The sequence below is a fragment of the Pasteurella oralis genome, from assembly GCF_042681465.1.
GTDB lineage: Bacteria > Pseudomonadota > Gammaproteobacteria > Enterobacterales > Pasteurellaceae > Pasteurella > Pasteurella oralis.
This window is the reverse complement of the sequence record NZ_JBHUFP010000025.1, coordinates 155,281-212,951: the sequence shown is the minus strand read 5'-3', so window position 1 is coordinate 212,951 and position 57,671 is coordinate 155,281. Positions and strand designations below refer to the sequence as shown.

General features: G+C 37.6%; 49 protein-coding genes and 2 tRNA genes (1 of these 51 running past the window's edge). 27 read left to right on the top strand and 24 right to left on the bottom strand.

What is annotated here, in order from left to right:
* The 9 genes from bamA to rpsB form a co-directional block, all read right to left on the bottom strand.
* Nucleotides 1-1,324: the 5' portion of an outer membrane protein assembly factor BamA gene (gene bamA / locus ACFSAV_RS10405; RefSeq protein ID WP_379099353.1), read on the bottom strand. Its footprint begins 1,049 nt before the window's first position; the window shows 1,324 of its 2,373 coding nt (coding positions 1-1,324); it begins with the start codon at nt 1,322-1,324; the stop codon falls past the left edge of the window.
* Between the two features lie 31 nt (nt 1,325-1,355).
* Nucleotides 1,356-2,684, bottom strand: a complete 1,329-nt coding sequence (gene rseP, locus ACFSAV_RS10400; protein WP_379099351.1) for a sigma E protease regulator RseP — start codon at nt 2,682-2,684, stop codon at nt 1,356-1,358.
* Between the two features lie 23 nt (nt 2,685-2,707).
* The gene (locus ACFSAV_RS10395) at nt 2,708-3,574 is read right to left on the bottom strand and encodes a phosphatidate cytidylyltransferase (protein WP_379099348.1); all 867 of its coding nucleotides are present in this window, start codon (nt 3,572-3,574) and stop codon (nt 2,708-2,710) included.
* Between the two features lie 15 nt (nt 3,575-3,589).
* Nucleotides 3,590-4,309: a polyprenyl diphosphate synthase gene (uppS, locus tag ACFSAV_RS10390; protein WP_379099346.1), complete on the bottom strand. Its 720-nt coding sequence runs from the start codon at nt 4,307-4,309 to the stop codon at nt 3,590-3,592.
* Between the two features lie 56 nt (nt 4,310-4,365).
* Complete coding sequence (gene ispC / locus ACFSAV_RS10385) at nt 4,366-5,565, bottom strand: 1-deoxy-D-xylulose-5-phosphate reductoisomerase (protein WP_379099344.1); 1,200 nt, start codon at nt 5,563-5,565, stop codon at nt 4,366-4,368.
* A gap of 122 nt (nt 5,566-5,687) precedes the next feature.
* Nucleotides 5,688-6,245 carry a ribosome recycling factor gene (gene frr / locus ACFSAV_RS10380; RefSeq protein ID WP_379099341.1) on the bottom strand — a complete coding sequence of 186 codons (558 nt, stop codon included), beginning with the start codon at nt 6,243-6,245 and terminating at the stop codon, nt 5,688-5,690.
* 88 nt (nt 6,246-6,333) lie between these two features.
* Nucleotides 6,334-7,050 (bottom strand): UMP kinase, encoded by a 717-nt coding sequence (gene pyrH, locus ACFSAV_RS10375; RefSeq protein WP_101775295.1) that lies wholly within the window; start codon nt 7,048-7,050, stop codon nt 6,334-6,336.
* 143 nt (nt 7,051-7,193) lie between these two features.
* Entirely contained in the window at nt 7,194-8,042 is an 849-nt protein-coding gene (gene tsf / locus ACFSAV_RS10370; RefSeq protein ID WP_379099337.1) for a translation elongation factor Ts, read from the bottom strand.
* 141 nt (nt 8,043-8,183) lie between these two features.
* Nucleotides 8,184-8,906: a 30S ribosomal protein S2 gene (gene rpsB, locus ACFSAV_RS10365; RefSeq protein WP_101775293.1), complete on the bottom strand. Its 723-nt coding sequence runs from the start codon at nt 8,904-8,906 to the stop codon at nt 8,184-8,186.
* A gap of 257 nt (nt 8,907-9,163) precedes the next feature.
* Here rpsB and ACFSAV_RS10360 point away from each other — a divergent pair, with 257 nt between their 5' ends.
* Genes ACFSAV_RS10360 through ACFSAV_RS10345 form a run of 4 tightly spaced genes read left to right on the top strand, consistent with a single transcriptional unit; the run spans nt 9,164 to nt 15,406 of the window.
* Complete coding sequence (locus ACFSAV_RS10360) at nt 9,164-10,126, top strand: HlyD family secretion protein (protein WP_379099334.1); 963 nt, start codon at nt 9,164-9,166, stop codon at nt 10,124-10,126.
* Nucleotides 10,127-10,141: 15 nt separating this feature from the next.
* Nucleotides 10,142-12,874, top strand: coding sequence for a ribosome-associated ATPase/putative transporter RbbA (gene rbbA, locus ACFSAV_RS10355; protein ID WP_379099331.1), 2,733 nt, complete (start codon nt 10,142-10,144; stop codon nt 12,872-12,874).
* A gap of 1 nt (nt 12,875) precedes the next feature.
* The gene (locus ACFSAV_RS10350; protein WP_101775290.1) at nt 12,876-14,000 is read left to right on the top strand and encodes an ABC transporter permease; all 1,125 of its coding nucleotides are present in this window, start codon (nt 12,876-12,878) and stop codon (nt 13,998-14,000) included.
* A gap of 11 nt (nt 14,001-14,011) precedes the next feature.
* Nucleotides 14,012-15,406, top strand: coding sequence for a TolC family protein (locus ACFSAV_RS10345; RefSeq protein WP_379099327.1), 1,395 nt, complete (start codon nt 14,012-14,014; stop codon nt 15,404-15,406).
* Nucleotides 15,407-15,681: 275 nt separating this feature from the next.
* Here the strand turns inward: ACFSAV_RS10345 and ppiD are convergent, their stop codons facing one another.
* The 6 genes from ppiD to lysM form a co-directional block, all read right to left on the bottom strand.
* Nucleotides 15,682-17,562: a peptidylprolyl isomerase gene (gene ppiD, locus ACFSAV_RS10340; protein WP_379099324.1), complete on the bottom strand. Its 1,881-nt coding sequence runs from the start codon at nt 17,560-17,562 to the stop codon at nt 15,682-15,684.
* A gap of 134 nt (nt 17,563-17,696) precedes the next feature.
* The gene (lon, locus tag ACFSAV_RS10335; protein WP_379099321.1) at nt 17,697-20,108 is read right to left on the bottom strand and encodes an endopeptidase La; all 2,412 of its coding nucleotides are present in this window, start codon (nt 20,106-20,108) and stop codon (nt 17,697-17,699) included.
* Between the two features lie 118 nt (nt 20,109-20,226).
* Nucleotides 20,227-21,462, bottom strand: a complete 1,236-nt coding sequence (clpX, locus tag ACFSAV_RS10330) for an ATP-dependent protease ATP-binding subunit ClpX (protein ID WP_379099318.1) — start codon at nt 21,460-21,462, stop codon at nt 20,227-20,229.
* Nucleotides 21,463-21,478: 16 nt separating this feature from the next.
* The gene (gene clpP, locus ACFSAV_RS10325) at nt 21,479-22,060 is read right to left on the bottom strand and encodes an ATP-dependent Clp endopeptidase proteolytic subunit ClpP (protein WP_101775285.1); all 582 of its coding nucleotides are present in this window, start codon (nt 22,058-22,060) and stop codon (nt 21,479-21,481) included.
* Between the two features lie 175 nt (nt 22,061-22,235).
* A complete protein-coding gene (tig, locus tag ACFSAV_RS10320; protein ID WP_379099314.1) occupies nt 22,236-23,534 on the bottom strand; it encodes a trigger factor in 1,299 nt (432 codons plus the stop codon).
* A gap of 208 nt (nt 23,535-23,742) precedes the next feature.
* Nucleotides 23,743-24,186, bottom strand: coding sequence for a peptidoglycan-binding protein LysM (gene lysM, locus ACFSAV_RS10315; protein ID WP_379099311.1), 444 nt, complete (start codon nt 24,184-24,186; stop codon nt 23,743-23,745).
* A 174-nt stretch (nt 24,187-24,360) separates the two neighbouring features.
* Here lysM and ypfJ point away from each other — a divergent pair, with 174 nt between their 5' ends.
* The 6 genes from ypfJ to ACFSAV_RS10285 all read left to right on the top strand — a co-directional run bounded on the left by ypfJ (nt 24,361) and on the right by ACFSAV_RS10285 (nt 31,929).
* Nucleotides 24,361-25,191: a KPN_02809 family neutral zinc metallopeptidase gene (gene ypfJ / locus ACFSAV_RS10310; protein WP_379099308.1), complete on the top strand. Its 831-nt coding sequence runs from the start codon at nt 24,361-24,363 to the stop codon at nt 25,189-25,191.
* Nucleotides 25,192-25,694: 503 nt separating this feature from the next.
* Complete coding sequence (leuA, locus tag ACFSAV_RS10305) at nt 25,695-27,254, top strand: 2-isopropylmalate synthase (RefSeq protein ID WP_379099305.1); 1,560 nt, start codon at nt 25,695-25,697, stop codon at nt 27,252-27,254.
* A gap of 281 nt (nt 27,255-27,535) precedes the next feature.
* Nucleotides 27,536-28,615 carry a 3-isopropylmalate dehydrogenase gene (gene leuB, locus ACFSAV_RS10300; protein WP_379099302.1) on the top strand — a complete coding sequence of 360 codons (1,080 nt, stop codon included), beginning with the start codon at nt 27,536-27,538 and terminating at the stop codon, nt 28,613-28,615.
* A 226-nt stretch (nt 28,616-28,841) separates the two neighbouring features.
* Complete coding sequence (leuC, locus tag ACFSAV_RS10295) at nt 28,842-30,248, top strand: 3-isopropylmalate dehydratase large subunit (protein ID WP_379099298.1); 1,407 nt, start codon at nt 28,842-28,844, stop codon at nt 30,246-30,248.
* A 276-nt stretch (nt 30,249-30,524) separates the two neighbouring features.
* Nucleotides 30,525-31,130 (top strand): 3-isopropylmalate dehydratase small subunit, encoded by a 606-nt coding sequence (leuD, locus tag ACFSAV_RS10290; RefSeq protein WP_379099295.1) that lies wholly within the window; start codon nt 30,525-30,527, stop codon nt 31,128-31,130.
* Between the two features lie 340 nt (nt 31,131-31,470).
* Nucleotides 31,471-31,929: a pyridoxamine 5'-phosphate oxidase family protein gene (locus ACFSAV_RS10285; RefSeq protein ID WP_101775277.1), complete on the top strand. Its 459-nt coding sequence runs from the start codon at nt 31,471-31,473 to the stop codon at nt 31,927-31,929.
* A 156-nt stretch (nt 31,930-32,085) separates the two neighbouring features.
* Here the strand turns inward: ACFSAV_RS10285 and mreD are convergent, their stop codons facing one another.
* The 3 genes from mreD to ACFSAV_RS10270 form a co-directional block, all read right to left on the bottom strand.
* Nucleotides 32,086-32,574: a rod shape-determining protein MreD gene (gene mreD / locus ACFSAV_RS10280; protein ID WP_101775276.1), complete on the bottom strand. Its 489-nt coding sequence runs from the start codon at nt 32,572-32,574 to the stop codon at nt 32,086-32,088.
* Nucleotides 32,574-33,623 (bottom strand): rod shape-determining protein MreC, encoded by a 1,050-nt coding sequence (mreC, locus tag ACFSAV_RS10275; RefSeq protein WP_101775275.1) that lies wholly within the window; start codon nt 33,621-33,623, stop codon nt 32,574-32,576. The genes mreD and mreC overlap by 1 nt, the downstream gene beginning before the upstream one ends.
* 78 nt (nt 33,624-33,701) lie before the next feature.
* The gene (locus ACFSAV_RS10270) at nt 33,702-34,757 is read right to left on the bottom strand and encodes a rod shape-determining protein (RefSeq protein WP_101775274.1); all 1,056 of its coding nucleotides are present in this window, start codon (nt 34,755-34,757) and stop codon (nt 33,702-33,704) included.
* A 273-nt stretch (nt 34,758-35,030) separates the two neighbouring features.
* Between ACFSAV_RS10270 and rnr the strand changes: the two genes are divergently transcribed.
* Both rnr and rlmB read left to right on the top strand, forming a co-directional pair.
* On the top strand, nt 35,031-37,424 hold the full coding sequence (gene rnr, locus ACFSAV_RS10265) for a ribonuclease R (RefSeq protein ID WP_379099290.1): 2,394 nt from the start codon (nt 35,031-35,033) through the stop codon (nt 37,422-37,424).
* Complete coding sequence (gene rlmB / locus ACFSAV_RS10260; RefSeq protein ID WP_101775272.1) at nt 37,425-38,162, top strand: 23S rRNA (guanosine(2251)-2'-O)-methyltransferase RlmB; 738 nt, start codon at nt 37,425-37,427, stop codon at nt 38,160-38,162. It begins immediately after the preceding gene.
* Nucleotides 38,163-38,243: 81 nt separating this feature from the next.
* Here rlmB and sodC read toward each other — a convergent pair whose 3' ends face one another.
* A complete protein-coding gene (gene sodC, locus ACFSAV_RS10255; protein WP_379099287.1) occupies nt 38,244-38,804 on the bottom strand; it encodes a superoxide dismutase [Cu-Zn] SodC in 561 nt (186 codons plus the stop codon).
* 72 nt (nt 38,805-38,876) lie between these two features.
* The gene (gene uvrA / locus ACFSAV_RS10250) at nt 38,877-41,708 is read right to left on the bottom strand and encodes an excinuclease ABC subunit UvrA (protein WP_379099284.1); all 2,832 of its coding nucleotides are present in this window, start codon (nt 41,706-41,708) and stop codon (nt 38,877-38,879) included.
* A gap of 167 nt (nt 41,709-41,875) precedes the next feature.
* On the opposite strand from uvrA, the gene ACFSAV_RS10245 reads away from it, so the two are divergent.
* A complete protein-coding gene (locus ACFSAV_RS10245) occupies nt 41,876-42,391 on the top strand; it encodes a single-stranded DNA-binding protein (protein WP_379099281.1) in 516 nt (171 codons plus the stop codon).
* Nucleotides 42,392-42,656: 265 nt separating this feature from the next.
* On the opposite strand, the gene folD is transcribed toward ACFSAV_RS10245, so the two are convergent.
* Nucleotides 42,657-43,508, bottom strand: coding sequence for a bifunctional methylenetetrahydrofolate dehydrogenase/methenyltetrahydrofolate cyclohydrolase FolD (gene folD / locus ACFSAV_RS10240; RefSeq protein WP_379099278.1), 852 nt, complete (start codon nt 43,506-43,508; stop codon nt 42,657-42,659).
* 157 nt (nt 43,509-43,665) lie between these two features.
* On the opposite strand from folD, the gene ACFSAV_RS10235 reads away from it, so the two are divergent.
* Both ACFSAV_RS10235 and ACFSAV_RS10230 read left to right on the top strand, forming a co-directional pair.
* Nucleotides 43,666-43,742 (top strand) — tRNA-Pro (locus ACFSAV_RS10235).
* 29 nt (nt 43,743-43,771) lie between these two features.
* Nucleotides 43,772-43,848: transfer RNA gene (locus ACFSAV_RS10230), tRNA-Arg, on the top strand.
* Between the two features lie 610 nt (nt 43,849-44,458).
* On the opposite strand, the gene ACFSAV_RS10225 is transcribed toward ACFSAV_RS10230, so the two are convergent.
* From ACFSAV_RS10225 to ACFSAV_RS10215, 3 genes are read right to left on the bottom strand one after another with little or no spacing between them, the layout of a single operon-like run.
* A complete protein-coding gene (locus ACFSAV_RS10225) occupies nt 44,459-45,739 on the bottom strand; it encodes a TRAP transporter large permease (RefSeq protein WP_101775267.1) in 1,281 nt (426 codons plus the stop codon).
* Entirely contained in the window at nt 45,736-46,296 is a 561-nt protein-coding gene (locus ACFSAV_RS10220) for a TRAP transporter small permease (RefSeq protein ID WP_379099274.1), read from the bottom strand. The genes ACFSAV_RS10225 and ACFSAV_RS10220 overlap by 4 nt, the downstream gene beginning before the upstream one ends.
* Nucleotides 46,297-46,320: 24 nt before the next feature.
* Nucleotides 46,321-47,307 (bottom strand): TRAP transporter substrate-binding protein, encoded by a 987-nt coding sequence (locus ACFSAV_RS10215; RefSeq protein ID WP_379099271.1) that lies wholly within the window; start codon nt 47,305-47,307, stop codon nt 46,321-46,323.
* A gap of 358 nt (nt 47,308-47,665) precedes the next feature.
* Between ACFSAV_RS10215 and ACFSAV_RS10210 the strand changes: the two genes are divergently transcribed.
* The 12 genes from ACFSAV_RS10210 to ACFSAV_RS10155 form a co-directional block, all read left to right on the top strand.
* Entirely contained in the window at nt 47,666-48,679 is a 1,014-nt protein-coding gene (locus tag ACFSAV_RS10210; protein WP_379099268.1) for a 4-hydroxythreonine-4-phosphate dehydrogenase PdxA, read from the top strand.
* A gap of 20 nt (nt 48,680-48,699) precedes the next feature.
* On the top strand, nt 48,700-49,704 hold the full coding sequence (locus ACFSAV_RS10205) for a dihydroxyacetone kinase subunit DhaK (protein WP_101775263.1): 1,005 nt from the start codon (nt 48,700-48,702) through the stop codon (nt 49,702-49,704).
* A 1-nt stretch (nt 49,705) separates the two neighbouring features.
* Nucleotides 49,706-50,332 (top strand): dihydroxyacetone kinase subunit DhaL, encoded by a 627-nt coding sequence (gene dhaL, locus ACFSAV_RS10200; RefSeq protein WP_379099264.1) that lies wholly within the window; start codon nt 49,706-49,708, stop codon nt 50,330-50,332.
* Nucleotides 50,333-50,484: 152 nt separating this feature from the next.
* The gene (locus tag ACFSAV_RS10195) at nt 50,485-51,336 is read left to right on the top strand and encodes a sugar phosphate isomerase/epimerase family protein (protein WP_379099261.1); all 852 of its coding nucleotides are present in this window, start codon (nt 50,485-50,487) and stop codon (nt 51,334-51,336) included.
* Complete coding sequence (locus ACFSAV_RS10190) at nt 51,333-52,286, top strand: sugar-binding transcriptional regulator (protein ID WP_101775260.1); 954 nt, start codon at nt 51,333-51,335, stop codon at nt 52,284-52,286. Before ACFSAV_RS10195 ends, ACFSAV_RS10190 begins: the two co-directional genes overlap by 4 nt.
* 21 nt (nt 52,287-52,307) lie before the next feature.
* Nucleotides 52,308-52,763, top strand: coding sequence for a ribose 5-phosphate isomerase B (gene rpiB / locus ACFSAV_RS10185; protein WP_101775259.1), 456 nt, complete (start codon nt 52,308-52,310; stop codon nt 52,761-52,763).
* Between the two features lie 50 nt (nt 52,764-52,813).
* Complete coding sequence (locus ACFSAV_RS10180; RefSeq protein ID WP_101775258.1) at nt 52,814-53,791, top strand: TRAP transporter substrate-binding protein; 978 nt, start codon at nt 52,814-52,816, stop codon at nt 53,789-53,791.
* A 62-nt stretch (nt 53,792-53,853) separates the two neighbouring features.
* A complete protein-coding gene (locus ACFSAV_RS10175) occupies nt 53,854-54,330 on the top strand; it encodes a TRAP transporter small permease (protein ID WP_379099256.1) in 477 nt (158 codons plus the stop codon).
* Nucleotides 54,330-55,622, top strand: a complete 1,293-nt coding sequence (locus ACFSAV_RS10170) for a TRAP transporter large permease (RefSeq protein WP_379099253.1) — start codon at nt 54,330-54,332, stop codon at nt 55,620-55,622. Before ACFSAV_RS10175 ends, ACFSAV_RS10170 begins: the two co-directional genes overlap by 1 nt.
* Nucleotides 55,623-55,632: 10 nt before the next feature.
* On the top strand, nt 55,633-56,304 hold the full coding sequence (locus tag ACFSAV_RS10165) for a cyclase family protein (protein WP_101775255.1): 672 nt from the start codon (nt 55,633-55,635) through the stop codon (nt 56,302-56,304).
* An 11-nt stretch (nt 56,305-56,315) separates the two neighbouring features.
* Nucleotides 56,316-57,365: a triose-phosphate isomerase gene (gene tpiA / locus ACFSAV_RS10160; RefSeq protein ID WP_379099250.1), complete on the top strand. Its 1,050-nt coding sequence runs from the start codon at nt 56,316-56,318 to the stop codon at nt 57,363-57,365.
* 33 nt (nt 57,366-57,398) lie between these two features.
* Nucleotides 57,399-57,671: transaldolase family protein (locus tag ACFSAV_RS10155; RefSeq protein ID WP_379099247.1), on the top strand; the 273-nt coding region annotated here is incomplete at its 3' end.

Sequence of the window (57,671 nt, the reverse complement as noted above, 5' to 3'; positions counted from 1 at the left end):
CTTGTTTAATACTTGCTTGGTAACTTAAACCACTTTCAGTCCCATAACCGACACCAAAGTTGATACTGCCTGTATTACGTTCTTTGACTTTATAGATTACATCAACTTGATCTGAACCTGGTACAGCTTCTGTTTTTGTTTCAACACTTTCAAAGAAACCTGTACGGTCTAAACGTAACTTACCAAGTTCCACTAATTCTGAAGATAACCATGCCCCTTCTTGCTGGCGCATTTCTTGACGTAATGTACTATCTGCACTGACTGTATTACCTTCAAAGCGAATTTGACGTACAGTATAAGTTTTACCTGCTTCGACGATGAAATCTAATGAAATTGTTTTATTTTGTTCATCAAAACTAGGATGCACATTTACCCGTGCGGTTGCATAGCCTCTTTCACCTAGTTTTGCTTTGATACGTTGCTCAACATCTAGTATATCAGCCCGACGGAAAGGTCCATTAATTTGAATTGTATCTAAAACAGGGGCAAGCTCCGCTGACATGCCACCTACGTCACCGATAATACGTGCACTTTTTACAATAAATAAATCACCTTCTTTAACTTTAATTGTAACGCGTGCTTCTTTCTTACTATCATCTAACTGGACATCAGTGTCTACAATTTGAAATTGTGCATAACCACGGTCTAAATAATAACTACGTATTGTTTCAAGATCTTTGTTAAATTGAGTCTGGTCAAACTTGTTACCAAACAGCTTCCACCACGAATCTGTTTGTAATTCCATTTGATCGACTAATTTACTTGTACTGAAAACAGTATTACCTTCAAACGTAATTTCTTTAAATAAAGCAACATCATCTTCATCGATCTGAATTTTCACTTCGGCACGGTTATTTGGTAAGGTATTAACAATGGTATCGACTTTCGCATTATAGCGACCAACGCTATGATAGTGTTCAAGAATACCTTTACGAAACTCTTCCAACTTCGCACGATTTAAAACATCCCCTACTTTAAAACCATTCGCATCTAAATTTTGCTTCAATGCTTCATCTGGGATAGATTTATTACCATCTAATACAACATCTGCAATAATCGGTTTTGGCATAACAGTCACAACTAACGTATTGCCTTCTCGTGTTGCTTTAACATCATCATATTGACCACTCATAAATAATTTGCGCACAACATTAGCAATATCATTATCTGTTGCACGCTGTCCAATACGAACAGGAAGTGCTGCTAGTACATTCCCTTCCGTACCTGTTTGGACACCGTCGACACGAATATCTTTAACAACAAACGGCGCAGCAAATGCACTGGTTGAACCAAATAATAAGCTCGCAATTAAAAGTTTTTTCATCGTGAATGTTATCCTGTAAGTAAAAAATTAATTATAAACGTAAAAAATCATTAAATAAGGCAAAACTCATTAATGTAATTAATAATGCTGCGCCAATTCGATAACTTACGTTTTGAATTCGTTCAGAAAGTGGTTTACCACGCACTGCTTCTGCTGCTAAAAAAACTAAATGACCTCCATCAAGCACAGGCAAAGGAAATAAATTCATAATGCCCAAATTAACACTGATCAATGCCATAAAGCCCAAATAATAAATAAACCCTATCTCAGAAGAGATACCCGCGCCTTTTGCAATAGAAATCGGCCCACCTAAATTATTCAAAGATAAATCGCCAGTAAACAGCTTGCTAATCACTTTAATCGTTAACCATGAAAGCTGAACCGTCTTCTCAACGGCTTTTTGCAAGGCCTCCAGAATATCATATTTTAGCTCTGTTCGATACTTATCAGAGATTGGATCAGCTGTAGGTGCAATTCCGACATACCAACGTTCTTTATTATTTAATTCGGGCGTCAGTAACGTTGAAAAAAACTGTCCTTCACGCTCAACTTTTACTGTAAAAGGTTTACCATCTTGTACCAATTTAAGAAAATCTTGCCAGTTCATTAAGCTTGAACCTTCATAAATTTTATCACCGACTTTCAATCCTGCTTTCTCTGCTGGTGAATCAGACTGCACCTTAGACAAAGTCATTTCTACTTTAGTTCGAACTGGTTGCAAACCTAATGCTGTGATTGCACTTTCTTTTTCAGGATCAAAACGCCAACCAGCTGTATTAAGCGTTTTTTGATACTCAAGCTCAGAGCCAAAGGACGCAACTGTAAGTACAATTTGTTGGTTACCCATTTTAGTTGCCAATAACATATTGATCGTTTCCCAATCTGCAGTCCGCGTACCATCAACTGCCATAATTTGAGAATGAGGTTCAATTTGGGCGTGAGCAGCTATAGAATTAGGTGTGATTTCAGCTACAACTGGTTTTATACTTGGAATTCCAACAGTATAAATCAGCAGATAAGCCAAAATTGCAAATAGAAAGTTAGCAATAGGACCCGCAGCAATGACAAATGCGCGTTGCGCTACTGATTTTTGATCAAATGCCCGTGATTTTAATGCCATAGGCACATCTTCATTACGGCCATCTAACATTTTGACATAACCGCCTAATGGAATAACAGATAGTGCAAACTCTGTACCTTGCTTATCTGTATGTGACCATAGTACTTTACCAAAACCAATAGAAAATCGGTGTACTTTTATACCGCACTTTCTAGCAGCCCAAAAATGGCCGTACTCATGTACTGCCACTAATACACCAATAACAATAATAAAAGAGGTAAACGACCACAAAAACGACATAATTCTTTGTTCCTAATTGAGTACTAAATGACAAAAAAATAAAAATAAGCAAAGAATGGAACTGCGGCAGTTAAACTATCAATACGATCTAAAATTCCACCATGTCCCGGAATTAATTGACTACTATCTTTAATACCACTTTCACGTTTAAACATGCTTTCTGTCAGATCACCTAAAATAGATACGGCAACAGTTGCAACAGAAAGCACGACAAAAGCAGGAATTGATACACCAGATAACAAACTTTGTTGGGTAAATTGAATGAAAACTGTGGCTAATATACCTGCTGTAATTAACCCCCCAAATACGCCTTCCCAGCTTTTACCTGGTGATACCTTAGGGGCAAGTTTATGCTTACCAAATTTACGACCAGCAAAATAAGCGCCTGAATCAGCACTCCATACTAAAATAAAGACATACAATAAAAGTGCTAAGCCATGATATTGATCCGTGATGTAATGATCTAAACGTAAACGCAATACAGCAGCTAAAAAAGGAATAAGAGTAAAAAAAGCAAAGATAAACTGAAGTAACTTATTTTTTCTCCAACTCGCTGCTGATTTAGGATAGTTGACCACTAAACCTAATGCGACTGCCCACCATATCACTGAAGATAAAAGAATGAGAGGCATATAATCTTCAAAAACTCGCCCCGCATTTAAATAATCGCTTTCGCCATAAATCCATAAAAATAAAAATGCAGCAGCAAGCCCTGTAATCCCCAAACGCCAAAAAGGTAACTTAAACTGTGCAAATTGCGTCCACTCCCAAACAGCAAGTATAACAACTGCACTTAAGGCAAGAGCAAAGTAGAAAGGAGAAAAGAAAAATAATGCCACAAATACAATTGCAATCAAAAAAATTGCAGATAAGACACGTTCTTTAAGCAAAATTTAATCCTCTTATTATTCTGAGCCACCAAAACGGCGGTGGCGTTGTTGATAAGCAATAATTGCTTTACTAAATTCCTTTTCATTAAAATCTGGCCAAAGTACATCTGAAAAATATAATTCAGCATAAGCGATTTGCCATAATAAAAAGTTACTAATTCGTTGTTCACCACTCGTTCTAATTAACAAATCAACTTGTGGCTGTTCTTTAGTGACTAAATAACGTTGCAATAACTCTGCACTAATATCTGAAACATCAATTTTATTCTCTTTAACTTGTTGTGCTAAATTTTGTGTTGCTTGCACAATATCCCAACATCCACCATAATTCGCGGCAATATTTAATGTTAACGCCGTATTGTTTTCTGTTAATTTTTCTGCTTGCGCAATCTTATTTTGTAAATTAGAACTAAACCCTGTTACATCGCCAAGAATATTCAATTTAATATTATTATTATGTAACTTTTTCACCTCTAGATCTAAAGCTTGCATGAATAAACTCATTAATGCACTTACTTCTTGCTCTGGACGTGCCCAATTTTCACTGCTAAATGCATATAAAGTGAGAACTTTTATTCCCACTTTTCTAGCATAAGATACGGCTTCTCGTACTGCTTTAATTCCATGTTTATGACCAAAAATACGCATTTTGCCTTTTTGTTTCGCCCAACGCCCATTTCCGTCCATAATAATGGCAACATGCTGTGGAATATTGTTTGGATCAAGTTCTATCATATATTCTCAAATTTCTGACCGCACTTTGCGCCACTATACCATAAGGGATAGTGATGTTAAAAACTTAAAATTACTGTTTTTGCTAATTCCCGTGCTTTTTGATCAACTTCTAGTACATCCTCAATACAAGTAATTCTTTGTGGTGAAATTTTATCTACAACTTGCTGATTTACTTGTGCAATTTCGATAAATTTAATCTGATGGTTCAAAAAGCTTTCTACTGCAATTTCATTTGCTGCATTCATAGCAGTGGTTGCATATTGACCAGCAGAAAATGCATCAATCGCTAATTTTAAGCAAGGGTAGCGTTGATAATCTGGTTGTATGAAAGTCAATCCATTCAATTGATAAAAATCTAATGCTTCAACACCAGCAAAAATTCGACTTGGATATGCCATAGTTTCAGCAATAGGAGTCCGCATATCTGGATTTCCCATTTGCGCAAGTACACTACCATCAATATAGCGCACCATTGAATGAATAATAGACTGAGGATGAATAATCACCTCTATTTCGTCTGCATTAGCATTAAATAACCAACGCGCTTCAATATATTCCAAACCTTTATTCATCATTGTTGCAGAGTCTACCGAAATCTTCTTCCCCATAGACCAATTTGGATGAGCGACAGCTTGTTCTGGTGTTATATGTGCGAACTCGCTTAATTCCATATAACGGAAAGGTCCCCCTGATCCTGTTAACACAATTTTACTAATACCTAATTCAGAAAGTGCGCAAAATCCAATTTGTTGTTGCGCCTCTGGAGGTAAGGATTGAAAAATAGCATTATGTTCGCTATCAACTGGCAGCAGTTGCGCCTTATTATTACGAATTTCATCAATAAATAATTGACCACAAGTGACTAAAGCTTCTTTATTCGCTAATAAAACACGCTTGCCTGCTTTCACTGCTGATAAAGTTGGTAATAGTCCTGCTGCACCAACAATCGCCGCCATTACCATATCGACCTCAGGATGTGCGGATAGTTCACAAATAGCTGTTTGACCTGATAAAACTTGCGTTGGGCATTGATGGGCTTTTAATTTTTCGGCTAATTGTTTTGCCGCACACTCATCATCGAGGGCAGCAAAGTGCGGTCGAAATTTCAAACATTGTTGGAACATCAATTCAACATTGCGCCCGCCAGCTAACGCAAAAGCATGATATTTCTCAGGATTATGTTCAATCACTGATAAAGTACTTGTTCCAATCGATCCTGTCGATCCTAACACTACGATATTTTGTTTATTTTGCATAAATTTAGACCGCACTTTCATTATTTAAACCTGATTTAAATTAGCTCTATTGTTTTCTTTTCCAACATAACAAAAGACGCAGTAACTTACTGCGCCTTTAATTTTAATCTATAATAAAGAGCTTAAAAATCTAATAATTCTTTTTCTTTATCTACTAATACTTCGTCAACTTTCTTCACATAAGTATCAGTGATTTTTTGAATTTCATCTTGTGCTTTACGCTCTTCATCTTCACTGATCTCTTTATCTTTCAATAATGCTTTGATTTGATCATTGGCATCACGACGCACATTACGTACAGCGATTTTACCTTGTTCCGCTTCACCTTTTACGATCTTAATTAAATCACGACGACGTTCTTCTGTTAATGGAGGTAATGGTACACGAATAGTCGTACCTGCTGATGAGGGATTCAGACCTAAATCAGATGTTAAAATCGCTTTTTCTACAGCACTAATTAAACTACGATCAAATACCGTAACTGCTAATGTACGTGCATCTTCAGCGACGACATTTGCTAACTGACGTAATGGCGTTGGTGAACCATAATATTCTACTTGAATGCCATCAAGTAAACTTGGTTGAGCACGACCTGTACGTACTTTAGAAATATGGTTTTTAAAGGTTTCTAAACTTTTTTCCATACGCGCTTGCGTATCTTTTTTAATTTCATTAATCACAAGAATTCCTTCTTTATAGTCAATAAATCTGAGTTAATAGCTTGGCTGTAAGTTTAATCTAAATTAATATAAAAATCACGATAACATTTTAGTCACAAATTAATGTGCCTTCAACTTCCCCTAAAATGACACGACGTAATGCACCAGATTTCCCCATATTAAACACACGAATTGGCATGTGATGATCACGCGCAAGAGTAAATGCGGCTAAATCCATCACTTGTAGTTCTTGTTCAATCACATCTGCATAATTCAGTTTGTGATAAAGTACTGCATCAGGGTTTTTCGTTGGATCACAGTTATATACTCCATCAACTTTAGTTGCTTTCAATACGACATCTGCTTCAATTTCAATGCCACGTAAACAAGCTGCAGAATCTGTAGTAAAAAATGGACTACCTGTCCCTGCTGAAAAAATCACAACACGTTTTTCACGCAACATTTTGATCGCTTCAGACCAGTTATAAGTATCACAAATACCATTTAATTGAAAAGCAGACATCAACTTTGCATTGACTTCTGCACGATGTAGTGCGTCACGCATAGCAAGCCCATTCATCACTGTTGCTAGCATACCCATATGGTCACCCACAACGCGATTCATACCTGCTTTTGCTAGTTTTGCGCCACGAAACAAATTACCACCACCAAGTACAACCCCAACTTCAACGCCCATTGCAACTAATTCTTTAATCTCTAATGCCATTCTATCTAAGATTGAAGGATCAATACCGAAACCTTCATCACCTTGTAATGCTTCACCACTGAGTTTTAATAAAATTCGTTTATAAATTGGTTGGCTCATTTTGTACCTCTTTTGATTCTGTAAGCAACAAATTTTTGTTATTTCTGACCGCACTTCATATCAGGTTCTCAAAAGAGATGTAAGTGCTCATATCCATCTCTCTGACAAAGAAAAGGCGAGTTACCTCGCCTTGATTTTAGAAATTAGATTTTTTGCATTGCTGCAACTTCTGCTGCAAAGTCTGATTCTACTTTCTCGATACCTTCACCTACTTCGAAACGCACAAAGCCAGTTACATCAGCACCATTTTCTTTTAAGAAATCACCCACTGATTTAGATGTGTCCATCACAAATGGTTGACCTGTTAATGAAACTTCACCAGTAAATTTCTTCATGCGACCTTCAACCATTTTCTCTGCAATTTCACGTGGCTTACCTGATTCCATCGCGATAGCAACTTGAATTTCACGTTCTTTAGCAACTACATCTGCAGAAACATCTTCTGGTTTTACGAATTCTGGACGGCTCGCTGCAACGTGCATCGCGATCTTCTTAAGTAATTCTTCATCAGCACCTTTACCTGCAACTAACACACCAATTTTTGCACCATGTAAGTATGAACCAACCACATCGCCATCTAAGAATTGAACACGACGAATGTTCATGTTTTCGCCGATTTTAGCAACTAATGCTGCACGTTTCTCTTCGAACTGTGCTTGAAGTGCTTCAATTGTCACACCTTTGTTTGCTAATGCATAATCTGCTACTTCATTTGCTAATTCTAAGAAACCAGCATCTTTTGCAACGAAGTCGGTTTCACAGTTCATTTCAACTAACACACCGAAACCTGCACCAACACGTGCAAGGATTACACCTTCTGCTGCTACACGACCTGCTTTCTTAGCCGCTTTTGCTTGACCTGATTTACGCATGTTGTCAATTGCTAATTCAATATCACCATTCGCCTCAACTAACGCTTTTTTACATTCCATCATACCTGCGCCAGTACGCTCACGAAGTTCTTTTACTAATGATGCTGTGATTTCAGCCATTTTTTAATCCTCTGTCCACTCTATTTTGTGCAATTTTTTAACCGCACTTTTATATAAAAAAGCAGGGAACTCAATCAAGCCCCCTGCTAACCAATTAATCGTTGTGATTAATAATAAGGGCTTTCGCCTTATCTACTTAAATTACTCAGCTTCTGCAACAAAACTTTCTTCAGATACAGCATTTTGATTACGACCTTCTTTAACTGCCGCTGCTGCTGCTGAAAGATATAATTGAATTGCACGTGCTGCATCATCGTTACCAGGGATAACGTAATCAACACCATCTGGATCTGAGTTAGTATCAACGATAGCAAATACAGGAATACCTAAGTTATTTGCTTCTTTCACTGCGATGTGCTCATGATCTGCACCGATAACGAATAACGCATCTGGTAAACCACCCATCTCTTTGATACCACCAAGACTTAATTCAAGTTTCTCCATCTCACGAGTACGCATTAATGCTTCTTTCTTAGTTAATTTGTCGAAAGTACCGTCTTGAGATTGAGTTTCTAAATCTTTTAAACGTCTAATTGATTGACGAACTGTTTTCCAGTTAGTCAACATTCCACCTAACCAACGGTGGTTTACATAATATTGTTGACAGTCTAATGCTGCTGCTTTCACTGCTTCAGTTGCTGCACGTTTTGTACCAACGAATAAGATTTTACCGTTGTTACCTGCGATACGCGTTAATTCAACTAACGCATCATTGAACATAGGAACTGTTTTTTCTAAGTTAATGATGTGTACACCGTTGCGTGGTCCGAAAATGAATGGTTTCATTTTTGGATTCCAGTAACGAGTTTGGTGACCGAAGTGAACGCCAGCTTGTAGCATATCGCGCATTGAAACTTGTGCCATAATATTTTCCTTTTAAATTTGGGGTTTAGCCTCCACATACCAAGCAAATCGACCGTTTGGCACCCCGATTTACCCTCAAGATATGTGTGTGATGTCTAAGTTAAAAATTAAATGTCAATGTTATTTTTCAAAAGTCAAAATAACGGGGTGCTTTATACCATAAAGAGCGGTCAAATTCTAGCAATTTTTTCACTTCGAATTCGATTTGTGTTATAATCTTCACCACATTACATATCTTTAGTTATAAGGGGATCGTAATGAAAAAAGTACTCGTTCTGATTGTTCTCATTGCCATTGGATTTGGTTTCTACTGGAATCAATACCATCAAGGCACTGAACCCACTCATTTTGCCCATTCAAATGGACGTTTAGAATTTTCTCGCTTAGATGTTGCTAGTTTATATGCTGGACGAATTCAACAAGTTTTCGTCACTGAAGGCGAATATGTCAAAAAAGATGCCCTACTTGCTACACTCTCTTCTGACACTATCCAAGCACAAGTCGATACTGCCACAGCAAGAAAACAACAAGCACAACAAGCTGTTAAACGCACGTTAGTACAGATTGAAGCCCAACAGCAGCAACTCAAAACTGCACAGCTTGATGTTGATAATGCAACACAACTGCGAAGTAACAAATTAATCTCACAAGCCGAATTAGAAAAGCGGATTGCCTTACGCGATGCAGCAAAAGCTAACTTACATGCTTTAGAAATTGCCACGACAGAAGCACAAGCTGCTGTTGAACAAGCCAATGCACAACTCGCTCAAATCACTTCCATGCTGAATGATTTACAAATTAAAGCGCCTAAAGCTGGACGTGTTGAATATAAATTAGTCGATAGTGGTCATGTCATTGCAGCAGGACATAAAATCGTCAGCTTGCTAGATTTAACTGATGCAAGTATGAATTTATTCCTCCCTGCACCAATAGTAAATCAAATTCCACTCAATACGGAAGCACGTATTGTGTTTGATGGTTTAGAGGCGGTTTTTCCTGCTAAAGTCACCTATGTTGCAGCAGAAGCACAATTTACCCCTAAATTTGTTGAAACGGATACAGAACGTGAAAAATTGATGTTCAAAGTCAAGCTCCAAATCCCTGCTGATATTGCACAACAATACGCTAACTATCTGAAAGGCGGTATGACAGGTAATGGTTTTGTCCGTCTTAACACAACCGATTGGACACCAGAACTACAAATTAAGCTACCAAAATAACAATAGAGGTACGTAATGGATGCTATTCGCTTGGTGAATGTATCACATTCTTACCAAAAAACGACCGCACTTGATCGTGTGTCACTGGCACTACCGATAGGCTGCACTGTTGGATTAATCGGGCCTGATGGTGTCGGAAAATCAACATTATTATCACTTATTGCAGGTGTAAAAATCATTCAACAAGGCAGCGTTGAAGTCTTTGGTTTGAATCAAGCAAATAAGATTGAACGCGAATCTTTATTGAAACGGATTGCGTTTATGCCACAAGGTTTAGGCAAAAATCTCTATCCAACCCTTTCCGTTTATGAAAATATCGAATTTCATGCTCGTCTTTTTGGCTTAAATGCTCAACAACGCCAAATACGTATTACTCGTTTATTGCGTGCCACAGGATTAGCTCCTTTTGCCCAGCGTGCCGCGGGTAAACTCTCTGGAGGCATGAAACAAAAACTCAGTTTATGTTGTGCGTTAGTTCATGATCCTGATTTATTAATTTTAGATGAACCAACCACAGGTGTTGATCCTCTATCACGTCGCCAATTTTGGACATTAGTCAATGAATTACGCAATGAAAATCAAGGTATGACAGTCGTTGTTGCGACAGCTTACATTGAAGAATCAGAACAATTTGAATATTTAATTGCGATGGATGCAGGGCAGATTCTCATTCATGCGCCTACACAACAAGTACTAAAAGTAACACAAGCTAATAATCTTGAACAAGCTTATATCAAATTGTTACCAGAATCTAAACAAACACACTGGGATTCAAGCCAAATTCCACCTTTTTTGCCAGATCCAACTCAGCCGTTTGCCATTGAAGCAGAAGGATTAACCAAAGTTTTTGGCGATTTTACTGCAGTTGATAATGTCAGCTTCCAAATCCCGCAAGGTGAAATCTTTGGTTTCTTAGGCTCAAATGGATGCGGCAAAAGCACAACTATGAAAATGTTGACTGGATTATTAGATGTTACAGCGGGAAGCGCCACATTATTAGGTAGTCCTATTGATGCAGATAACATGCAAACACGTAAACAAGTGGGCTATATGTCACAAGCATTCTCACTTTATGAAGAGTTAACGCTGCGCCAAAATCTTATCTTACATGCAAAACTGTATGAACTCGAAGGCAAAAGAGGTCACGAAGCAGTCAATCAAGCACTAACTCAGTTTCAACTTGACGATATTGCCGATAGCTTACCCAGCCAATTATCACTTGGTATCCGCCAACGCCTACAACTTGCCGCAGCCTGTTTACACCATCCTAAAGTGTTAATTTTAGATGAACCAACGTCTGGTGTTGACCCAGCTGCACGTGATATGTTTTGGCAATATCTAGCGCAGCTTTCACGCGAAGAAAAAATGACTATTTTTGTCTCAACTCATTTCATGAATGAAGCGCAACGTTGTGATCGTATATCTTTAATGCATCGAGGAAAAGTATTAGCGGTAGGTACGCCAGAACAATTACGCCAGCAACGTAATGCTGACACTTTAGAGCAAGCTTTTATCGACTTTTTAGCTGAACAATCTGATCAATCAATCTCACAAACAATAACACCAGATCAACCTATAGCAAACGAAGTGACATCCTTGCAAGAGAATAGTACTCCTCATCCCATTTTATATTGGTTCAGTTGCATTTGGACCTTTGCACTACGTGAAGGAAAAGAAATCCTCCGTGATCGTATCCGTTTAATCTTTGCAATTTTAGGTCCAATTATTCTTTTATTTACTGGCAGCTGGGGAATTTCTTTTGACACCAATGAATTAAGCTTTAGCGTACTCGATCAAGATCAAAGTTATGAAAGTCGCCAGCTCATTGAGCAATTTAGTAGCTCTGCCTATTTTAAAGCACTTGAACCCATCAAAGAGCGGTCGAATTTGGGCGAATTTTTAAAGACAGGCAAAGCAAGATTAATCATTGAAATTCCGCCCCACTTTGGACGAGATTTATTACAGCAGCGTAAGCCAGAAGTTGCTTTTTATGTCGATGGTTCGATGCCTTTTACTGGCGAAAATATGGTTGCTTATATACAACAAATTCTGTTCCAATACCAAAAACAGCTTTATCAACAAAATAGCATTACGTTGCCACAAGTGGCTAGCTTAGAAGTGCGATTTATGTATAACCAAACTTTCCGTAGCGTAAATGCAATTTCTCCCGGCTTAATCATGGTCACTTTAATGTTAATCCCATCTATGATGACAGCCCTTGCCGTAGTACGTGAAAAAGAAATTGGTTCAATTACTAATCTCTATGGCTCACCAGCCAGCGTCTTACAATATGTACTCGGTAAACAGCTACCCTATGTTTTTTTAGCTATGCTAAATTATTTAATGCTCGTTGCGCTAGTAATTTGGGTCATTGAGGTGCCAATGACAGGCTCTTTTGGGGCAATGAGCTTAGGTGCGCTGTGCCTCGTATTAGCCGCAACAGCATTCGGTTTACTCATTTCTGCCTTTGTTAAATCTCAAGTTGCAGCGATTTTTGCTACCGCCATTATCACTATCATTCCAACGATTAATTTTTCGGGCTTACTTTACCCACGTTCAACAATTACAGGCATTGGTTATTGGATGGGATTAGGCTTTCCAACAAGTTGGTATCATTTAATTAGTTTAGGAGCCTTTACTAAAGGATTAGGTTTTAGCCACTTTTTAGATTTATACGCCGTGCTACTCCTCTTTTTTGCTATTTATTTAGCACTAACTTGTATCCTTTTGAAAAAACAGGAGAAATGACATGCAACAATGGATAAAAAATGTTTATTTCTTATGTGGTAAAGAAATTCGCAGCTTCTTTAGTGATTTTACATTACTCATACTGGTAATTATTATGTTTACCATCACCATTTACTCTATCGCAAAAGGAATTACGACAGAAGTCAAAAATGCCTCAGTTGCTATTTTAAATGAAGATCGAAGCGCACTTTCTTTCCGTTTTCAAGATGCGATGTTACCGCCACAATTCAACAAAGTCGTCGAAATCAAGCCTGAACAAATTGATGATGCAATGGACAGCGGTGAATATATTTTTGTGTTGACTATTCCAGCGAATTTCACAGCAGACTTACTTGCGAATAAACAACCAGAATTACAATTATTAGTGGATGCCACCGCCATGTCACAAGCGGCTGTAGGAGCAAGCTATTTACAACAAATCATTAGTCAACAAATCACCGAATATCTAACTAAAACACCAATAGACACCAGGCTGATTACCCCCAAAATAAATGTCCTGTTTAACAGTAATTTAAAAACAGAATGGTATATGCCCGTCACCCAAATCACGGGGAATTCAACATTACTGACGTTAATTCTCGTCGGTGCTGCCGTGATTCGTGAACGAGAACATGGCACGATTGAACATTTATTAGTGATGCCAGTCAGTGCCAGTGAAATTGTGATTTCAAAGATTTTGGCTAATGGTTTAATCATTCTTATTGCGGCATTCCTGTCTTTATATTTTGTCGTACACAAATTTATCGATGTACCTATTAATGGCTCTATTAGTCTATTTATTGCAACGGAAGCAATTTTTCTCTCCTCAATGGCAGGACTGGGGATTTATCTCGCCACACATGCGCCAACTATGCCACAATTTAGTTTACTTTGCTTGCCTGTTTATATCGTACTTTATTTGCTTTCTGGCAGTTTATCTCCACTAGAAAATATGCCTCTAATTGTGCAACACATTATGCAGTTTTCGCCACTCACTCAATTTATCGCCATAGGACAAGATGTGTTGTTTCGAGGCGCTGGTATGGCTGTAATTTGGCCACGCGTATTGATCATTACATTGATGGGAGCACTATTTATTAGTATTGCTATTTTACGTTTTAGAAGTATGCTCGCTCGCCAAAGCTAAGGAAAAAGATTATGCAAAAAACGTTGATTACGCTTGTTTTGAGCGCATTTTTAACAAGTTGTCAAAATACACAAATTGATTTGCCATCGCAAATCACATTACCTACCGAATATACTCAAGCGAATATCAATTCTGGTCAACAAGCCATACAACAATGGTGGGAAAGTTGGCAAGATCCACTGCTTGTTGATTTGATTCAACGAGGATTAGTGCACAACTATGATATTGCTATTGCTAAAAGTCAATTAGCAGAAGCGCAAGCTATTGCTCAACTAGCACATGCTAGACTGTTTCCAACACTTGCCGCAACGGGCAATCTAGGAAAAGCGCATATAGATATTGAACAATTTGATATGAGTCCACAAAATCGCGTTGGAGGTATAAGTGCGGCTTGGGAACCTGATATTTTTGGGCAAAAACAAAGCGATGAGGATGCAGCACAAGCTGCAGTAGCCGCATCACAACAGCAGGTTTACGGTAGCCAAATGTTGATTGCTAGCGAGATTGCAAGTTATTACTTAAAAGCTTTACACACCATAAAACAACAAGCGCTTTTACAACGTACCTTAACGACTCTACAAGATTTACAACGTTATGTTACTGGGCGTTTTAACGCGGGACAAACTACAGCTTATGAGCTTAATGAAGTAAAAAGTCAATTACAATCAATCACAGCTAAAAGCGCAATATTGCAAGCCCAATTCGATACATATCAGCGCGCTATTGCCATCTTAGTTGGTTCAGTTCCTCAAACGTTCAAGTTAAATCTAACACAAATGAAAAAAGCAGATGTACTGATCCACCTTCCTGCGCCACCTCAAGGAATTCATCCGAGTGATTTATTGACTCAACGCCCTGATATTCAAGCACAAGCAGCAAATGTTAATGCCCATGCTGCAAAATTAGCCAGTGCTAAAGCGGATTTATTACCTCGATTCGATATTCAATTTTTATGGCAAACAGGACGAATTAAATTAGATAGTGATTTACCTACTTTAAATGCATGGCAAAATTTTATCAGTGCAGGAATTCAGCTCCCTATTTTTACTGCCGGACGTATTCAAGCCAATATTAAAGTTGCTGATGCACGCTTACAACAAGCCTTACTTCAATATGATCAAACATTACTGAAAGCACTCGCGGAAGTCGACAGTAGCTATCAACTACAATTTGCACTTACTCATCAGCATGACTTATTAACGCAAACTTTAGCGACTAAACAACGACAAAGTATCGATAGCCAGAAACTGTTTCAATACGGTGAACAGACATTTGATCGCACTTTACAAACAAAACTCGATCAATTCATGCTTGAAGAAAAACTATTAGACAACCAATTAGCCAAAGCCAATAACTTAATTTCATTATATAAAGCCATTGGTTTAGGTTGGCTGCCACAACAATAAATCGCTTGAGTCGATAGCGTAAATTTCTAGCATGGTCCAAAGTACAATGTAGAAAAATTGTCATAATGTCATATTCGCGTTTATAACTAAAATCAGACTCAAGTATGACTTAAAATCCAAAACACATTGTATATTGTATCCCTTGATCCAGATAGGATTTGAGTACTATATCAGTGCAACATCATCTTAAAACTTCACCAAAACTGACCGCACTTTACCACTCACAGAGACAAAAAAGCCTAGCGGATTATGCTAGGCTCTTAAATAAACATGAATTACTGTTCTTCAGCTTGTTTAAAGAATTGTTCATTCACTTCAATTTTGGCTTTAGCACGTAGAGCTTGTAGTAATTTATTTTGTAATTCAATTTGACGAGCTTGTGCAATTTGTTGTGTAAAGATTTCGCTTTCAGCTGCAGTTAAAGCACCATGTTCAATCGCACTTAATTCCACCAATACAACATTACCATTACCCGCTTTTGCTGCGGTATAGCTTGGCTTATCATCATTGAGCTGCATTGAGAAAATCACATTATTTAATGCAGGATCGCGATTATCTGCAAATATCCATTTTTCTTCATCGGCAAAATGAATACCTGCAGGTAATGCGGCTTTAGAATCAGTACGTAATACTTCAGCGGCTTTAGATGCTTCAGCCAGCACAATTTCTTCTGCTTTTTGACGCGTTAAATACGCAGTAATATCGGCTTTAGCCTCTTCTAATGTTCTAGTCCCTTCTGCTTTATGTTCTAATACACGAACTACTACCGCATGCTGCTCACCAACATTCATCGGTTCAGAATTCACACCACCTTGTGAAATATCAGAGTGGAATACTGCAGCCACCACATTTGGATAATTTAACTCAGCAGGCACATCATTTGCAGAGAAATAATCCGTTTGTTGAATTTGTAAACCTGCCACTTCTGCTGCTTTTTCTAAACCTTCTGGATGCTCAAATGCTTTTTCAGCAATTTGTTTTTCAATCGAATAATATTGATTATTTACTAAATTTTGACGAATTTGATCCGCAATTTGCGTTTTTACTACTTCTAATGGTAAAGCTGAAGCTTCTTTACGTTCTGTGACTAAGATAATGTGATAGTGATTATCGACTCTCACTGGTTGACTATATTGACCCACAGCCAACACATCTGCCGCGTCTTCAAAAGCTTTTGGGAATGTTCCGGCACTAGCCCAACTTAAATCACCACCATTTTGTGCTGAAATTTTATCTAAAGAGCGCGCACCGGCTAAACCAGCAAAATTTGCACCATCTTGTAATTCTTTATAAATTGCTTGTGCTTCTTCTTCCGTGGCGACTTGGATATGAGATAAACGCTGTTGGCCTTGTGAAACATAAAGTGCTTTATTGTCTTGATAATATTGTGCAATTTCTACATCAGAAACTTGGATATTTTTCTCGACATCTGCTCTGGTCAAGGTGATGTATTGTACTTTCGCTAATTCTGGCACTAAAAATGCACTTTTATTTGCTTCATAATAGGCTTTAATTTCTTCTTCAGATACACTTTGTTTTGCCATCACATCTTCTACTGAAAATGGTGCTAAACGGACTTTACGCGCTTGAAAAAATAATTCTGTCAACTGTGCTTGTTGAGCAGGCACAATAAACTCACTTTCTGCCAATCCTGTTTGTAATTGTTCTAGGCGTAATGCCTCACGCACAATATTGGCATAAGCATCCGCAGTGAACCCATTTAATTGCAACATTCTCTGGTATAGATTGTTATCAAATTTACCCTCTGTTTGGAAAATTTGACTGGTGACAATTTGTTGTTTGATACGTTCGTCACTAATACCAATTTTTAAATCATCTGCATACTGACGCAATAATTCTTGGTTGATTAAATTATTTAATACACTTTGTCTTAAACCAGCAATAAATTCTGGTGAACCTGATAATGCGGCAAATTGAGCACCAAGTTGTTGTCTCAAACGTTCTGACTCCGACTCATAGCGTTGATAAAAAGTTTGCTGTGAAATTTCCTCGCCATTTACTTTTACTGCAGATGTATCCACACGAGTAAACACATAGCCTGTCACACCACTTAGCACGAAAGCGACAGCAATGATACCCAACAGTAACTTTGATACCCAACTGCTTGTCATACTGTGAAGTTTTTCAATTAACATTGTCGTTATCCTATAAATATTATTTTAATCAACAGAAAATGCCTACGATTATAATAGAAAGTCCCTCTATTCGCACGGGCAAAATAAAATTAAGCCAAATCATAACAACTTGGCTTAATTTACAAAAGTATCAATTAATTGACCGCACTTTTACGTGAAGTTGAACGGCTTTTACGTACTGCTTTTGCCGCACTCACTGGTGAAAGCTTCACAAACTCAACTCCTGTTGGTGCGTTTTCTAATGCAATAGTTAACACTTCATCAATCGTTTCCACTGCGTGAATAGTTAAATTATTTTTTGCATTATCTGGAATATCCTCAAGATCTTTTACATTCTCTTTCGGAATAATCACAGTTTTAATGCCGCCACGATGTGCAGCTAATAATTTTTCTTTTAGTCCACCAATTGGTAATACTTTTCCACGCAATGTAATTTCACCAGTCATTGCGACATCTGCTTTCACTGGGTTACCTGTTAAGCAAGACACTAACGCTGTACACATTGCAATACCAGCACTTGGACCATCTTTTGGCGTAGCGCCTTCTGGTACGTGAATATGAATATCACGTTTTTCATGGAAATCAGAAGCAATACCTAATTTTTCTGCTCTTGCTCGTACGACTGTCATTGCTGCTTGGATTGATTCTTTCATGACATCGCCTAATGAACCCGTGTAAGTTAACTTACCTTTACCAAGCACGGATGCCGTTTCAATAGTGAGTAAATCCCCACCAACTTCTGTCCAAGCTAACCCTGTTACTTCTCCCACACGATTTTGTGTATCCGCACGACCAAATTCAAAACGCTTCACGCCTAAAAATTCAGCTAAATTGAGAGTATTCACTTTGATTGATTTCAACTTCTTATCTAATAATAAGTTCTTCACTGCTTTACGGCAGATCTTTGAAATCTCACGTTCAAGACTACGCACACCAGCTTCACGTGTGTAATAGCGGATAATATCGAGAATTGCACTCTCTTCAATCTCAAGCTCACCTGCTTTTAAGCCGTTACGCTCCATTTGCTTCGCCAATAAATGACGTGTCGCGATATTCAATTTTTCATCTTCGGTATAGCCAGAAAGACGAATAACTTCCATACGATCTAACAATGGCGCAGGAATGCGCATTGAATTTGAAGTTGCCACAAACATCACATCGGATAAATCATAATCTACTTCTAAATAGTGATCGTTAAATGTAGTATTTTGCTCTGGATCAAGTACTTCTAATAAGGCAGAAGCAGGATCACCACGCATATCTGAACTCATTTTATCGATTTCATCAAGCAAGAATAATGGGTTTTTTACCCCTACTTTTGCCATTTTTTGAATCAATTTACCCGGCAAAGCACCAATATACGTTTTACGGTGACCTCGAATTTCCGCCTCATCACGCACACCACCTAATGCCATGCGTACATATTTACGTCCCGTTGCTTGTGCAATAGATTGCCCCAATGAGGTTTTACCCACGCCTGGTGGTCCGACTAAACATAAAATAGGACCCTTGATTTGATTTAAACGCGTTTGTACTGCGAGATATTCTAAAATGCGCTCTTTGACACGCTCTAAGCCATAATGATCGGCATCTAATACTTGCTGTGCTTTAGCAAGATCCTTTTTCACTTTTGTACGTTTGTTCCAAGGAACTTGTATCATCCAATCAATGTAACTACGTACTACTGTAGCTTCAGCAGACATTGGTGACATCATTTTTAATTTCTGTAGTTCTGCCTCTGTTTTTTCTTTTGCTTCCGCAGGCATTTTCGCTTCTTCAATTTTTTGACGAAGCTGTTCAATTTCATCAACACTATCCGTTTCACCAAGCTCTTTTTGAATCGCTTTAATTTGCTCATTCAAATAGTAGTCACGCTGTGTTTTTTCCATTTGCTCTTTTACGCGACCACGAATACGTTTTTCAACCTGTAATAAATCTGTTTCTGATTCCATTAAACCAAGCAAATACTCAAAACGTGCAACGACATTTGGAATTTCTAACACTTTTTGCTTATGTTTCACTGCTACTGGCATATGTGCTGCCAAAGTGTCACTTAAACGATCAAATTCATCAATACGTTCTAACGCTGAATGCACATCTGGTTGCACCTTTTTATTTAACTTCGCATATTTTTCAAATTCAGCTAACGTGGCTTTCTTAACTACAGCAAGTTCTTTATCATCACCAAATTCTGTTTCAATTGGCTTAATTTCTGCACAGAAAAACTCGCCATTATCTTCCAAATGGTTAATTTTGGCACGCTGCTGCCCTTCGACTAATACTTTGACTGTACCATCAGGCAATTTCAATAACTGAATAATATTTGCTACAGTACCAACATCATAAACATCATCTATGGTCGGTTCTTCTAAATCGGCTTGCTTTTGTGAAACTAATAATAATTGCTTACCAGTTTCCATTGCTTCATCAAGACTACGAATTGATTTTGCTCTACCGACAAATAATGGCATCACCATATAAGGAAAGACGACGACATCACGCAATGGTAACACTGGAATGGTTTGTTTCTGTTTTTTGACGCTCATTCCGAACTCTCTTAGTTAAATTAGGACATTTTGTCTAATATGAGGATAATTTTTAATAAATCAAGTGAATAAACAAAAAGTGCGGTGAAATTAACCGCACTTTTATTTGATTGAATGATTAATTTTTATATTCTAGCTTTGGCGGCTGTTTTTCAGTAATTGTACTTTCTTCCACAATCACCTTATTCAGATTTTCCAAAGAAGGCAAGTCATACATAGTGTCTAACAAGATTGCTTCAACAATAGAGCGTAATCCCCTTGCCCCAGTTTTACGTTCTAAGGCTTTCTTCGCCATCGCGGTTAGAGCCTGTGGTGTAAATTCTAATTCCACGTTTTCTAAACCAAATAACGCTTGATATTGCTTAATTAATGCATTCTTCGGCTCAGTTAAAATTTTCACTAACGCGTCTTCATCTAATTCAGCAAGTGGCGCGACTACAGGTAAACGGCCGATGAATTCAGGAATTAAACCAAATTTCATTAAATCATCTGGCTCTACCTGCTCAAATAATTGACTTAACGTGGCTTTATCTTGCTTACCTTTAACCTCAGCGCTAAAGCCAATGCCAGAACCCACATGTACCCGTTTTTCAATGACTTTATCTAAGCCCGCAAATGCACCACCGCAGATAAATAAAATTTTTGACGTATCCACTCGTAACATTTCTTGCTGCGGGTGTTTACGACCACCTTGTGGCGGAATTGATGCAACCGTACCTTCAATTAATTTTAATAAAGCTTGTTGTACACCTTCACCTGACACATCACGTGTAATAGAGGGATTCTCAGATTTACGCGTGATCTTATCAATCTCATCAATATAAATAATACCTTGCTCTGCACGCTCTACATCATAATCACAGCTTTGTACTAATTTCTGTAATACATTCTCAACATCTTCACCAACATAACCTGCTTCAGTTAATGTTGTTGCATCAGCCATGGCAAAAGGAACATTTAACATACGAGCCATTGTTTCGGCTAATAAGGTTTTACCGCTTCCTGTTGGTCCAATTAACAAAATGTTACTTTTACCAAGTTCCACATCGGTAATTTTTTTATCAGAACGTAAACGCTTATAGTGATTATATACCGCTACAGCTAACACCTTCTTTGCGTAATCTTGCCCAATCACATAACCATCTAAATGTGCCCGAATTTCATGTGGTGTTGGTAACTTTTGTTGTTCTACACTTTCTGAGCTTGTTTCTTCTGTTTCATCTGATAACAGCATATGATGGCACAACTCAATACATTCATTACAAATATAACCCGAAGTACCTGCAATTAATTTACTGACCTCTTTTTGCTCTTTACCACAAAAAGAACAATGTAATTCAGTGTCTTTTTCCATTTTGTATCCTAAATTCTTATCGTTTTTCTAACACTTCATCAACTAAACCATATAATTTCGCTTCTTCTGCTGACATGAAATTATCACGATCTGTATCGCGTTCAATACGTTCAATGCTTTGACCAGTATGAAATGCTAAACGCTCATTCAAAGTATGTTTGATTTTTAGAATTTCTTGTGCATGGATTTGAATGTCTGATGCTTGACCACGGAAGCCACCGAGGGGCTGGTGAATCATGACTCGAGCATTAGGTAGCGCAATACGCTTACCTGCTGTACCACCCGCTAACAAAAATGCACCCATTGAACAGGCTTGCCCAACACAAAGTGTTCGAATATCAGGTTTAACAAATTGCATAGTATCGTAAATTGCCATCCCTGCGGTGACAGAACCACCCGGCGAATTAATATAAATATTGATATCTTTCTCTGGATCTTCTGATTCTAAAAATAACAACTGAGCGACAATTAAATTAGCCATACGGTCTTCTACTTCGCCACTTAAGAAAATGACTCGTTCTTTCAATAAACGCGAATAAATATCGTAAGAACGTTCACCTCTTGAGGTTTGCTCTACAACCATAGGAATTACACTCATATTTACCTCTTTCAATCCAATTTAATAAAATTTAATGCATTCAGTTATTCTACCTGAAAATTCAAATTTTTCTAACTCGAATATTTCTTATCGCGATAAAAAAGTGCGGTCAAAATTATTAAAATTCTGACCGCACTTAATCACGCAAAAATTAATTGTTTAAAACACTAATAAATTATGCTTGTGTATTCATCACTTCATCAAAAGAAGCAGCTTTTTCAGTCACTTGTGCTTGTGCAAGTACTGCATCAACAGCTTGTTCCTCTAATACAACGTTACGAATATTATTCATTAACTCTTTATTTTTGCTGTAATATTCAATAACTTCAGCTGGCTGTTCATAAGCAGAAGCTATTTCTTCGATCATTGCTTTTGCACGAGCTTCATCCACTTTTAATTCGTTAGATGCAATGACTTCTGCTAATAATAAACCAACTTGCACGCGGCGTTTCGCTTGTTCTTCAAATAACTCACGCGGTAATTGTGCGGCTTGTTCATTGTTACCACCAAAACGTTGTGCAGCTTGACCACGTAATACTTCGATTTCTTGTTCTACTGCAGCAGCAGGTACTTCAATGACATTTTGCTCGAGTAAACCATCAATAACTTGACCTTTTACTTTAGCTGTTAATGCATTTTTTAATTCACGCTGCATATTTTTGCGAATTTCATTACGTAAATCATCGATAGTTTTCGTATTTGGACCAAATTTCGCTACGAACTCATTTGTTAACTCAGGTAATACCATCACTTCAACTTTTTTCAAATTAATTGCAAATTTAGCTGCTTTACCTTTTAAGTTTTCAGCATGGTATTCCTCTGGAAATGTCACATTGATATCAAATTGTTCACCTGCTTTATGACCAACGATACCTTCTTCAAAACCTGGGATCATGCGACCTTGACCCATGAATAAAGTAAAGTCTTCTGCTTTACCACCTTCAAATTCTTCACCATCAACAGAACCAACGAAATCGATCACAACGCGATCTTCTGCTTTAGCCGCATCAGTATTTTCTGCCCAAGTTGCTTGTTGTTTACGTAATACTTCGATCATTTTTTCGATATCTGTATCCGTAATTTCAACAACTGGTTTTTCTACTTTGATTTGTTCTAAACCTTTTAATTCAACTTCTGGATACACTTCAAAAGTAGCAGTGAAAACTAAATCTTTACCTGCTTCAAACTGCTCAACTGCAAAAGACGGGCGACCCACTAAATTAACTTTTTGTTCAATCATTACATTGAAAAAGTGGCTTTGTAATAATTCGCCCAATACATCATGACGGACAGATGGTCCAAAACGTTTTTCAATAATGTGTGGTGGTACTTTACCTTTACGGAAACCATCAACGCGCGCAGTTTTTGCAACACGTTTTAATTCTTCACGTACTGCGCTTTCAACAGTGTCAGATGGAACGGTGATTTGAACACGACGCTCAAGACCTTGAGTTGTTTCAATAGTAAATGACATTATATTACCTCAAAATGAATTTGCACTCGGCGAACGCACACACCGAACACGTTAGTAAAAATTAAAGTTAAAAATAACCGACGAATTATAACGAGATAAAACACATCAGTCGAGAAAATGCCGAACAAAAACGTATATTTGTACATTTTTTGAACTAAAATAAAAAGGAAAGCATTGAGGGCTTTCCTTTCTCATGTTTACTGACTGATTACAGCGCTTTTGGTAAGCGGATTTTTTGTCCTGGGAAAATTTTATCAGCATCTTTGATGACTTCTTTATTAGCCTCAACAATCGCGGTATATTTTGTGCCATTGCCATAAGTTTTTTCCGCAATTTTCCACAACGTGTCACCCTTTTGAATCACATAAAATTCATCTTCACCCGCTAAACGTTCACCATTTTTAATGGTCACATTATCGACTTTCACTTCCGTAATACCCGCAACATTACCAGCCATCAGTACAACTTTTTCCAATGCACTTGCTGATTCTGCTGTACCTTCAATAATTGCAACACCCTCTTCAACTTTCACTACAACATCTTCAATGCCTGGGTTGTCTTCTTTAATATGCTGAGCAACTGCATCAGCAGCATCTTCTTTTTTTGAAAATAGTTTACGACCAATCTCACCAACGAAATTAAATAATCCCATATTAAATTCCTCATTGTTATTAAATACTCGTCAACCACCTTAACTAAATAATTTGATGAAGTCCATTGTTAAGCAGAATATTTACACTATTTGAAAATTCTTTCTTAAATTTGACTGCACTTTAAGCAATTTGCGCTAGAATGTTAGTTTTAAATTCAATGAAAGGGTATTCACATGCGTTGGCGTGGTCGTAGAGAAAGTACAAATGTAGAAGATAGGCGTTCCGCTAGCGGTTATAGCAGTAATGGTGGCAAATCTGGTATTTTAGGCTTAATTATCCTCCTTATTGGTGCCTATTATGGTATTGATTTATCAGGCTTAGTAGGTACACCAGATCTTGGTTTACAGCAGTCTTCTGCTCTTAATCAACAAGAAGAACAAGAACTAAATAGCTTATCTCGCGTAGTACTGGCTGACACAGAAATTGTGTGGGATAACTATTTTGCTCGTCACAATCAACGCTATCAAGCACCTATTATGGTGTTATATAACGGTGTTACTCATACTGCTTGTGGCACAGGACAATCCGCGATGGGACCATTTTACTGCCCAAATGATAACAAAGTATATCTTGATTTATCCTTTTATAGTGACATGAAACATAAGCTTGGTGCCGGTGGTGAAGCAGCTTTCGCTTATGTCATTGCCCATGAAGTCGGACACCATATTCAAAATCAATTAGGTATCCTTCCACAAGTCAACCGTCTACGTCAACAAACAAACCAAAGCGAAGCGAACCGCTTATCAGTCAAATTAGAATTACAAGCAGACTGCTTTGCTGGAGTGTGGGGACACCAAGCAGCGAAAACAGGTTTATTTGAAAGTGGTGATATCGAAAAAGCCTTTAATGCTGCCGAGGCAGTTGGTGACGATCGTTTACAAAAACGCAGCCAAGGTTATGTTGTACCAGATAGCTTTACTCATGGCACTTCAGCACAACGTTTACAATGGTTTAAACGTGGTTTAAATACAGGTGATCCGAACCAATGTAATACATTCCAATAATGTCTACTCATTTTCATCGTTGTTAAAAGTGCGGTCAAAAAATATAACATTTTGACCGCACTTTTTGTTAATTTTTTGTAAAAATAAAAAACAAATATTTTGTATCTTATCCAAACAAAAGTTAGTACAAAACTGCATCCACAACCAAAATAACAGAATTAAAATTCACAAATTAAAAAACAATCAGAATTTAACACTAATAAAATTATAATAAATGCACTAAAAAGCAAATTAAATACCAAATTTTTATTTGACAGCCCGTTTTTTATCAGTAAGATGAGAAACATCCAGTTTCCAATAATGGTTTGATTTTATGTGCAATATTGTTTCTTTATCACTCAATCTTCTGCTCTCACCTCAGTTGTGCGGCTAAGTTGTGGATAAAAAACAGTAAACAAAAAATCCAATCAATTTGACCCGCACTAAATAGGCGGGTTTTTTTATCGAAATTTTCTAAAAACACACCGCACTTTAGTCAAAAAACTAAACGTAAGGAACACAACATGGCAAACAATAATATCATCATTTTCGATACAACATTACGTGACGGTGAACAAGCCTTAAAAGCCAGTTTAACTGTAAAAGAAAAATTACAAATTGCATTAGCATTAGAGCGTTTAGGCGTTGATGTAATGGAAGTCGGCTTCCCCGTTTCTTCGGCAGGAGACTTCGAATCTGTACAGACTATTGCGCGCCATATTAAAAATAGTCGTGTTTGTGCATTATCTCGTGCTGTAGATAAAGATATTGATGCTGCTGCTGAAGCCTTAAAAGTTGCAGAAGCATTTCGTATTCATACCTTCATTGCAACCTCAGCATTACATGTAGAGAGCAAATTACGTCGTACTTTTGATGATGTGGTGGATATGGCAATTCAGGCAGTAAAACGTGCCAGAAATTATACTGATGATGTTGAATTTTCTTGTGAAGATGCGGGGCGTACTGGCGTTGATAATATCTGTCATATTGTTGAGGCTGCTATTAATGCTGGTGCAACAACTATCAATATCCCTGATACAGTAGGTTACACTTTACCAACCCAATTTGGCGACATTATTCATAATGTGATGAACCGTGTACCCAATATCGATAAAGCAATTGTTTCAGTGCATTGCCATAACGACTTAGGTATGGCAACAGCAAACTCCTTAACAGCGGTGCAATATGGTGCAAGACAAATCGAATGTACGGTTAACGGTATTGGCGAACGTGCAGGTAATACGGCATTAGAAGAAGTCGTGATGGCAATCAAAACTCGTCAAGATATATTCAAGGGATTAGATAGTAAAATTAATACTCAAGAGATTCATCGTGTTAGCCAAATGGTGAGTCAACTATGCAACATGCCAATCCAGCCAAATAAAGCTATCGTGGGTTCTAACGCGTTTGCACATTCATCGGGCATCCATCAAGACGGTATGCTAAAACATAAAAATACTTACGAAATTTTATCGCCAGAGAGTATTGGCTTGAAAAAAGAACAATTAAACTTAACTGCCCGTTCTGGGCGCGCAGCAGTAAAAAGTCATATGGAAACAATGGGTTATCAAGAAAGTGACTATAATTTAGATAAACTTTACCAAGCCTTCTTAAAATTGGCGGATAAAAAAGGTCAGGTCTTTGATTACGATTTAGAAGCATTAGCATTTATCGACATGCAGCAAGGCGACGAAGATCGCTTAACCTTAGATGTGATCACTTCACAATGTATTAGCCACTTACCTGCTTCGGCATTTGTGCAAGTTGAATTAGATGGTAAGAAAGTCAGTCAAGTATCAAACGGTGGAAATGGTCCAGTGGATGCAGTTTACAATGCGATTTTGGCGATCACAGGCCTAGAGATAAAAATGTTGAACTACAATTTAACAGCTAAAGGTGAAGGTGCAGAAGCTTTAGGGCAAGTAGACATTGTAGTCGAGCACGATGGCAGACGCTTTCACGGTGTTGGTTTAGCAACAGATATTGTCGAATCCTCCGCTAGAGCGTTAATCCATGCCATCAATGCGATTTATCGTTCACAAAAAGTGGCAGATTTAAAATTACATAAAATTGCAGGTGTATAAAAAAACACCGCACTTTTGCAGTAGTGTGATAGGTTTCCTTCTAAACCACTGAATGGAATTCATATTTTTAAGAAAATTTAGCCTGTTTGAACTAACAAGGTTGGTGAGTTTTAAACTTCTCGTCAAAAAATGTGAATAGAAAGAGGGGAAAAAAGCTTAGCAGGGTTATCTTTCTTTATGGTTATTTTTCTTTGACAAAACAAAGAAAAGTAGCAAATAACACAAAGCAAATAAACAAGCTTAAGACAATCAAGTTTAATCAAAAAACAAAGGAATCCTAAATGCAAACATTCAATATCGCCGTCTTAAGCGGTGACGGAATTGGTCCAGAAATCATGGCAGAAGCCATTAAAGTATTAGATGTTGTTCAACAAAAATACCATTTCAAATTAAACTACCGCATGTTTGATGTAGGTGGAATTGCGATTGATCGCCATGCTACACCACTACCAGAGGCTACGTTAAAAGGCTGCGAAGAAAGTGATGCAATTTTGTTTGGCTCAGTTGGTGGTCCGAAATGGGAAAATCTACCACCAACTCAACAACCTGAACGTGGGGCATTATTACCATTACGTAAACACTTTGCTTTATTTTGTAATTTACGCCCAGCCACACTTTATCAAGGTTTAGAGAAATTCTGTCCATTACGTGCCGATATTGCAGCGAAAGGCTTTGATATGGTGACTGTACGAGAATTAACAGGTGGCATTTATTTTGGTCAACCAAAAGGCCGTGAAGGCGAAGGAGCTACTGAAAAAGCCTTTGATACAGAAGTGTATCACCGTTATGAAATTGAACGTATTGCTCGTGTTGCTTTTGACACCGCGATGAAAAGGAGCAAACACGTCACGTCAGTTGATAAAGCTAACGTATTAATTAGCTCCATATTATGGCGTGAAGTCGTCACTGAAGTTGCAAAAGATTACCCAGAAGTGAAACTAGATCATATCTACATTGACAATGCGACTATGCAATTGATCAAACAGCCTGAATTTTTTGATGTTTTACTGTGTTCAAATATCTTTGGTGACATCATCTCAGATGAATGTGCCATGATCACAGGTTCGATGGGGATGTTGCCTTCTGCTAGTCTTAATGAACAAGGATTTGGTCTATATGAGCCTGCTGGTGGTTCAGCGCCCGACATTGCAGGCAAAGGTATTGCTAATCCAATTGCACAAATTCTTTCTGCTGCCATGATGTTACGTCATAGTTTTAACTTAAACGATGCGGCCATAGCAATTGAAAACGCAGTGAAAAAAGTCCTCGCAGAAGGACACCGGACCGCAGACTTAGCCGATGAAAGCCAACCCATTTCAACCAAAGCAATGGGCGATTTAATCGCACAAGCGGTGAAATAAAACTTTTAAAAAATTGACCGCACTTTTCATTGATACTCAGATAAATTCCCTTCGGTTTCGCCAGAGTGTCAGGAAACTTTTAGGAAAATGTCCTTTAAGTAAAGAAAAGCAAAATCGCAGGGACACCTTTCTTTTGGTTACTTTTCTTTGGTCAAACAAAGAAAAGTAATAGAGAAAGCATGAAGAATAACATCATTAAATCCCAAACTTTATTAGGAATAATACAATGTCCAAAACCCTATACGAAAAACTCTTTGACGCTCATATCGTCCACGAATCTGCTGGTGAAACACCGCTGATTTATATTAATCGCCATTTGGTACATGAAGTCACATCGCCACAAGCCTTTGATGGTTTACGAGCAATGGGACGAGCAGTTCGCCAACCAAGTAAAACTGTCGCAACAATGGATCATAATGTGCCGACTGATAGCCGTGATTTAGCTGGCTCTGGTGAAATGGGGCGTATTCAAATGGTGGAATTAGCCAAAAATACCGATCAATTTGGTATCACCCTTTATGATATTAACCATATCAATCAAGGGATCGTACATGTTATGGGACCTGAACAAGGCTTAACCTTACCCGGTATGACCATTGTATGTGGTGATTCTCACACTGCAACGCATGGCGCATTTGGAGCATTAGCTTTTGGTATTGGTACCTCGGAAGTAGAACATGTGTTAGCCACCCAAACCATTAAGCAAGCCCGTGCGAAAAAAATGAAAATTGAGGTACGCGGTAAAGTACGTGAAGGCATAACAGCTAAAGATATCGTGCTAGCTATTATCGGCAAAACAACAATGGGTGGTGGCACAGGGCATGTTGTGGAATTCTGTGGTGAAGCTATTCGTGATCTTTCTATGGAAGGTCGCATGACTGTGTGTAATATGGCGATTGAATTAGGTGCCAAATCGGGCATTATTGCGCCAGATGAAACCACATTTGCTTATTTGAAAGATAAACCCTATGCACCAAAAGGTAAAGATTGGGATGATGCTCTCACTTATTGGCAAACGTTGTATAGCGATGACGATGCGCAATTTGACACAATAGTGACTTTAGAAGCTAGCGACATTCAGCCTCAAGTTACTTGGGGAACGAATCCCGGACAAGTCATTGGTATTGAGCAAACCATCCCCAACCCTGCTGAGATGGCTGATCCAATCGAACGCCAATCAGCAGAAAAAGCTTTGGCTTATATGAACTTACCACATAGTATCAAATTAACAGATGTTACGATTGACAAAGTTTTCATTGGTTCTTGCACTAATTCACGTATTGAAGATTTGCGTGCAGCAGCAGCGATAGCTAAAGGGCGTAAAGTCGCAGCAGGTGTCCAAGCTCTCGTCGTACCCGGCTCAGGTTTAGTACGTGAACAAGCAGAAAAAGAAGGCTTAGATAAAATCTTTATTGAAGCAGGTTTTGAATGGCGCTTACCAGGCTGTTCAATGTGTTTAGCTATGAACAATGATCGACTCGCACCAGGTGAGCGTTGCGCTTCAACAAGTAACCGTAATTTCGAAGGGCGCCAAGGGCGTGGAGGACGTACTCACTTAGTTAGCCCAGCAATGGCAGCGGCGGCAGCGGTTTATGGTAAGTTTGTTGATATTCGCAACGTGGAATTAAATTAAACTTGTTAAAATCAACCGTACTTTTCACAGCTACTCAACGATCACCCCATGTAAACTGCCCAAATGCAGTGGGAATTTTTAGGGGAATAACGTTGCGTAGCAAAGTGGAGACAACTTATTTTCCGTGAAGAAAATCCACACGGAAAGAGATAAAAGTAGTTTAATCAGAGTGTGTTTTTACTCCTTTTTTGCATAAGCAAAAAAGAGAGAGGACGCAAGTAACGATAATGGTAAAAGTAAAGATAACAGTAACAATAATTAAGAGAGAAAAACGATATGCCTAAAGAATTTAAACAACATACTGGTATCGCCGTTCCGCTTGATGCGTCGAATGTCGATACCGACGCAATTATTCCAAAACAATTTTTACAAAAAGTGACTCGAGCTGGCTTTGGCGCGCATTTATTCCATGAGTGGCGTTTCTTAGATGATGAAGGAAAGCAACCCAATCCAGATTTCGTACTTAACTATCCTCGCTATCAAGGTGCAAGTATTTTATTAGCTCGTGAAAATTTTGGTTGTGGTTCTTCTCGTGAACACGCACCTTGGGCGCTCGATGATTATGGTATTCGTGTCATTATTGCACCAAGTTTTGCTGATATTTTTTACGGTAATAGTTTAAATAACCAGATGTTACCTATTCGTTTAAGTGAGCAAGAAGTAGACGAATTATTTAAATTTGTAGTCACCAATGAAGGGGCAAAAATTACTGTAGATTTGGAAGCACAAACAGTTAGGGCAAATGGCAAAATTTATCCATTTGAAATCGATAGTTTCCGCCGCTATTGCTTATTAAATGGTTTAGACAATATTGGCTTAACATTACAACATGAAAGTAAAATTGCCGAATATGAAAGTAAAATTCCTGTATTTTTACGCTAATTTTAAAAAAGAGATGGAATCCCATCTCTTTTTTAATTTCAGATCTCAATTTTACTTCACATCAATTAGTTCCTTTAAGTGATCATTTGCATTAACAGTAATCTGTTAACTAATCACGAATAAAATTAAAACAGTTTCTCTGCCAACAAAAGATAATCTTCATTCCTTTTGTCAACTCCATGTATTTCATTAAATAAAAAAACAAGTACATTTATCTGGAATAACAAAAATAGCTATATCCTTGTATTCCCTGATAAAAGTTATTTACTCACTGTACAAAATTGTGTCAGAATACCAAGGATTTAAAAAAACGCTTTTGTAAAAATAATGAGAATAAAACATGCAAAAACGCCTTGTGGATTTTATTAAAAAGCAATATGCATTTACTCTTGCCTGTACAGAAAACGACTTACCTTGGGCAAACGGACTTTACTATGTCTTTGATGAAGACTTGAAGCGATTAATTTATGTGACTGGTGAACAAACTCATCATGCTAAAATCATCATGAAAAATCCTCAAGTAGCAGGGACGATTTTTGTTCCTACTCGCTTTGTTCCTTCATTGCAAGGTGTGCAATTTACTGGCAAATCCAAACAGCTCTATGGTAAAGAAGCGGAAACTGCTTTCCAACTCTACGAAGAGACTTACTCTCATCAGCTCATCCGCCGACTTTCAGTATGGGAAATTGAATTAGAATATGTACGTTTAGTCGATAATTCATTAGGATTATTTAGCACAATAGAATGGAAAAAGGGACAAGAAGTTGAAGAGGAAGATCTCAGTTTATTTCTTAAATAATATTGTGACTGATAATACAACACCAATTCAATCAAAAAGGCAGCTTAACATCAGCTGCCTTATTTTTAGCTCCAAGTTAGACGATCTTTCACAAGAAAGAAATTCGCTCATCTGAGTCAAACAGAACAATAGTATAAAATTACTCACAATTTATTGTTAACGTAATTGTAATTGGCGACGAATACGGCGAAGTAATAGAAAGACCCAAGGCCATAATAGACCACTCGCCAGCGCCCCATAAATCTCTTGCCAATTAAATGCAGCACTATGCAAGAATAGTTCAATTAGAAAAATGCTAATTCTGATAGCAAATACAAAGCAAACTACGAGCAAGCTTTGCATCCACAAAGATAAATTACGTAAAATCAGGTGATTTAAAGCAACTAAATAAATAAACACCGATAAGACTAATGCATGTACACCTAAAATTGAGCCAAGTACTAAATCCCAAACCACACCAAGTACAAATGCCGTTCCAATACTCACTTTATTTGGTACTGAAAGCGCCCAGTATAACAAGACTAAGACTAACCAAGCTGGTTTAAAATTTTGGAAATCTGCAGGCCAAGGCGCAATTTCCATCACTAATGCCACAATAAAAGTACAAATGAGGATTAACCATTGTAATAAAAAGCGCTTTTCCATTACTCTTCCTCTCTTTGTTGTGGCTCTGACACAGGTAATGCTTGATTATTTTCGGCTGGATTCTCTAAGATTGGGTTAACATCTTCCCCTACAGGTAAATGATTATCTACTTCTTCTTTTACTAATGTTTTTTTCACTTTATCCGCTTCTGCGCCTTGGTTTTCTAAACGTTGCTGTACTGTGCGACGAATATCCTCTGGTGAAATAGATTGAACTTTTCGCATCTCTTCATTCGTTGGCCACAATAATAATACGTAACGTAAGCGTTCTATAGAAGCCAATGGTTTTGCCGTGACTGTAGCAAAATAATTTTGCCCATCACGTGATACAGATTCAACAATTGCAACAGGATAGCCTTCCAAAAAACGTCCACCTAATCCCGATGTAACCAATAAATCACCTTTTACAATATCTACTGAACGAGGCACATTATCTAACGTTAATTCATCATTACGTCCTGTGCCACTTGCAATTAAACGCACATCATTGCGTAATACTTGTACTGGAATCGAATGGGTTACATCAGTCAATAACAATACACGACTCGTATTTTCGCCCACAGAAACAATTTGTCCAACAATACCTTTTTCATCAATAATTGGCTGACCAACATAAGCGCCATCACGCTGCCCTTGATTGATAACAACTTGTTTGCGATAAACATCGGTTTCTGCGGTCAGTACTTCAGCAATTTTCTTATATTCATCAGTACGTAAAGGTGAGTTAAGGAGTAAACGAAGACGCTGGTTTTCGACTTTAAGTTGATCTAATAACAATAAATCTGCATTTTTTTCGCGTAGCTGATCACGTAACACTTTGTTTTCAATTTGTAGTTTATTCGTATCAACTAAGTTATCAGACACTTCATCCAGTACAGTACGAGGTGTATTAGCAAGGTAATATAATCCACCAATTGCTGTTTCCATAACACTACGAGCTTTAATCATCGCATTAGTTTGTCCATCAGACACAATTAATGCGATAGATGCAATAATAGCTAAAATTAAACGAAGACCTAAAGGCGGAGCCTTTCCAAAAATGGGTTTCATACCTGAATCAGACTAGTAATGTCAGCAATAAAAAGGTGAGGAAAAGTGCGGTCAAATTTACCGCACTTTTGTATGAAATTAAATATCGTCACTAAAAATATCGCCACCGTGCATATCAATCATTTCTAACGCTTCACCACCACCGCGTGCAACACAAGTTAATGGATCTTCAGCAATAATGACTGGCACGCCAGTTTCTTTCGAAAGCAACGCATCAATATTACGAATAAGCGCGCCACCGCCAGTTAAAACCATACCGCGCTCAAAAATATCTGCAGCATGCTCTGGCTGGCATTCTTCTAGTGCTGTACGTACTGCCGCAACAATACCATTTAAAGGCTGTTGAATAGCTTCCAATACATCACGAGAAGTTAATTTAAAGGAACGAGGTGCCCCTTCTGCTAAATTATGACCATGCACCTCAATTTCACGAATTTCATCGCCATCTTGGATACATGCAGTTCCAATTTCTTGTTTAATACGTTCTGCAGTTGGCTCACCAATAATTGAACCAAATGTTTTGCGTACATAAGAAATAATGGCCTCATCAAAACGATCACCACCAATGCGTACAGAAGAGGAATAAACGATACCATTTAATGAAATCACTGCCACTTCAGTAGTACCGCCACCGATATCAATCACCATTGAACCTGTTGCCGTCGATACAGGTAACTTAGCACCAATAGCTGCTGCCATTGGTTCTTCGATTAAATAAACTTCACGCGCACCCGCGCCAATAGCGGATTCTTTAATCGCACGGCGCTCAACCTGAGTCGCGCCAGCAGGTACACATACTAAAACACGTGGACTTGGTCGCATAAAGTTACCGCTATGTACTTGTTTAATAAAATATTGCAACATTTTCTCAGTCACAAAAAAATCGGCAATTACCCCGTCTTTCATTGGGCGGATTGCGGCAATGCTTTTGGGCGTACGTCCTAACATCAATTTTGCATCTTTACCGACAGCAGCAATACTTTTTAACGCACCAGAACGCTCTTGCCGAATAGCCACGACAGAAGGCTCATCTAAGACAATACCCTGCCCTTTAACATAAATGAGAGTATTAGCTGTACCAAGATCAATCGACAGATCATTTGAAAATAAACCACGAATTTTTTTGAATAACATAAGAATTCCGCTGAACTAAATTGAATGATGAATACTCGAGTTTGAGTATTGAAAAAATTGTCATAAATGTACCAAAAAATGTACCTTTATAACAGAAAATTTTCTGTAAATTATCGAAAATTGCCTTGTCTTTCCTATTTAAGCATTCTTTAATAGCATAATATCCAATTGATTCTCTCTCTACCTAGTATTGTGCTTGCTTTCACGGTAGCGGAGTGTCAAACTTGCGCTAGTTTAATGTATGTCGTTTTTCATTTGAAAAAGGAACAACCTATGTCAAAGATTAAGAAAAGTAAGTTATCGCAAGATCCTAACTATCAAGAAGAACTTGCCAAATATGAAAACCCTATCCCTAGCCGTGAATTCATCCTCGACATTATTCGCCAACATAATGCCCCTATTTCAAAAGAAGAGTTATTCGCCATATTTTCACTTAAACAAGAAGAACAACAAGAAGCCATGCGCCGCCGTTTACGTGCGATGGAAAATGATGGGCAACTTGTTTTTACTAAACGTAAACGTTATGCCCTACCAGAAAAATTAGATTTATTAAAAGGCAGCGTATTAGGTCATCGTGATGGCTATGGTTTTCTACAAGTGGAAGGCAAAGACAGCGATTGGTTCATCCCAAATAACCAAATGCAACGTGTCATGCATGGCGATTATGTGCTTGCTCAACCAAATGGATTTGATCGACGAGGTCGCCAAGAAGTCCGTATCGTCCGTGTATTACAACAACGTAAAAAACAAATTGTAGGGCGTTTTTTCCTTGAAGATGGTATTGGCTATGTTGTGCCTGATGACAGTCGTATTAATCGCGATATTTTGATCCCAAATGAACATCGTCAAGGTGCACGTATGGGACAAGTCGTCGTAGTTGAATTAAAACCTCGTACTGCGACATTTACTCAACCTGTCGGTATGATTACTGAAGTACTGGGCGAAAACATGGCAAAAGGTATGGAAGTTGAAATTGCGATTCGTAATCACGATATCCCACACCAATTCCCTGAAGCGGTGTTAAAACAAGTCGCAAAACTCAGTGAAGAAGTACCAGAACAAGCAAAAGAAGGTCGCGTCGATTTACGTCAACTCCCATTAGTCACCATTGATGGCGAAGATGCACGTGATTTTGATGATGCGGTTTTTTGTCAGAAAAAACGAGGTGGTGGCTGGACCCTTTGGGTCGCAATTGCTGATGTGAGCTATTATGTGCGCCTACGTAGCGCACTAGACGCCGAAGCACATGCACGCGGTAACTCGGTATATTTTCCAAACCGAGTTGTACCAATGCTACCCGAAATTCTCTCTAATGGACTTTGTTCACTCAATCCACAAGTCGACCGTTTATGTATGGTCTGTGAGCTTAACGTTTCAACTAAAGGCAAAATCACGGGTTATACATTTTACGAAGCTGTTATGAACTCGCATGCACGTTTAACCTATACCAAAGTTGCACGTATTCTGGAAGGTGATCAAGAGTTATGCGAGCGTTACCATAACCTCGTTCCGCATTTACAAGAACTACACAAAATGTATCAAGCACTTGTTGCAGCAAGACATCAACGCGGTGCCATTGATTTTGAAACTATTGAAAGTAAATTTGTTTTTAATGAAATGGGACGCATTGAACGTATTGAACCTGTTATTCGTAATGACGCACATAAAATCATCGAAGAATGTATGATCTTAGCCAATATTGCAGCGGCTAATTTTGTTGAAAAACACCAAGAACCTGCTCTATTCCGTATTCATGCAGGTCCAAGTGAAGAAAAAATTACCGCTTTCCGCGGTTTCTTGAATGAATGTGGTTTAGGCTTAGGTGGTGGTACGAAACCAACAACCGCTGATTATGCCGAATTGTTAGAGCAAGTACGAGAACGTCCTGATCATGAACTGATTCAAACTATGTTATTGCGCTCATTAAGCCAAGCTGTTTATTCACCTGATAATATTGGTCATTTTGGTCTGGCTTTAGAAGAATACGCGCATTTTACTTCACCAATTCGGCGCTATCCTGACTTAACCCTCCATCGTGGCATTAAATATATTTTAGCTAAATTAAAAGGTTCAAAACGCAAAACAACCGATACTGGAGGATATCATTATTCCTTCGATGAAATGGATCTATTAGGTGATCATTGCTCAATGACTGAACGTCGTGCCGATGATGCGACTCGAGATGTTGCTGACTGGTTGAAATGTGAGTACATGCAAGATCATGTCGGTGAAGAGTTTAGTGGTGTTATTTCTTCTGTCACTGGCTTTGGCTTATTCGTACGCTTAGATGATTTATTCATCGATGGTTTGGTACATATTTCGACTTTAGATAATGATTATTACCAATTTGACTTAGCTAAGCAGCGCTTAATTGGTGAAAATAGTGGTATGATCTATCGACTTGGTGACAAAGTACGTATTAAAGTAGAAGCCGTGAGTCTTGAACAACGTCAAGTGGATTTTTCTTTAGTGGCAAGTGAACGCAAGCCACTACGCCAAGGTAAAACCTTAAAAGATAAAATAAAGAAAAATCAGCGTTATGCAGAAAGTATTGAAAAGCAACGCAACAAAAGCAAAGGACGCCAAAGTGCGGTCAGAAAATCAAAAGTTTCAAACAAATCATCTAGCAACAAAACAAAGTCAAAATCAGCCAAAAAGAGAAAATAAATGAGTGAAAATATTTATGGCATTCATGCAGTGGGTGCGTTTTTAAATCATGCACCAGAGCGCTTAATTGAAGTCTATGTTTTAAAAGGGCGCGAAGATAAGCGCTTACAACCACTGTTAAATGAACTACATAATTTAGGCATTTCAGTGCAATTCTTAAACCGGCAAACCTTAGATAAAAAAGCAGACGGTGAAGTTCATCAAGGAATTATCGCTCGTGTACAGTCTGCTAAAGAGCTCAATGAAGCCGATTTAGATAATATTTTAGCCAATAAAACTCACCCATTATTATTAGTGCTTGATGGTGTCACAGATCCACATAATTTAGGTGCTTGTTTACGCACTGCTGATGCTGCTGGGGTTTGTGCAGTGATTGTCCCTAAAGATAAATCTGCACAGCTCACTTCTATTGCCCGTAAAGTTGCTTGTGGTGCAGCAGAAGTGATGCCTTTAATCCGAGTAACGAATTTGGCACGGACTTTACGTGATTTACAACAGCAGCATAATATTTGGGTCGTCGGTACTGCTGGTGAAGCAACAGAAACCTTATATCAAACCAAATTAACGGGAGGATTAGCTTTAGTAATGGGAGCGGAAGGCGATGGCATGCGCCGCCTGACTCGTGAGCATTGCGATCAATTAATTAGTATTCCAATGGCAGGTTCAGTTTCCTCTCTAAATGTGTCTGTGGCGACAGGCGTATGTCTATTTGAAATTGTGCGCCAACGTTTAGCTTAAAACTTTCACAAAACAGACCACACTTTAATCCATAAAAAAGCCTAGCACAATGCTAGGCTTTTGATTGGTAGAAAACTCAACTTAGTTGATTACACCACAAGCCATACGTGGACCGCCACCGCCTAATGGTGCGGGGTGATCTGAGTGGTTATCGCCACCGGCATGAATCATGATAGAACGCCCTTTCACTTCATCTAAGTGTTTTAAACGTGGTGCTAATACTGGATTAGTTGATGTACCATCTGCATTTACTGTTAACGCTGGTAAATCACCTAAATGTGCTTCATCAGACCATGGATAACCATGTTTACCTGCATTTTTCGGATCCCAATGACCACCCGCGCCTAAACCTGCAACAAGCTTGCCTTCTTTTTCTTTTGCTTCACAGCTTGGATTTTGGTGAATATGGAAACCATGTAAACCCGCCGTTAATCCCTTTAATTCTGGTGTAAAGACTAAACCGTACGCGGATTCAGTAATCACAACTTTACCTGCATCCTGATTACCTTTGACCGGATCAAGTAACTCGACTTTCACTTCTAACATTTCACCACTGTGCTTATGATCTGCCGCATGGCTATGAGCAAATGCCGATGCTGCGACGCCACATGAAAGCATAAGTGCTAATACTGTTTTTTTCATATAACTCTCCTAAATTGAGTGTAAAATAATGCTAAATAGCTCTTGTATTTTAACATAAAGCTATTTAAGTTTTTAGCCTTTTTGCAAAATAGTTTTTAAGAAACGCGCAGTATGTGAGCATTGTACTTCAGCAACCTGTTCTGGCGTACCTGTTGCAATGATCTGACCACCACCGCTTCCTCCTTCAGGACCTAAATCAATGATCCAATCTGCTGTTTTGATCACATCTAGATTATGCTCAATCACAACTATCGTATTGCCCTGATCACGTAAACGATGTAACACGGTTAGTAGCTGCTTAATATCAGCAAAATGCAAACCTGTCGTAGGTTCATCAAGCACATACAAGGTTTTCCCTGTATCACGTTTTGATAATTCAGTTGCTAACTTCACGCGCTGTGCTTCACCACCAGATAAGGTCGTGGAGGATTGACCTAAACGAATATAAGATAACCCTACATCCATCAACGTCTGTAACTTACGTGCAATTTGTGGAATCGCATCAAAAAACTCACGTGCTTCTTCCACTGTCATTTCTAGCACTTGGTGAATTGTTTTGCCTTTATAACGAATTTCTAAAGTTTCGCGATTATAACGTTTGCCTTTGCATTGTTCACAAGGCACATAGACATCAGGCAAAAAGTGCATTTCAACTTTAATGACCCCATCGCCCTGACAAGCTTCACAACGCCCACCACGAACATTAAAACTAAAACGTCCGGGATTATAGCCTCGTGCACGTGCTTCTGGCACTCCTGAGAATAACTCGCGAATTGGTGTAAATAATCCAGTGTAAGTCGCAGGATTTGAACGCGGTGTTCGACCAATTGGACTTTGGTCAATATCAATCACTTTATCAAAAAATTCCAACCCTGAAATCGATTTATAAGGTGCATATTGTGTATTTTCTGCGCGATTTAAAGCATTTTGCGCCAAAGGAAATAAGGTATCATTAATCAATGTGGATTTCCCTGAACCTGATACCCCTGTCACACAAGTAAACAATCCCACTGGAATTTCTAAATTGACTGCTTTTAAGTTATTCCCTGTAGCACCATTTAATTTAAGTACTTTCTTCCTATCAAGTGTGGTCCGTTTTTGCGGAATTTCGATCTTTTCAATACCAGATAAAAATTTACCTGTAATCGAATGCGGATTTGCCATAATAGCTTTTGCTGTTCCTTCCGCAACTACTTGCCCCCCATGCACACCTGCTCCCGGACCAATATCAATGATATGATCTGCCGCCATAATGGCATCTTCATCATGCTCAACTACAATGACCGTATTGCCCAAATTACGCAAGTGAATCAACGTATTTAACAAACGTTCATTATCGCGTTGGTGTAAACCAATTGAAGGTTCATCTAATACATACATCACCCCCACTAAGCCCGCACCAATTTGGCTTGCTAAACGAATGCGCTGTGCCTCACCACCTGACAATGTTTCTGCTGAGCGCGAAAGAGAAAGATAATCCAAACCGACATTCACTAAAAACTGTAATCGTTCCTTAATTTCTTTCAAGATTTTTTCAGCGATTTGCGCCCGCTGCCCAGTTAAACTTAGCTCAGTAAAAAATTGTAGCGTTTCACCAATACTCTTCTCTGCTACTTCTGGCAAATTTGTGCTACCAATATACACATGGCGAGCTTCTTGGCGTAATCGAGAACCGCTACAATCATGACAAGGGCAAGTACTAATATTTTTGGCTAATTCTTCACGCACTGACATTGATTCTGTCTCTTTATAACGGCGTGACATATTATTCAAAATACCTTCAAAGGCATGGTGTCGTACAACAACATCACCACGATCATTCATATACTGAAATTCAATTTCTTCTTTACCCGAACCGTTTAAAATAATGTGCTGCACTTTTTTCGGTAATGCTTCAAATGGCAATTCAATATCAAAATCGTAATGTTTTGCCAATGAAGTCAGCATTTGATAATAATAAAAATTACGACGATCCCAGCCTTTCACTGCGCCACTTGCCAGAGAAATACTTGGATTTTGTACTACTCTTTTTTCATCAAAATATTGTTGCACACCTAGTCCATCGCAAGTTGGACAAGCACCCGCAGGATTATTAAAAGAAAATAAGCGTGGCTCTAATTCTGGTACAGAATAACCACAATGTGGGCAAGCAAAATTTGCAGAGAATACTAATTCCTCAGCGCTACTATCATCCATTGAAGCAACTACGGCTGTACCACCTGATAATTCCAATGCAGTTTCAAAAGATTCCGCTAATCTTGTGGATAAATCAGCACGCACTTTAAAACGGTCTACTACTACCTCAATAGTATGCTTTTTATGTAATTCTAATTTAGGTGCATCCGACAAATCACAAATCTCGCCATCAATTCGTGCACGAATATACCCTTGTGATGTAATTTGTTCGAGCAATTTCACGTGCTCACCTTTACGCTCCTTGACTACTGGCGCAAGTAACATCATTCGACTGTCCTCAGGTAAGCTCAACACTTTATCTACCATTTGACTAATTGTTTGTGCAGTTAACGCAACTTGATGAGTCGGACAGCGTGGCTCACCGACTCTAGCAAATAACAAACGTAGATAATCGTGGATTTCAGTGACAGTCCCCACAGTCGAACGCGGATTATGAGAAGTTGATTTTTGTTCAATCGAAATCGCGGGAGATAGCCCTTCAATATGATCCACATCGGGCTTTTCCATTAAAGACAAGAATTGGCGTGCATAGGCAGAAAGGGATTCTACATAACGACGCTGACCTTCTGCATATAAAGTATCAAACGCCAAAGAAGATTTTCCTGAACCGGAAAGACCTGTAATTACAATTAATTTATCACGTGGAATAGTTAAGTTAATATTCTTTAAATTATGGGTTCTCGCCCCACGTACTTCAATTTTATCCATAAATATAAAAAGCCATTAGCAAGTGTTCAAATTGCGATCATTATCGCATATTCTCAAATAACTGTGCAAATATCCAGTTACACTTGTTTTAAACATAGATTTTTTTATTATTTTAGGGCAAAATAATAAGAATTTTCACCCCAATTCAAAATGAGAAAGAGGATTATATGGCTGGAGTAAATAAAGTAATTATCGTGGGAAATTTAGGCAATGATCCTGAAATTCGCACAATGCCAAATGGTGAAGCCGTAGCGAATATTAGTGTTGCGACAAGCGAAAGCTGGATTGATAAAAACACTAACGAGCGTCGTGAAATCACAGAATGGCACCGCATCGTGTTCTACCGCCGTCAGGCTGAAGTGGCGGGAGAATATTTACGCAAAGGTTCAAAAGTGTATGTTGAAGGGCGTTTAAGAACGCGTAAGTGGCAAGATCAGAATGGCCAAGATCGCTATACTACCGAAATCCAAGGTGATGTTCTACAAATGCTAGACAGCCGCAACGATCGACCACAAGCAGGTGGCTATGCATCTCAAGCCTCTGCATCACAATACAATGCACCTGCTGGTGGCAACTATGGCAATAACTTTAGCTCACAACCTGCCCGTCCAGCACAAAAGCCCGCACCGCAAAATGAACCACCAATGGATATGGGCTTTGAAGAAGATAATATCCCGTTCTAAATCAGAATCAGAAATATCTATAAAAAGACGCTGCGCTATCAGTAGCGTCTTTTTATCACTTAAAATTCTGCTTAGCAAAGTCAACTCTGATCTTAAATATTAATTTTTTCAACAAAAGTTATTGCTTCTTTTACACTATAATTTCTATTTTCAATAACATTCTGCTTTCCGACTTGCATGATTACCCTCTAGACTCAAATGTAAATAAATACACAAGCTAAAAAAAGACGGTCAAAATCGACCGCACTTTTTCCTCATCATCTGCTTATGATGTCTGCATTTCATAAGCTGCTAATGTATTAAACATTAACATTGCCACTGTCATTGGACCAACACCGCCGGGCACTGGTGTAATATAGCTGGCTTTTTCTGCTGCAACATCATATTCCACATCACCTACAAGTTTACCCTCGATACGATTGATACCAATATCAATGACCACGGCACCTTCTTTTACCCAATCACCATGAATAAACTGTGGCTTACCTACTGCCACAACTAAAATATCTGCTTGACGTACATGATGTTCAAGATCTTTGGTAAAACGGTGAGTCACTGTCACCGTGCAACCTGCTAGCAATAACTCTAATGCCATCGGTCTACCTACGATATTTGACGCACCAACAATAACAGCATGTTGTCCATATAAATTAATACCCGTCGTTTCTAATAATTTCATCACACCGTAAGGAGTACAAGCGCGTAACGTAGGAATACGCTGACATAAACGCCCAACATTATAAGGATGAAAACCATCTACATCTTTCTCTGGTGCAATTCTTTCAATCACTTTTGTGCTATCAATATGCTTCGGTAACGGTAGCTGAACTAAAATACCATCAACTTCTCTATCTTGATTGAGTTGCTCAATTAAAGCTAATAACTCATCTTCCGAAGTCGCTTCAGGCAAGTCGTAAGATTTAGACTGAATCCCAATTTCCGCGCAACTTTTACGCTTACTGCCCACATAAACTTGTGAAGCAGGATCTGTTCCAACAAGAATTACTGCTAATCCTGGCACACGCTTACCTTGTTGCATATATTGTTGTATTTTTTGTGCTATATCTGATTTAATTTTTTTAGACAATTCTGTGCCAGAAATTACTTGTGCAGTCATTAATCTGTCCTTTATTTAGTGAAAGAAAACGTTTGCTATTTTGTCAGAAAAATAGTTCAAATGTAAGCGAAATTGAGATTAATTTGTGCGATTGAATGAAAAATAGAAAAAATTAATTGACTGGAATTAAAAGAAAACTATAATGCTACACATTCGTCGGCGAGTAGCGCAGCTTGGTAGCGCAACTGGTTTGGGACCAGTGGGTCGTAGGTTCAAATCCTATCTCGCCGACCATTTCTTCGATTTAGATATCCATTTGAAATGCGCCCTTAGCTCAGCTGGATAGAGCAACGGCCTTCTAAGCCGTAGGTCATTGGTTCGAATCCAATAGGGCGTGCCACATATATACTAAAAGTTCCTGCTTTAGCAAAATACTGGAAAATAAATTTTGTATTCTTGTTAGGGAACTCGGATTCAGTTCTCATTTTTTTAACTCACTTCATTATATTGCAAGTTTATTTTTCTTTATTTACTCACATTTTCTCTTCTTCGCCCTTGCAATCGCAAAACTTTTGATCTAGAATTTCCCTAACTTATTTTTAGTATTTCTTTATGGCTATAATTTAAATTAATACTAAAAGTATTTTTTTAACGGGGTAGCCAATACCTGCCAGTATTGGCTAGGATAATGGATATTAAGAACTTCCATTTGAAACAAATAAAAGCACACATATCTATTAAGGACTGATGAGTGTACTACTATCTGACTCCTTTTTCAATAAGACTGATATTTTAAATATCCGTGCGAATAGTTCTTTAACAACAACGAATAAGGAAAAATGATATGCTAAAAAAAGTATTAGTGTATATACATACTTATTTCAGACGTCGATTTGGACGAATTGAAAGAGTTAGAGCACATTATCGCTCTAAGTCTCATCAATAAGTGATAATAAGAACTAAAGGCCCAGATCAAACTAGGCCTTTTTTGGATACATCAATATCTCTTTTTAATATAATAGACTTACTACCCCAGTTGTTAATGCTGGAATATAGGTAACCATCATTAATGTCATCAACAATACTGCAATAAACCAAACATTATCTTTTGTCACACTCCAAATATCTTTCTTGGCAATTGATGAAGCAGTGATCAAAACACTGGCTACTGGTGGTGTTTGCTGACCTGCTGCAATATTAAGAGTTAATATAATACCAAAGTGAATAGGATCAATGCCTAACTGGTTAATTAGTGGCATAACAATTGGGACAACAAGAATAATGGCTGCCGCACCATGTAAAAACATTCCAATAATAAATAACATGATATTTAGCATCATTAACACAACATATTTATTATCTGATATGCTCAAAATCGTCGATGCCATTTGTTGAGGAACCTGTTGTTCTGTTAAAAATAGACCAAGTACAGCAGAGGTTGCAACAAGTAACATGACAATAGACGTGCCATTTACACTCTCAACTAATGCTTTATAAACTGCAATAATTGATAATTCTTTATAAATAAAGAAACCAATGATTAATGCTAATAATACTGCTAAGCCAGCTGCTTCTGTGGCTGTAGTAAAGCCAGAGATAATTCCCCCTAAAATAAGTACAGGTAATGTTAATGCCCAAAATGCATCTTTAAAAGCACTACATAACTTGCGTAAACTAAAATGTTCTTCTCGAGGCAGGTTATATTTAACAGCGTAATAATAACACACCGCAAACATCCCTAACGATGCAATCCCACCTGCCGCCAGTCCTGCAATAAATAATTTAGAAATCGAAACATCAGCCATTGCACCATAAATAATCATCGGTAAAGATGGCGGGATGATGACAGCCAAAGAAGCAGAAGAGGATGTCACTGCGGCTGAAAAACTAGAGCTATAACCTCTTTTTTTCATCGCTGGAATCAGGATAGAACCTAATGCAGCAACGTCAGCAACTGACGAACCAGAAATTTCAGCAAAGATCATTGAAACGCCGACATTGACCATAGCAAGCCCACCGCGGACAAAACCAATTAGCGCATTAACGAAATTGATTAATCTGACAGAGATCCCTCCTGTATTCATCAGTACACCTGCAAGAATAAAAAGCGGAATTGCAAGTAATGAAAAATTAGAGGCACCATCAAAAACTGACAGTGCAACATTATATACAGAATCAAAGCTATTAGTAGTTAACATACCGACTAAAGATACTATACCGATAGCAACAGCAATTGGCACATTAATCATCACAAGCATAATAAGACCAATAAGGACTAAGAATGCGATCATTGTATTTTCTCCCTCGCCATTTTCATCTCTACGTTACTTTCTACTTCTCTTAAGGCTTGTTCTATTTCTTCATTATCCTGCGTCTTGCCTTTCACCATAGAATGAAAAGCTTTTGGTATTGATAGCACTTCTGCAATAACAAATAATACACAACCAATTGGCAAAGCAGATTGCGCTGTTGCTAAAGAAATAAAATCAAGGCTCGTTAGTGTTTCATCACCAAAAATAGATAGAACATAGAACCCAGCCCAAGCTAATAGACTAAAGAATCCAATAATAAGAACTTCTGTTATACAAAAGATTATTTTTCTTAGATGTATTGGTATTGAAGTAACAAAATTACCAAACCCCATATGATTACGATTTAGTGCACACAAAGCTGCCCCATAAAATGTAAGCCATGCCAGTAATATGGCAGAAACTTCGTCATACCAATATAATGATTTACCTAAAAATCGCGCAAAAATAGAGACAATGATGATTATGGTTAATGCGCTTAAAATAAGGACTGAAATAATGGTTAGGATTCTTTTTGCCAGATTAAATAATGTATCCATAAGAGTTTACTCCTGGTTATCTTCCTATTTAATCGCTTCCTGAATTTTATCTAACAGTGCCTTACCATTTGGTACTTCAGAAATAAACTCATCATAAATCGGCTGGCTAGCATCAATAAATGCTTGAATATCTGCTTTATTAATCTCCATGCCACTTTCAGATAATTTCTTCTCTAGCTCATTTTCTCGCTGTGCTGCTTGAGTATAGCCCCAGATTTGCGCTTCTTTAGCACCAGCTTCAATAATATGTCGTACATCCTCTGGTAATTTTTTATAAGTATTGGTACCTACTGTAAGATAGGCTGGAGAATATACGTGGTTGGTAATACTCAGATACTTTTGTACCTCTTGTAACTTAGCAGCATAAATGTTAGTTAATGGATTTTCTTGACCGTCTATTACGCCAGTTCTTAAACCGATAAATACATCTCCAAATGGAATTGGCGTTGGATTAGCTCCCCATGTTTTGAACATTTTCAGGCGCCAAGAACTACTTGGTGTTCTGATTTTCAACCCTTTGAGATCTTCGGGTTTGTTAATTGGATGTGTATTATTTGTAATACTTCTAAAACCATTTTCCCAAAGTCCAATTATTTTATAGCCTTTCTTTTCAACTTCAGGCGCAATCAAAGGATAAAAAACATCTTTTTCAATCTTATTTAATTGCTCACGATTTGTGATCAAAAAAGGTAATTCAAAGATAGCCATTTGTGGAATATTCGTGGCAAGCGTTGAAGAAAGTAATGCAATGTCGATAGTGCCTAATTTCAATTTTTGTTGTGTATCTTTGTCATTCCCTAATTGACCTGAACCAAAAAACTTCAATTGATAGTTTAAGTTAGCTTGAGAAAGCTTGTTATTGGTTATTTCAACAAAATGCTGTGTCGTATCATACTGAAGCGAACCTAAACTGGCTGTCGTTGATACCACAAGATCTTTAGCTAAAGTAAAATGAGTGAGTAAAGATAGAGATGTTACGATAGTTAATTGTTTAAATAATGATGCTTTCATAATTAAAGCCTCCATTGGTAGTTTTATATCTAATAAGGATAAAAAGGCTTAATAAATCCCCCTGCTTCATAAATAAATCATTTTAAGTATTTCATCAGTGTTCAATATAAACACTACAATTCATTTGTTCAATGGATGAAATAATGAATTTGTGATCAAAATCACGCTTTAACTCTTATCAAGAACGGGCTATAAGCGAAATCCTTTTGAATTTAAACTCATATTATCTGAAAAATAAATTCAATTATGTGAGATATATCACATTATAAAAGTTGAAAATTTGGTTTAATACACTTAACAAAAGTTACAATAACGATCTTTTGATCACCTATCTTATACCACATTTAGGAGAAGAATCATGACCAAAGCCACTATAGCACTGACTTTAGGCGATCCAGCGGGCATTGGACCAGAATTGGTTGCGAAGCTTTTAGCACAAGAAAATATTCGAGAAAAAGCAAACATCGTATTAGTTGCTGACAAAGATGAATTAGAAAAAGGAATGGAAATTGCAAAAGTGCGGTTTGTTTATGATGAAATCTCTTTTAATAGCATAGCGCAATATGAATTTAAATGTGGCACTCCAGCCCTTATTGCGCATAAATCTTCACACCCAACACCCTTTGAATACGGTAAAGCAACAGAACAAAGTGGAGTTTATATACTAGAAACACTGAAAATTGCCTTAAACCTTGCCAAAATGGGTTATGTTCAAGCAATTTGCTTTGCTCCACTTAATAAGCAAGCCATGCATAAGGGCGGATTACGTTACCGAGATGAATTACATTGGTTTGCTGAACAAACTGATTTTAATGAATTTGTTTGTGAGCTGAATGTCGTTGATGATATTTGGGCAGCACGAGTCACATCTCACATTCCTTTTAAAGATATTGTGCCAAATTTATCAGTAAAAGCTGTGTTTGATTGCATTCATTTACTATACCGTTCTTTAGTACAAGCTGGCGTTGAGAAGCCTAAAATTGCCGTACAAGCCTTAAATCCACATGGTGGCGAAGGTGGTGTATTCGGTGATGAAGAAATGACAATTATTAAACCTGGTATGGAAAAAGCACGCCAAGTAGGCATTGATGTTTATGGTCCATTCCCAGGCGATACCACAATGCGTGAAGTAGAACGTTTAAAAATTAATGGTGTGGTATCGATGTATCACGATCAATTTTCTACCGCACTTAAAATTTTAGGATTTGAGCGTGGTGTCACTGTGCAAGGCGGAATTCCGATTCCTATCACAACGGCTAATCACGGCACTGCGTTTGATTTGCATGGTAAAAATGTTGCAATTCCGACCGCACTAGAAGCGGCATTTAATATTGCTGTGCGAATGGGAACAGGTGTGTTAAATCAAAAATAATCTTTGCTGAGGGTAACAAAATGACTAGAAAACCAAAAAAATTGCTCAATCATCCAAATGATGTACCAGCGGAACAATTAGAAGGTCTTTTATACGCTTGCGGTGGAAAACTGCTCAAAGTGGAAGGTTATAGCGGAGTAATTCGTCGTGATATCGACGATAAGCAAATCATCGTAGTAACTGGCGGAGGAAGTGGGCATGAACCTATGTTTGCTGGATTTGTCGGTAAAGGGCTAGCCGATGCAGCAGCCTTAGGCGAAATTTTTACCTCTCCATCACCAGACATTATCATTGAAACAACAAAAGCTGCTCAAAAAGGGCAAGGCGTGTTATTCGTGTATGGTAACTATGCTGGCGATAACATGAACTTTGATATTGCAGCGGAATTATTAGAAGAAGAAGGTATTCAAGTTAAAACAGTAAGAGTGACCGATGATATTTCTGCTGCGCCTCCTGAGAGAATGCAAGAACGACGCGGCGTAGCGGGCGATATGTATGTATTAAAAATTGCAGGTGCTGCTGTCGAAGCAGGTTATGATCTTGAAAAACTACATACTGTGACTACTAAAGCCAATTTTAATACACGCACAATGGGGGTAGCACTTGCTGCTTGTTCTATCCCACAAACAGGAAAATTCAATTTTGAGTTAGCCGATGATGAATTAGAACTTGGTATGGGGATTCATGGCGAAACAGGTGTAAGACGCCAAAAGTTAACAAGTGCAGATGAAATTAATCAGGAAATTGTTGAACGTATTTGTAACGATATTGGATTACATACTGGAGATCGTGTGTGTGTGACTATCAACAATCTCGGGGCAGCAACTTATACTGAATTGCTTATTGCCAATCGAAAAGTTCATCAAGAATTAGCCCAAAGAGGTATCCAAGTTTATGACACGCTAATTGGCTCTTACTGTACCTCACAGGAAATGGCAGGTTATTCTGTAACGCTTTTCCGTTTAGATGATGAGCTACAGAAACTATACGATTTACCTTGTGATGGCTTTGCATGGAGAAAATAAAATGAATGTAATCGAAACAAAAGCATTGTTGCTATATACCGCTGAAAAAATGATAGCAAGTGAACCAACTTTAACAGAGCTTGATTTAAAAATTGGCGATGGTGATCACGGTTTAGGTATGCTACGAGGCTTCACTGCGGTACAGGAACTTTTACAAAAGAGTGATTTTCAACCCAAAGATATTGGTGAATTATTTTTAAATGCAGGCACTAAAATGATGTCCAGTATGGGAGGTGCTTCAGGTGCTATTTTCGGTACATTATTTCGCGCAGGTGGTAAAGCAGTTGCTGGCGAACAAGACTTCAATACATCAGTCCTTGCTCGATTTCTGACTGCTGGTGCTGACGCTGTATTTACACGCGGTGGAGCAAAACCGGGTGACAAAACGATGGTTGATGCTCTAGTTGCAGCACAAAAACAAGCTGAAAAAGTGGAACAAGATCCATTAAAAGTAGCGTTGACAAGTATTGCCAAAGCGGCCGCAGAAGGGGCTGAAAATACGCGTAACCAAGTTGCTGTTTTTGGGCGAGCTAAAAACTTAGGAGAACGCTCATTAGGCTATGTGGATCCAGGGGCTGTATCCATGTCATTAATTCTCAAATATATGGCTGAATTTGTGAATCAATAAGTACATATCTGAGTGAAATATGTTTAATAAAATATTTCACTCACAATTAATACAAAAAATGATTGCAAACTTTTATTGTGTTTTACAACAGTCTATCAGTCAATATAGCTGAATATGTATTATGTTGAAATTTGATGAATGGAATGAACGTGATGAATAACATGAAATTAGCAGTAAATACTTCTATTTATGATGGTTATGATTTAGATACGACACTCTCATCAATTAAGAAGTGCGGCTTTAATTTTTTTGAATTAGCCTACAATCAAGGTTATGTGAGTAATCTAAAAGAAGACTTATTTAGTCAAACAAATGCTGACTATATTCATTCATTAAAACAGAAGTATCAATTAAATACGCTAGCATTAGGTTGTACGATGGATTTAGCGACGGATAACTTAGATGTTATTTTTCTGCCACGTATTAAATTTGCTAATTTAATTGGTGCGCGATATATCAACGTTTGTACCGCCCAACTCATTAATAAAGATAAATTAATCAAAAATCTAATTTTGCTCAAACCATTATTAAAAGAATTTAATTGCATACTTTGTTTAGAAAATGCCGGGGATTATAACTTCAATGCGTTTACAACATTAAACGATGGAATTGAATTATTAGAAATATTAGGAACAGAATATTATGCATTAAATTTTGATCCTGGTAATATGATGACTTACCAACCTAATTTAGATGTAGTTTCGCAAGCAATTCAATCTATTACACATTGCTGTTATTTTCATATTAAAGATGTGATCACAGATCAAGATAAATTCCGTTTTGTACCAATTGGGCAAGGTGAAATCAATTACAAACCTATCATCGAGCAATTAATTAAAGAAACTATTCCTTGTAGCCTTGAAATACCATTACGTCTATATCGAGAATTGGATTCAACACCTAAAAAAACAACTGAAAAAATCCCATTAGAAGTGATAGAAAATACTTTAATAAAATCAAACGAATATATTAAAAATATTATAAAGGAACAAATAAAAAAATGAATGAAAAAGAAATGGACTTATTAACTGAAATCGCTATCTCTTATTACGAACATGAATTAACTCAAGAAGAAATTGCAAATAAATTTAATATTTCTCGTATTAAAACGGGACGATTGTTAAAAAAAGCGCGCCAAGAAGGAATAGTAGAAATTAATGTTAAATATCATCCAATATTTACCTCAAAATTAGAGAAACGCTTGATAGAAGAATTTGGTATTCAACGTGCATTAATTGCAGTAGATACCCCAAATGAAGATGAGCAGCGCAAACAAGTTGCTGCCTTAGTGAATGCATATTTATCAACAACATTAAAAGATGGAATGACAATTGCAGTGGGCCAAGGCAGAAATGTAGCGGCCGTCGGGGAATATGTAGGTGTTTTGCCAGAAAAAAATTGTAAGTTTATTTGTGGAATAGGAGGCACACATCGTATTGGTTCACCAATAGATGCTGACCATATTTGCCGTAATCTTGCACGTAAATTTAATGGAACTAATGAAACTTTATATTCACCCGCCTATTTAGAAAAACCCGAATTTAGAGATATTTTTTTACAAAATGGCGTCATAAAAGAAACCTTAGATAAAGCACGCAAAGCTGATATTGCTTTAGTCGGAATTGGCGACATGAATGAAAATAGCTATATGGTCCAATTAGGCTGGTTTACACCACAGGAAATTACTGCTGCACGCATGAATTTAGGCGTAGTAGGCGAAATTGCAGGCTATGGTTTTTTTAACTTTCAAGGCGAACCTGCAGATACAGTAATGAATGACAGAGTAATTGGTTTGAGCTTAGATGATTTACGAAATATACCTTGCGTCATCGGTATTGCTTCTGAAAATACCAAAGCAACCGCTATTCTAGGCGCACTAAGGACAGGAATTATTAATATCATTGCAACTACAGCAAGTAATATCAATACAATTTTAAGTTTAACTAAAAGTTAATAACTTAATAAGGAGCTAAACATGAAAATCGCCATTGGCTGTGACGATGCGGCTTACAATTTAAAAATGGAATTAATTCATTTTTTAAATTCACAAGGAATTGAATGTGATGATTTTGGTGCGGGTGCGGGTGATACCACATTGTATCCAAATGTTGCTGAGAAAGTGGCAGTTGCCGTTGCACAAGGTCAATACGACCGTGCAATCTTAACTTGTGGTACAGGCATAGGCATGTGTATTACCGCCAATAAAATTCCTGGCATTCGTGCTGCTGTTTGCCATGATGTTTTTTCAGCAGAACGTGCAAGAAAAAGTAACGATGCACAGATTATTTGTTTTGGCGAAAGAGTGATAGGTGTTGAATTAGCCAAGCTTTTATTAAAAACATGGTTAGCGTGCGATTTTGCAGGAGGAGGCTCTGCGCCTAAAGTCGCGCAAATTAATGAAATCGATTCTAAATATCATAGATCTATATAGATATTAGGGTGTTAACAACTGTCTTTATCTCAACTAAAAGGGTGTGACTTATGAAAAAACGTAATCTTCTTTCTTCTGCAATAGCATTAACTTTATTTTCCAGCATGTCTATAGCAGCAGGTAACTATACATTTGCACTCAGCCATTATGGCTCACCAAGTGATACGGTGACAAAAGCAACAGAATTAATGGCAAAAAGAGCGCATGAATTATCAAATGGTCGTATTACTATAAAATTACATCCTAATAGTGAATTAGGAAACTCTGGCGCACAAATTGATGGGGTTCGTATGGGCACAATTGATATTGTTGTGGTCGGAAATCCTTACTATACCACCTTCAATGAGGAATTAAATTTATTAGATCTACCATTTTTATTCAGAGATGAAGCGCATGTTGAAAAAGTTTTAACAAGCGAAGTAGGAGAACATTTACTCGCCTCTTTTGAAAAAGTAGGACTAAAAGGTTTAGCTTTTTATGAAGTTGGATTTCGAGATATCACAAATAATAAACGCCCAATAAAAACAGTGAGTGACCTATCTCACTTAAAATTAAGAACCACACCTAATCCAGCGCATATCTCAGCGTTTAAAGAATGGGGCGTTAACCCAACACCAATGCCATTTAATGAAGTATATTTCTCTTTAAAAACTGGTGTCATAGACGGTCAAGAAAACCCAGTACATCATATCTACAATAATAATTTACAAGAAGTACAAAAATATCTTTCTCTGACACACCATGCTTATACCGCTGCACCGATGACGATGAATTTAGATACCTTTAATTCATTAGATAAAGAAACACAGCAAATTTTATTACAAGTGGCAAAAGAAGGTGCTGAATTAGAAAAATCGTTAAATATTGAAGAAAATAAAATATATCTTGGCAAATTAAAAGAACAAGGTATGGAAATTGAATATTCACCAGATACGGCGTCTTTCCAAGAAGGGGCGAAAAAAGCATGGAATGATTATGCTAAAAAATTTGGTGATAAATTAATTAATAAAACCGTTGAAACCAAGTAATAAATAAATGGCTAGTGATTAATATACTAAACACTAGCCATTTTAATATTCAAGAGGGAATTATGATTGAACGTTATAATAAATTTATCAATAACACTTTTCTTTCTTTAGGATGTATATTCTTTGCAATACTTGTCATAATGACTTTTATTCAAGTCATTACTCGCTATGTTATTAATATCTCCTTCCCTTGGGCTGAAGAGTTCTTACGATTTTGTTATACCTATATGATTATATTCGGAATTTTAACTACAACCCAGATCCAAGTTCCATTACTTAGAATAATGATTTTTGAGAAGTTTAAATTTGGCTGGATATTATCATCATTACTCTATTGTATTATGCTTGTTTGTCTTTTCTTACTTATTAAAGGTGGGATAAAACTTTATACAATGAATATTAATAGCTATTATTCTGCATTTAAAATTTCAATTTCTTGGGTTTATGTTCCCTTTATCATTTGCCTATCTTTAGAAGCGATCAGAATTATATTAGCCTTAATCGCATTAATTCAAACTAAAAAAGTGAGGGATTTATAATGTCATTCATCATTTTATTAGGAACAATGTTTTTATTAACTGTTTTAGGTTTGCCTTTATTTTATAGTATTATTTTCGCTTCAATTGTCACGCTATTCTATTTTTTACCTAATATTCCAGTTACTATTGTTGCCCAACAAGTCATGCAAGGATTAGACACTAATGCACTACAAGCACTTGCTTTTTTCTTCCTTGCTGGAGAATTAATGAGTGTTGGCGGGATAACAAATCGCATTATTCGCTTTGTCACTTCAATTATTGGGCGTTGGAAAGGATCATTGGCTTATATTAATATTTTTTCTAGCTTATTTTTTGGCTCTATTAGTGGCTCAGCTGTTGCCTCTACAGCAGCAATTGGAAGCTCTCTCATCCTAGAAATGAAAAAACGAGGTTATCCAGCACCTTTTTCAGCGGCATTAACTCAATCTGCCTCAATTATTGGACCTATCATTCCACCTAGTGTTCCTATGATTGTTTTTGCAGCATTAGCAGGAGCTGGCGTTTCCGTTGGAAAAATGTTTATGTCAGGTATTATTCCTGGCTTAATGATAGCGCTTACATTGATATTAATCACTTTCATTATTTCAAAAATAAAAGGTTATGGTAATAGTGCAGTTGGATTTAATCTTAAAGAAGTCAAAGAGAGCGCCAAAGATGCAGTTTGGGCATTACTTTGTCCAATTATTATCCTATATGGGATTATTTCAGGGATTTTCACAGCAACTGAAGCAGGGGCTGTTTCTGTTATTTATGCCTATTTAATTGGTACATTTGTTTATAAAGAGTTAAATCTTGAACGCTTAAAAAAAGCTTTCATTTCTTCTTTAAAAGGTACGATTACTGTTATGCTAATTGTAGGTGCATCTTCTATTTTTGCTTGGATGATAGCGCGTCTGCAAATCAGTCATCAAGTTGCTAACTGGGTGTCTTCTGTCTGCGATAGTCCATTAGAAGCGTTGATATTAATTAATATTATTGTGCTTTTCATCGGGATGATAATGGATCCAACTGCCGCATTAACTATCCTTGTTCCGGTCTTCATGCCAATAGTCAATCAATTTGGTATTGCACCAGTTCACTTTGGTCTAGTGATTATTTTAAATCTGATGATTGGTTTAGTCACTCCGCCAGTAGGTTATTTAATCTTCCTATCGGCAAATATTGCAGAATGTGAACCGATTAAAGTGTTAAAAGAAAGTATTCCCTTCTTATTATCATTATTAGGTTTACTCGTACTACTCATTCTGGTCCCAGAATTTAGTACGTTCCTACCAGATTTATTATTTAAATAAGGAGTAAATAATGAGTAATTGGATAGATTTATCAATGCCAATTTGTACTAACCATGTTCGTTGGCAAACTCATATTGAGAAAAAAGGCAATTTCGATGCAGGCGATTTATTTGAGGCAACACAATTACAAGTTTCTTGTCATGCTTTTACGCATATGGACGCGCTTAGTCATATTCAGCAAAACGCTTACAATATTTTAGATATCTCGCCTGATGTGTATATTGGATTATTTCATGTATTAGATTTATCTGAACAAATTCAAGATAATTTTGCCATTACAGCAGAAATATTAGAGTCAATTTGGCCAAAAGAGAATGTCGAGCGAATTATTTTCAAAACATGTTGGGATACCCATTATCATTATAATACTACTGATTTTTGGGGAAAATCGCCTTATATCACAGAAGATGGTGCAAAGTATTTATCTGAAAAAAACTTAAAGTTAGTCACATTTGATTTCCCTCAAGACTACCCTATTCGAGCATGGTTACATAATACGATAGAAAAACCCTTATCGAAGCATGTTACCCATCAACATTTATTATTAAAAGGTGTGACTTTAGTAGAATATATTTGTAATACAAATAAAATTACGAGTACACGTGTAGAAGGGTTAATGTTACCAATAGCAATTGAAAATGCGGATGGTGCGCCTTGTCGAGTTTTGGTCAAAAATCTTTAAGGGGTTAGATTATGTCTAAAAAAATTTATTTTGGCACTAATTTAAAAATGTATAAAGGTAATAACGATACGATTGACTATTTATCACAACTATCTCAAGTCAAGCAGCAACTTGAATCAGAATATGCTATTGAGTTATTTGTTATCCCATCTTATGTTGCATTAAAAGATGCTGTCATGACTGTCGCCAATCATTCGGACAAGCATAAAATTATGATTGGTGCTCAAAATATGAATCCTCATGATAAAGGGCAATTTACAGGCGAAATTTCCCCAATAATGTTAAAGGAGCTAGGTGTTCAATTAGTCATGATTGGACATTCTGAGCGACGCCACATTTTTAATGAAACGGATCAGGAAGAAAATGAGAAAGTCGTCGCAGCGTTAAAGCATGGTTTTAAGACATTGTTATGTATTGGAGAAACTCTAGCGCAAAAAAACACTGACACCGCCGATGAAGTGCTGAGAACACAATTAAAAGTTGGTTTACAATCTGTGCCGAGTAAAGCTTTAGAAAATTTATGGATTGCTTATGAACCAGTTTGGGCAATCGGTGAAAACGGCATACCTGCTACATCAGAATATGCAAATGAGAAACATGGTGTCATTAAGCAATGCCTGTTTGAGCTGTTTGGTGAAGCAAGTCAAAAAATACCTGTTTTATATGGTGGCAGTGTTAATTTAGAAAATACTAAGGAGTTAATCATTCAACCTAATATTGATGGATTATTTGTGGGACGTAGTGCTTGGGATGCCCAAAATTTCCACCTATTAATCAACAGCGCATTAAACACCTTATCAAATAAAAACATTAGCAACGCATTTACGGATATTGCGAGCCAATTAATAAAACAACTCGGTGGTTCCACAAATATCAGTGCACTAAGCCATTGTGCTAGCCGCATACGTGTCATCATTAATAATGAAAGTCATATAAATAAACCTGCTATTGAAAAAATAAATGGCGTAAATGGATTATTTTCCATCGCAAATCAATACCAAATCATTGTTGGACCTAAATCAGTAGAAAACATTTATTGTGAAATGAAAAGACTACTCTAGCATCTAATCTATACTTATTAAATGAGGAAAACTATGACCACACAACTTGATTCTCTACGTAATATGACGGTTGTTGTTGCCGATACTGGTGATATCGAAGCAATCAAAACATATCAACCAGAAGATGCCACAACTAATCCATCTTTAATTTTAAGTGCTTCCGCACTGCCACAATATGCCCCTTTAATTGATGAAGCGATTGCCTATGCAAAAGCAAAAAGTGACTGCCCAGAACAACAATTAATCGATGCAGAAGATAAATTAGCCGTGAATATTGGTTTAGAAATCTTAAAAATTGTACCGGGA

Coding starts and splice junctions, on each gene's coding strand:
- ispC (WP_379099344.1), bottom strand. CDS start 5,565: ATGCAAAATAAACAAAATATCGTAGTGTTAGGATCGACAGGATCGATT.
- ACFSAV_RS10225 (WP_101775267.1), bottom strand. CDS start 45,739: ATGATCGCATTCTTAGTCCTTATTGGTCTTATTATGCTTGTGATGATT.
- dhaL (WP_379099264.1), top strand. CDS start 49,706: ATGAATGTAATCGAAACAAAAGCATTGTTGCTATATACCGCTGAAAAA.
- lon (WP_379099321.1), bottom strand. CDS start 20,108: ATGAGCGTCAAAAAACAGAAACAAACCATTCCAGTGTTACCATTGCGT.
- uvrA (WP_379099284.1), bottom strand. CDS start 41,708: ATGGATAAAATTGAAGTACGTGGGGCGAGAACCCATAATTTAAAGAAT.
- rnr (WP_379099290.1), top strand. CDS start 35,031: ATGTCAAAGATTAAGAAAAGTAAGTTATCGCAAGATCCTAACTATCAA.
- rlmB (WP_101775272.1), top strand. CDS start 37,425: ATGAGTGAAAATATTTATGGCATTCATGCAGTGGGTGCGTTTTTAAAT.
- ACFSAV_RS10285 (WP_101775277.1), top strand. CDS start 31,471: ATGCAAAAACGCCTTGTGGATTTTATTAAAAAGCAATATGCATTTACT.
- ACFSAV_RS10190 (WP_101775260.1), top strand. CDS start 51,333: ATGAATGAAAAAGAAATGGACTTATTAACTGAAATCGCTATCTCTTAT.
- mreD (WP_101775276.1), bottom strand. CDS start 32,574: ATGGAAAAGCGCTTTTTATTACAATGGTTAATCCTCATTTGTACTTTT.
- ACFSAV_RS10180 (WP_101775258.1), top strand. CDS start 52,814: ATGAAAAAACGTAATCTTCTTTCTTCTGCAATAGCATTAACTTTATTT.
- lysM (WP_379099311.1), bottom strand. CDS start 24,186: ATGGGATTATTTAATTTCGTTGGTGAGATTGGTCGTAAACTATTTTCA.
- tig (WP_379099314.1), bottom strand. CDS start 23,534: ATGTCATTTACTATTGAAACAACTCAAGGTCTTGAGCGTCGTGTTCAA.
- rpsB (WP_101775293.1), bottom strand. CDS start 8,906: ATGGCACAAGTTTCAATGCGCGATATGCTACAAGCTGGCGTTCACTTC.
- leuC (WP_379099298.1), top strand. CDS start 28,842: ATGTCCAAAACCCTATACGAAAAACTCTTTGACGCTCATATCGTCCAC.
- ACFSAV_RS10195 (WP_379099261.1), top strand. CDS start 50,485: ATGAATAACATGAAATTAGCAGTAAATACTTCTATTTATGATGGTTAT.
- tpiA (WP_379099250.1), top strand. CDS start 56,316: ATGTCTAAAAAAATTTATTTTGGCACTAATTTAAAAATGTATAAAGGT.
- mreC (WP_101775275.1), bottom strand. CDS start 33,623: ATGAAACCCATTTTTGGAAAGGCTCCGCCTTTAGGTCTTCGTTTAATT.
- leuA (WP_379099305.1), top strand. CDS start 25,695: ATGGCAAACAATAATATCATCATTTTCGATACAACATTACGTGACGGT.
- pyrH (WP_101775295.1), bottom strand. CDS start 7,050: ATGAGCCAACCAATTTATAAACGAATTTTATTAAAACTCAGTGGTGAA.
- ACFSAV_RS10205 (WP_101775263.1), top strand. CDS start 48,700: ATGACTAGAAAACCAAAAAAATTGCTCAATCATCCAAATGATGTACCA.
- leuD (WP_379099295.1), top strand. CDS start 30,525: ATGCCTAAAGAATTTAAACAACATACTGGTATCGCCGTTCCGCTTGAT.
- ACFSAV_RS10360 (WP_379099334.1), top strand. CDS start 9,164: ATGAAAAAAGTACTCGTTCTGATTGTTCTCATTGCCATTGGATTTGGT.
- tsf (WP_379099337.1), bottom strand. CDS start 8,042: ATGGCTGAAATCACAGCATCATTAGTAAAAGAACTTCGTGAGCGTACT.
- ACFSAV_RS10215 (WP_379099271.1), bottom strand. CDS start 47,307: ATGAAAGCATCATTATTTAAACAATTAACTATCGTAACATCTCTATCT.
- rseP (WP_379099351.1), bottom strand. CDS start 2,684: ATGTCGTTTTTGTGGTCGTTTACCTCTTTTATTATTGTTATTGGTGTA.
- ypfJ (WP_379099308.1), top strand. CDS start 24,361: ATGCGTTGGCGTGGTCGTAGAGAAAGTACAAATGTAGAAGATAGGCGT.
- rbbA (WP_379099331.1), top strand. CDS start 10,142: ATGGATGCTATTCGCTTGGTGAATGTATCACATTCTTACCAAAAAACG.
- rpiB (WP_101775259.1), top strand. CDS start 52,308: ATGAAAATCGCCATTGGCTGTGACGATGCGGCTTACAATTTAAAAATG.
- folD (WP_379099278.1), bottom strand. CDS start 43,508: ATGACTGCACAAGTAATTTCTGGCACAGAATTGTCTAAAAAAATTAAA.
- ACFSAV_RS10175 (WP_379099256.1), top strand. CDS start 53,854: ATGATTGAACGTTATAATAAATTTATCAATAACACTTTTCTTTCTTTA.
- clpX (WP_379099318.1), bottom strand. CDS start 21,462: ATGGAAAAAGACACTGAATTACATTGTTCTTTTTGTGGTAAAGAGCAA.
- ACFSAV_RS10350 (WP_101775290.1), top strand. CDS start 12,876: ATGCAACAATGGATAAAAAATGTTTATTTCTTATGTGGTAAAGAAATT.
- ACFSAV_RS10245 (WP_379099281.1), top strand. CDS start 41,876: ATGGCTGGAGTAAATAAAGTAATTATCGTGGGAAATTTAGGCAATGAT.
- sodC (WP_379099287.1), bottom strand. CDS start 38,804: ATGAAAAAAACAGTATTAGCACTTATGCTTTCATGTGGCGTCGCAGCA.
- ppiD (WP_379099324.1), bottom strand. CDS start 17,562: ATGTTAATTGAAAAACTTCACAGTATGACAAGCAGTTGGGTATCAAAG.
- uppS (WP_379099346.1), bottom strand. CDS start 4,309: ATGATAGAACTTGATCCAAACAATATTCCACAGCATGTTGCCATTATT.
- ACFSAV_RS10210 (WP_379099268.1), top strand. CDS start 47,666: ATGACCAAAGCCACTATAGCACTGACTTTAGGCGATCCAGCGGGCATT.
- ACFSAV_RS10165 (WP_101775255.1), top strand. CDS start 55,633: ATGAGTAATTGGATAGATTTATCAATGCCAATTTGTACTAACCATGTT.
- ACFSAV_RS10270 (WP_101775274.1), bottom strand. CDS start 34,757: ATGTTATTCAAAAAAATTCGTGGTTTATTTTCAAATGATCTGTCGATT.
- clpP (WP_101775285.1), bottom strand. CDS start 22,060: ATGAGTGTAATTCCTATGGTTGTAGAGCAAACCTCAAGAGGTGAACGT.
- ACFSAV_RS10170 (WP_379099253.1), top strand. CDS start 54,330: ATGTCATTCATCATTTTATTAGGAACAATGTTTTTATTAACTGTTTTA.
- leuB (WP_379099302.1), top strand. CDS start 27,536: ATGCAAACATTCAATATCGCCGTCTTAAGCGGTGACGGAATTGGTCCA.
- ACFSAV_RS10220 (WP_379099274.1), bottom strand. CDS start 46,296: ATGGATACATTATTTAATCTGGCAAAAAGAATCCTAACCATTATTTCA.
- ACFSAV_RS10345 (WP_379099327.1), top strand. CDS start 14,012: ATGCAAAAAACGTTGATTACGCTTGTTTTGAGCGCATTTTTAACAAGT.